The 55770-nt window shown below is 64.6% G+C and carries 60 protein-coding genes and 1 riboswitch (1 of these 61 only partly in view); of the genes, 34 read left to right on the top strand and 26 right to left on the bottom strand.

Annotated elements, in window-relative coordinates:
• A protein-coding gene (locus A5788_RS19240) for a DNA repair helicase XPB (protein ID WP_324288136.1) crosses the window boundary here: on the bottom strand, positions 1-330 show its 5' end (the start). 1338 nt of this gene lie to the left of the window's left edge; only the first 330 of its 1668 coding nucleotides appear in the window; its start codon is at positions 328-330; the stop codon falls past the left edge of the window.
• Positions 331-513: 183 nt separating this feature from the next.
• On the opposite strand from A5788_RS19240, the gene A5788_RS19235 reads away from it, so the two are divergent.
• Positions 514-2055, top strand: a complete 1542-nt coding sequence (locus tag A5788_RS19235) for an MFS transporter (protein WP_049698063.1) — start codon at positions 514-516, stop codon at positions 2053-2055.
• Here the strand turns inward: A5788_RS19235 and A5788_RS19230 are convergent.
• Positions 2052-4397: a helicase-associated domain-containing protein gene (locus tag A5788_RS19230; protein WP_049697801.1), complete on the bottom strand. Its 2346-nt coding sequence runs from the start codon at positions 4395-4397 to the stop codon at positions 2052-2054. The genes A5788_RS19235 and A5788_RS19230 overlap by 4 nt on opposite strands.
• A gap of 68 nt (positions 4398-4465) precedes the next feature.
• On the opposite strand from A5788_RS19230, the gene A5788_RS19225 reads away from it, so the two are divergent.
• Genes A5788_RS19225 through A5788_RS19210 form a run of 4 tightly spaced genes read left to right on the top strand, consistent with a single transcriptional unit; the run spans position 4466 to position 6154 of the window.
• Positions 4466-4669 carry a hypothetical protein gene (locus tag A5788_RS19225; RefSeq protein WP_053117369.1) on the top strand — a complete coding sequence of 68 codons (204 nt, stop codon included), beginning with the start codon at positions 4466-4468 and terminating at the stop codon, positions 4667-4669.
• Positions 4670-4687: 18 nt separating this feature from the next.
• A complete protein-coding gene (moaC, locus tag A5788_RS19220; RefSeq protein WP_049697803.1) occupies positions 4688-5224 on the top strand; it encodes a cyclic pyranopterin monophosphate synthase MoaC in 537 nt (178 codons plus the stop codon).
• Entirely contained in the window at positions 5217-5714 is a 498-nt protein-coding gene (locus A5788_RS19215; RefSeq protein WP_049697804.1) for a MogA/MoaB family molybdenum cofactor biosynthesis protein, read from the top strand. Before moaC ends, A5788_RS19215 begins: the two co-directional genes overlap by 8 nt.
• Positions 5711-6154 carry a molybdenum cofactor biosynthesis protein MoaE gene (locus A5788_RS19210; RefSeq protein WP_049697805.1) on the top strand — a complete coding sequence of 148 codons (444 nt, stop codon included), beginning with the start codon at positions 5711-5713 and terminating at the stop codon, positions 6152-6154. Before A5788_RS19215 ends, A5788_RS19210 begins: the two co-directional genes overlap by 4 nt.
• A 122-nt stretch (positions 6155-6276) precedes the next feature.
• Here A5788_RS19210 and A5788_RS19205 read toward each other — a convergent pair whose 3' ends face one another.
• The 5 genes from A5788_RS19205 to A5788_RS19185 form a co-directional block, all read right to left on the bottom strand.
• Positions 6277-6924, bottom strand: a complete 648-nt coding sequence (locus A5788_RS19205; RefSeq protein ID WP_049697806.1) for a transglycosylase family protein — start codon at positions 6922-6924, stop codon at positions 6277-6279.
• A gap of 7 nt (positions 6925-6931) precedes the next feature.
• Positions 6932-7112, bottom strand: a riboswitch (cyclic di-AMP (ydaO/yuaA leader).
• Between the two features lie 259 nt (positions 7113-7371).
• Positions 7372-7620, bottom strand: coding sequence for a MoaD/ThiS family protein (locus tag A5788_RS19200; protein ID WP_049698064.1), 249 nt, complete (start codon positions 7618-7620; stop codon positions 7372-7374).
• An 8-nt stretch (positions 7621-7628) separates the two neighbouring features.
• On the bottom strand, positions 7629-8717 hold the full coding sequence (moaA, locus tag A5788_RS19195) for a GTP 3',8-cyclase MoaA (protein ID WP_049697807.1): 1089 nt from the start codon (positions 8715-8717) through the stop codon (positions 7629-7631).
• Complete coding sequence (locus A5788_RS19190; RefSeq protein WP_049697808.1) at positions 8714-9277, bottom strand: flavin reductase family protein; 564 nt, start codon at positions 9275-9277, stop codon at positions 8714-8716. The genes moaA and A5788_RS19190 overlap by 4 nt, the downstream gene beginning before the upstream one ends.
• Positions 9274-9483, bottom strand: a complete 210-nt coding sequence (locus tag A5788_RS19185; RefSeq protein WP_049697809.1) for a hypothetical protein — start codon at positions 9481-9483, stop codon at positions 9274-9276. Before A5788_RS19185 ends, A5788_RS19190 begins: the two co-directional genes overlap by 4 nt.
• Before the next feature lie 240 nt (positions 9484-9723).
• Between A5788_RS19185 and A5788_RS24460 the strand changes: the two genes are divergently transcribed.
• Positions 9724-10143: a cold-shock protein gene (locus A5788_RS24460; RefSeq protein ID WP_049697810.1), complete on the top strand. Its 420-nt coding sequence runs from the start codon at positions 9724-9726 to the stop codon at positions 10141-10143.
• Positions 10144-10152: 9 nt separating this feature from the next.
• On the opposite strand, the gene A5788_RS19175 is transcribed toward A5788_RS24460, so the two are convergent.
• Together A5788_RS19175 and A5788_RS19170 are read right to left on the bottom strand one after the other, a co-directional pair.
• Complete coding sequence (locus A5788_RS19175) at positions 10153-10755, bottom strand: DUF2771 family protein (RefSeq protein ID WP_049697811.1); 603 nt, start codon at positions 10753-10755, stop codon at positions 10153-10155.
• A 3-nt stretch (positions 10756-10758) separates the two neighbouring features.
• Positions 10759-12696, bottom strand: a complete 1938-nt coding sequence (locus A5788_RS19170) for an MFS transporter (RefSeq protein ID WP_442902907.1) — start codon at positions 12694-12696, stop codon at positions 10759-10761.
• 119 nt (positions 12697-12815) lie between these two features.
• Between A5788_RS19170 and A5788_RS19165 the strand changes: the two genes are divergently transcribed.
• Positions 12816-13556 carry a DUF3027 domain-containing protein gene (locus tag A5788_RS19165; protein WP_049697812.1) on the top strand — a complete coding sequence of 247 codons (741 nt, stop codon included), beginning with the start codon at positions 12816-12818 and terminating at the stop codon, positions 13554-13556.
• Positions 13557-13568: 12 nt separating this feature from the next.
• Positions 13569-16406: a sacsin N-terminal ATP-binding-like domain-containing protein gene (locus tag A5788_RS19160; protein ID WP_064870635.1), complete on the top strand. Its 2838-nt coding sequence runs from the start codon at positions 13569-13571 to the stop codon at positions 16404-16406.
• Here A5788_RS19160 and A5788_RS19155 read toward each other — a convergent pair.
• A complete protein-coding gene (locus tag A5788_RS19155; protein WP_049697814.1) occupies positions 16403-16987 on the bottom strand; it encodes a TetR/AcrR family transcriptional regulator in 585 nt (194 codons plus the stop codon). The two genes, A5788_RS19160 and A5788_RS19155, sit on opposite strands and share 4 nt — an antisense overlap.
• A 124-nt stretch (positions 16988-17111) precedes the next feature.
• Between A5788_RS19155 and A5788_RS19150 the strand changes: the two genes are divergently transcribed.
• Positions 17112-18266, top strand: coding sequence for an acyl-CoA dehydrogenase family protein (locus A5788_RS19150; RefSeq protein ID WP_049697815.1), 1155 nt, complete (start codon positions 17112-17114; stop codon positions 18264-18266).
• A gap of 122 nt (positions 18267-18388) precedes the next feature.
• Positions 18389-18982, top strand: a complete 594-nt coding sequence (locus A5788_RS19145; RefSeq protein WP_049697816.1) for a phosphatase PAP2 family protein — start codon at positions 18389-18391, stop codon at positions 18980-18982.
• Positions 18983-19037: 55 nt separating this feature from the next.
• Here A5788_RS19145 and A5788_RS19140 read toward each other — a convergent pair whose 3' ends face one another.
• Genes A5788_RS19140 through A5788_RS19115 form a run of 6 tightly spaced genes read right to left on the bottom strand, consistent with a single transcriptional unit; the run spans position 19038 to position 25477 of the window.
• On the bottom strand, positions 19038-19715 hold the full coding sequence (locus A5788_RS19140; RefSeq protein ID WP_049698066.1) for a TetR/AcrR family transcriptional regulator: 678 nt from the start codon (positions 19713-19715) through the stop codon (positions 19038-19040).
• 51 nt (positions 19716-19766) lie between these two features.
• The gene (locus tag A5788_RS19135; protein WP_049697817.1) at positions 19767-20912 is read right to left on the bottom strand and encodes an acyl-CoA dehydrogenase family protein; all 1146 of its coding nucleotides are present in this window, start codon (positions 20910-20912) and stop codon (positions 19767-19769) included.
• Positions 20913-20925: 13 nt separating this feature from the next.
• Positions 20926-22146, bottom strand: a complete 1221-nt coding sequence (locus A5788_RS19130; RefSeq protein ID WP_064870634.1) for an acyl-CoA dehydrogenase family protein — start codon at positions 22144-22146, stop codon at positions 20926-20928.
• Positions 22143-23858, bottom strand: a complete 1716-nt coding sequence (locus tag A5788_RS19125; protein WP_064870633.1) for a class I adenylate-forming enzyme family protein — start codon at positions 23856-23858, stop codon at positions 22143-22145. Before A5788_RS19125 ends, A5788_RS19130 begins: the two co-directional genes overlap by 4 nt.
• Before the next feature lie 29 nt (positions 23859-23887).
• Positions 23888-24637, bottom strand: coding sequence for an SDR family NAD(P)-dependent oxidoreductase (locus tag A5788_RS19120; protein WP_064870632.1), 750 nt, complete (start codon positions 24635-24637; stop codon positions 23888-23890).
• A 33-nt stretch (positions 24638-24670) separates the two neighbouring features.
• Positions 24671-25477, bottom strand: coding sequence for an enoyl-CoA hydratase-related protein (locus tag A5788_RS19115; RefSeq protein WP_064861400.1), 807 nt, complete (start codon positions 25475-25477; stop codon positions 24671-24673).
• A gap of 528 nt (positions 25478-26005) precedes the next feature.
• Here A5788_RS19115 and A5788_RS19110 point away from each other — a divergent pair.
• From A5788_RS19110 to A5788_RS19100, 3 genes are read left to right on the top strand one after another with little or no spacing between them, the layout of a single operon-like run.
• Positions 26006-26407, top strand: a complete 402-nt coding sequence (locus A5788_RS19110; protein ID WP_064870631.1) for an SCP2 sterol-binding domain-containing protein — start codon at positions 26006-26008, stop codon at positions 26405-26407.
• 19 nt (positions 26408-26426) lie between these two features.
• Positions 26427-27971 (top strand): acyl-CoA synthetase, encoded by a 1545-nt coding sequence (locus A5788_RS19105; protein WP_064870643.1) that lies wholly within the window; start codon positions 26427-26429, stop codon positions 27969-27971.
• On the top strand, positions 27968-29221 hold the full coding sequence (locus tag A5788_RS19100) for a cytochrome P450 (protein WP_064870630.1): 1254 nt from the start codon (positions 27968-27970) through the stop codon (positions 29219-29221). The genes A5788_RS19105 and A5788_RS19100 overlap by 4 nt, the downstream gene beginning before the upstream one ends.
• Before the next feature lie 2 nt (positions 29222-29223).
• Here the strand turns inward: A5788_RS19100 and A5788_RS19095 are convergent, their stop codons facing one another.
• Positions 29224-29769 carry a TetR/AcrR family transcriptional regulator gene (locus tag A5788_RS19095; RefSeq protein WP_064870629.1) on the bottom strand — a complete coding sequence of 182 codons (546 nt, stop codon included), beginning with the start codon at positions 29767-29769 and terminating at the stop codon, positions 29224-29226.
• Between the two features lie 100 nt (positions 29770-29869).
• Here A5788_RS19095 and A5788_RS19090 point away from each other — a divergent pair, with 100 nt between their 5' ends.
• The 12 genes from A5788_RS19090 to A5788_RS19035 all read left to right on the top strand — a co-directional run bounded on the left by A5788_RS19090 (position 29870) and on the right by A5788_RS19035 (position 38751).
• On the top strand, positions 29870-30088 hold the full coding sequence (locus A5788_RS19090; RefSeq protein ID WP_064870628.1) for a hypothetical protein: 219 nt from the start codon (positions 29870-29872) through the stop codon (positions 30086-30088).
• Positions 30089-30313: 225 nt separating this feature from the next.
• Positions 30314-31075, top strand: a complete 762-nt coding sequence (locus tag A5788_RS19085; RefSeq protein ID WP_231894328.1) for an MlaE family ABC transporter permease — start codon at positions 30314-30316, stop codon at positions 31073-31075.
• 3 nt (positions 31076-31078) lie between these two features.
• Positions 31079-31939 (top strand): ABC transporter permease, encoded by an 861-nt coding sequence (locus A5788_RS19080; protein ID WP_064870626.1) that lies wholly within the window; start codon positions 31079-31081, stop codon positions 31937-31939.
• Positions 31939-32634: an MlaD family protein gene (locus A5788_RS19075; RefSeq protein ID WP_064870625.1), complete on the top strand. Its 696-nt coding sequence runs from the start codon at positions 31939-31941 to the stop codon at positions 32632-32634. Before A5788_RS19080 ends, A5788_RS19075 begins: the two co-directional genes overlap by 1 nt.
• A gap of 21 nt (positions 32635-32655) precedes the next feature.
• Complete coding sequence (locus A5788_RS19070) at positions 32656-32997, top strand: hypothetical protein (protein WP_064870624.1); 342 nt, start codon at positions 32656-32658, stop codon at positions 32995-32997.
• Complete coding sequence (locus A5788_RS19065) at positions 32997-34022, top strand: MlaD family protein (protein ID WP_082938118.1); 1026 nt, start codon at positions 32997-32999, stop codon at positions 34020-34022. Before A5788_RS19070 ends, A5788_RS19065 begins: the two co-directional genes overlap by 1 nt.
• A gap of 11 nt (positions 34023-34033) precedes the next feature.
• A complete protein-coding gene (locus tag A5788_RS19060) occupies positions 34034-34996 on the top strand; it encodes an MlaD family protein (RefSeq protein WP_197494617.1) in 963 nt (320 codons plus the stop codon).
• Entirely contained in the window at positions 34996-36090 is a 1095-nt protein-coding gene (locus tag A5788_RS19055) for an MlaD family protein (RefSeq protein WP_156525560.1), read from the top strand. Before A5788_RS19060 ends, A5788_RS19055 begins: the two co-directional genes overlap by 1 nt.
• Complete coding sequence (locus tag A5788_RS19050) at positions 36087-37115, top strand: MlaD family protein (protein WP_064870621.1); 1029 nt, start codon at positions 36087-36089, stop codon at positions 37113-37115. The genes A5788_RS19055 and A5788_RS19050 overlap by 4 nt, the downstream gene beginning before the upstream one ends.
• Before the next feature lie 29 nt (positions 37116-37144).
• On the top strand, positions 37145-37615 hold the full coding sequence (locus A5788_RS19045) for an MlaD family protein (protein WP_231894326.1): 471 nt from the start codon (positions 37145-37147) through the stop codon (positions 37613-37615).
• Positions 37616-37646: 31 nt separating this feature from the next.
• Positions 37647-38060: a hypothetical protein gene (locus A5788_RS19040; protein ID WP_064870619.1), complete on the top strand. Its 414-nt coding sequence runs from the start codon at positions 37647-37649 to the stop codon at positions 38058-38060.
• Positions 38053-38751, top strand: coding sequence for a hypothetical protein (locus A5788_RS19035; protein WP_082938115.1), 699 nt, complete (start codon positions 38053-38055; stop codon positions 38749-38751). The genes A5788_RS19040 and A5788_RS19035 overlap by 8 nt, the downstream gene beginning before the upstream one ends.
• Before the next feature lie 30 nt (positions 38752-38781).
• Here the strand turns inward: A5788_RS19035 and A5788_RS19030 are convergent, their stop codons facing one another.
• From A5788_RS19030 to A5788_RS19010, 5 genes are read right to left on the bottom strand one after another with little or no spacing between them, the layout of a single operon-like run.
• Entirely contained in the window at positions 38782-39654 is an 873-nt protein-coding gene (locus tag A5788_RS19030) for an SDR family NAD(P)-dependent oxidoreductase (protein ID WP_064870618.1), read from the bottom strand.
• Between the two features lie 35 nt (positions 39655-39689).
• Positions 39690-39995 (bottom strand): nuclear transport factor 2 family protein, encoded by a 306-nt coding sequence (locus tag A5788_RS19025; RefSeq protein WP_064870617.1) that lies wholly within the window; start codon positions 39993-39995, stop codon positions 39690-39692.
• Between the two features lie 10 nt (positions 39996-40005).
• Positions 40006-40770 (bottom strand): enoyl-CoA hydratase/isomerase family protein, encoded by a 765-nt coding sequence (locus tag A5788_RS19020; RefSeq protein WP_064870616.1) that lies wholly within the window; start codon positions 40768-40770, stop codon positions 40006-40008.
• Positions 40767-41828 carry an LLM class F420-dependent oxidoreductase gene (locus A5788_RS19015; protein WP_064870640.1) on the bottom strand — a complete coding sequence of 354 codons (1062 nt, stop codon included), beginning with the start codon at positions 41826-41828 and terminating at the stop codon, positions 40767-40769. Before A5788_RS19015 ends, A5788_RS19020 begins: the two co-directional genes overlap by 4 nt.
• An 8-nt stretch (positions 41829-41836) precedes the next feature.
• Positions 41837-43456 carry a class I adenylate-forming enzyme family protein gene (locus A5788_RS19010; protein WP_064870615.1) on the bottom strand — a complete coding sequence of 540 codons (1620 nt, stop codon included), beginning with the start codon at positions 43454-43456 and terminating at the stop codon, positions 41837-41839.
• Positions 43457-43687: 231 nt separating this feature from the next.
• On the opposite strand from A5788_RS19010, the gene A5788_RS19005 reads away from it, so the two are divergent.
• Positions 43688-44479 carry an enoyl-CoA hydratase/isomerase family protein gene (locus A5788_RS19005; protein WP_064870614.1) on the top strand — a complete coding sequence of 264 codons (792 nt, stop codon included), beginning with the start codon at positions 43688-43690 and terminating at the stop codon, positions 44477-44479.
• A 116-nt stretch (positions 44480-44595) separates the two neighbouring features.
• Here the strand turns inward: A5788_RS19005 and A5788_RS19000 are convergent, their stop codons facing one another.
• Positions 44596-45771 carry an acyl-CoA dehydrogenase family protein gene (locus tag A5788_RS19000; RefSeq protein WP_064870613.1) on the bottom strand — a complete coding sequence of 392 codons (1176 nt, stop codon included), beginning with the start codon at positions 45769-45771 and terminating at the stop codon, positions 44596-44598.
• Between the two features lie 216 nt (positions 45772-45987).
• On the opposite strand from A5788_RS19000, the gene A5788_RS18995 reads away from it, so the two are divergent.
• The 4 genes from A5788_RS18995 to A5788_RS18980 all read left to right on the top strand — a co-directional run bounded on the left by A5788_RS18995 (position 45988) and on the right by A5788_RS18980 (position 49084).
• On the top strand, positions 45988-46617 hold the full coding sequence (locus tag A5788_RS18995) for a TetR/AcrR family transcriptional regulator (RefSeq protein ID WP_082938114.1): 630 nt from the start codon (positions 45988-45990) through the stop codon (positions 46615-46617).
• A 36-nt stretch (positions 46618-46653) separates the two neighbouring features.
• Entirely contained in the window at positions 46654-47571 is a 918-nt protein-coding gene (locus tag A5788_RS18990; protein WP_064870612.1) for a PaaI family thioesterase, read from the top strand.
• Positions 47572-47637: 66 nt separating this feature from the next.
• Positions 47638-47832 carry a ferredoxin gene (locus A5788_RS18985; RefSeq protein ID WP_064870638.1) on the top strand — a complete coding sequence of 65 codons (195 nt, stop codon included), beginning with the start codon at positions 47638-47640 and terminating at the stop codon, positions 47830-47832.
• Positions 47819-49084 (top strand): NAD(P)/FAD-dependent oxidoreductase, encoded by a 1266-nt coding sequence (locus tag A5788_RS18980; protein ID WP_231895603.1) that lies wholly within the window; start codon positions 47819-47821, stop codon positions 49082-49084. The genes A5788_RS18985 and A5788_RS18980 overlap by 14 nt, the downstream gene beginning before the upstream one ends.
• Before the next feature lie 12 nt (positions 49085-49096).
• On the opposite strand, the gene A5788_RS18975 is transcribed toward A5788_RS18980, so the two are convergent.
• Positions 49097-49735, bottom strand: coding sequence for a TetR/AcrR family transcriptional regulator (locus A5788_RS18975; RefSeq protein WP_064870610.1), 639 nt, complete (start codon positions 49733-49735; stop codon positions 49097-49099).
• Positions 49736-49950: 215 nt separating this feature from the next.
• Between A5788_RS18975 and A5788_RS18970 the strand changes: the two genes are divergently transcribed.
• Together A5788_RS18970 and A5788_RS18965 are read left to right on the top strand one after the other, a co-directional pair.
• Positions 49951-50742, top strand: a complete 792-nt coding sequence (locus tag A5788_RS18970) for a coniferyl-alcohol dehydrogenase (RefSeq protein ID WP_064870637.1) — start codon at positions 49951-49953, stop codon at positions 50740-50742.
• A gap of 2 nt (positions 50743-50744) precedes the next feature.
• Entirely contained in the window at positions 50745-52184 is a 1440-nt protein-coding gene (locus A5788_RS18965; protein ID WP_064870609.1) for an aldehyde dehydrogenase family protein, read from the top strand.
• Between the two features lie 12 nt (positions 52185-52196).
• Here the strand turns inward: A5788_RS18965 and A5788_RS18960 are convergent, their stop codons facing one another.
• Together A5788_RS18960 and A5788_RS23610 are read right to left on the bottom strand one after the other, a co-directional pair.
• On the bottom strand, positions 52197-53150 hold the full coding sequence (locus A5788_RS18960) for an esterase/lipase family protein (protein ID WP_049698067.1): 954 nt from the start codon (positions 53148-53150) through the stop codon (positions 52197-52199).
• Positions 53151-53242: 92 nt separating this feature from the next.
• The gene (locus tag A5788_RS23610; RefSeq protein ID WP_082938113.1) at positions 53243-53491 is read right to left on the bottom strand and encodes a DUF2530 domain-containing protein; all 249 of its coding nucleotides are present in this window, start codon (positions 53489-53491) and stop codon (positions 53243-53245) included.
• 252 nt (positions 53492-53743) lie between these two features.
• Between A5788_RS23610 and A5788_RS18955 the strand changes: the two genes are divergently transcribed.
• Positions 53744-55117, top strand: a complete 1374-nt coding sequence (locus A5788_RS18955) for an NCS2 family permease (protein ID WP_231894325.1) — start codon at positions 53744-53746, stop codon at positions 55115-55117.
• 98 nt (positions 55118-55215) lie between these two features.
• On the top strand, positions 55216-55659 hold the full coding sequence (locus A5788_RS18950) for a MarR family winged helix-turn-helix transcriptional regulator (RefSeq protein WP_049697824.1): 444 nt from the start codon (positions 55216-55218) through the stop codon (positions 55657-55659).
• Positions 55660-55770: the final 111 nt, after the last annotated feature.

Raw genomic sequence — 55770 nt, 5'->3', positions numbered from 1 at the left:
GCTGACCAGGGTCAGCCCGTGCACCGGACTCTTGACAAGCTGCAGCCGACCGAACCGACCCATCGTGTCGACGATGTCCATGAGCAGCGGCTGCGGGACGGCATACCGCGAAAACGAGACGAGAGCATCGACGACCTGCTCGGCGTCATGCCCGGCCGCGCGCGCGTTCCAGAGCGCCAACGGCGTCACCCGGTAGGTGTGCACATGCTCAGGAGCGCGCTCGAGCTCGGCGAACGGGGCGATCGCTCCACGCGCCGCCGCCGCGTCGGGATGATCCACCTCGAGCAGCAGCGTCTTGTCGGATTGCACGATCAGGGGTCCATCAGTCACCCGCGCCATTGTATAAGGGTTCATCTGCGCGGCTCGTGGCTGCGTCGTGTGCCACCGGCCGACGTGTGTCCCTTATGCCCGTTAAATGACACTGTTCTGCGTGGCTGTCGCGGCGTAGAGTAAGCGGAGCAAACCTCCGGATATGTTCGCGGTACTACGACGCAAGTGGGGATCTCACTCTTCATGTCAACTTCCGAGAAGCCATCTTCTGGGTCGCCAGCTTCCGAAAAGCCGACTCTGGCCGCCGAGCCCGACCCGCGCCGGTGGAAGGCCCTGGTCTTCATCTGCATCGCGCAGTTGATGGTCGTGCTCGACGGCACGGTGGTCCAGATCGCCCTGCCCGACGCCAAGGTCGACCTCGGCATCAGTACGGCCAATCAGCAGTGGGTCATCACCGCGTATGCGCTGGCATTCGGCGGACTGCTGCTCTTCGGTGGTCGCATCGCCGACCTGTGGGGGCGTCGGCGAGCACTGATGGTCGGGTTGGTCGGATTCGCACTCGCCTCGGCGCTCGGCGGCGCCGCGCTGAACCAGAGCATGCTCTTCGGTGCCCGCGCGCTGCAGGGCGCGTTCGGTGCGCTCCTGGCGCCGGCGGCACTGTCACTGCTGACCGTGATGTTCACAGCGCCCAAAGAGCGGGCAAAGGCGTTCGGCATCTTCGGCGCGATCGCCGGCGGTGGAGCAGCGGTGGGACTGCTGCTCGGCGGCCTGTTGACCCAGGTCCTCGACTGGCGCTGGACCATGTACATCAATGTGGTGTTCGCCGCGATCGCACTGTTCGGGGCGATCGTCGAGATCAAGGAGCCGCCCCGCGCCACCGACCACACGCCGGGCCTCGACATCCTCGGCGTGATTCTCGGCGGTAGCGGACTCGCCCTCGTTGTGTACGGCTTCAGCCGCGCCGCCGAAGAGGGCTGGGGCGACACCGGCACCGTCATCTGTCTGATCGCGGCGGTGGTGTTGCTGGTGGCGTTCGTCGCGTGGCAGGCGCGCAGCCCACACCCGCTGCTGCCGTTGCGCGTCGTCGCCAACCGCGCACGCGGTGGGGCATACCTCAGCGTCGCGCTCGCGGTGGTCGCGATGTTCGGGTCGTTCCTCTTCTTGACGCTGTATATGCAAGTGGTGCACCACTATTCGCCGCTGAGCGCGGGCGTGGCGTTCCTCCCGATGGTCGGCGGCATGCTGGTCGGGTCGACGCAGATCGCAGCCCGGCTCATCACGCGGGTACCGCCGAGATACCTACTCGTGCCGGGTGCACTGCTCGCCGCGTGCGGGATGTTGCTGCTCAGTCAGATCTCGGCCGAGTCGACGCGGTACTGGACCGTGATCTTCCCGGCGCTGTTCCTGCTCGGCATGGGTATGGGCACGGTGTTCATGACGTCGATCAACCTGGCCACCTACGGCGTCGAACCGCGGGATGCCGGCGTGGCGTCGGCCATGGTCAACACCTCGCAGCAGGTCGGCGGCGCCATCGGCACCGCGCTGCTGAACACGATCGCCGCGACGGCGGCGGCGTCGTACGTGACCAGCCACATGGCGTCGGTTCGCGGACCCGCCGACGCGCAATCGCTGCAGGCGGAGGCGATGGTGCACGGGCAGAGCATCGGCTTCTACGTCGCGGCGGCGATCCTGGTTGGCGTGGCGCTGGTCGCCGGTTTGCTCATCGACGTCAAACGGCCGATCGGTGAGGCACACGGCGCCGAGACAGAGACGGCGCTGGCCTAGCTGTCGAGCAACTCGACGCTGGTGACGCGGTGCAGGGTGAAGTGCTGCTCGTCGTCTGAGCCCTCTTCGGTGCCGACGAGTTGTCCGGCACCGAGCAGCCGGGGTGTGACGACGTGTCTGCTGGCCGAGCCGTGGGCGTCGACGTAGCCGACGAGTAGACGTCGGTTCGCACGAAGCGCCAATTGGATGAGGGCAGTGGTGGATTCGCCACCGCCGACGGCGCGTACCGGTGCGGCGTCGGATTTTCCGGGAGTCGCCGGGGTTGCCCGCGTCGCCCTGTCGTGGGAGCGCATGCGGCTCACCACCGATTGCAGCTGTTCCGGGGTCGGTGTCGAGCGTCGGGGTGTCGGGCGTCGACGCCCCCGTCCCGACGACACGCGACTACCGCGCTCGCGCAAGTCGACGAGCGAGCCGGATGAATCCTCGCCCGCGGGAGCAAATCCCGCGTCCCGGAGTCGGTCGATGACCGTGCGAACCTCCGACGGCGAGATCGCTACCGTCGGTGCGAGTGCGCGCAGTGCGAGGTGTTCGGCTGCGTCGCTACGCAATACGGCGGCGAGCATCGTCGGGTCCTCGCATCGGATGAACGACGACGCGATGCCGACGCGGAGCTGCCCGTGCTTACGTGCAACGTCTTCGATCAGATAGGTCAGCGACTGCGGAACCGGCGTCGACGAATGGGCGGTGAACATCGTGAGCAGTTCGCTGCTGGTCTTGCCCGCGTCGAGAGCTCGTCGGACGCTCGCCTCCGAGACGCGATACACCGATGCGGCGCCGCCGGATTCGAGGTCGGCGACCAACTCGACCTGGTCGCTGAGCTCCGGGGTCATCGGGCCGGGAACGGTGAGCGTGAGGTCGGCCTGGGTCAGGAAGTGGTCGACGGGTTCTGGCAGCGCCTTACGCATCGCGGCGAGCACCTGCGAGTCGACGGCCTCGGGGTCGGTGTCCGACAACGCGACTCGACCGATCGAGGTCAGTGACTGATGTGCGATCACTCCGAGGCTCTGTGCCTCGGCAAGCGTTTCGCCGACGACGCGCGGGGAGAGTCGACGTATCCGATGCGGATGTCGCCAGGCGAGTGATGCGGTGACCGTATCGATGGAAAACGGTGTGGCACCGTCGAGTTCGGTGAGCAGGTCGAGGATGAGATGACGCTGCACGGGCGCGGTCGCGTCGTAGAGCTCCGACGAGAGCGCTGGATACGCGTTGCCGTCGCGGTCGGGTTCGCCGACCTGCCACGCGCGTCGCGGCATCGACAGCCACGCGTCGAGCAGTGTGGCCCACTGCCTTTCGGGTGCCGAGTGCAGCCAGGTATCGGCCGACGACGTCGGTGCGAACGCCTGCTCACCCCGATCTCCCGCCGGTGGGGGATCGGGAAACCCGACGTCGATGAGACGTGCGTGGCCCAGGAGTTCGACGAGGAACGAGACGCGTTTCTGGTCCAGCCCGGTTACCTTTGCGAGCCTGCGCAATTCGCGGACACCTAGCGCACCTGAGCGCAGCACCGCTGCGGGTGCCCGTCCCAGCACGTCGAGCAGCGCCGTGGTGTGGCGGATGAGTTCGAGCGCCTCACCACCTGCGGCGGCGTCGACGGCTTTGGCGCCGAACCGCAGTGACGCGTGTTCGTCGGCGAGGCCTGGGGGCGCGAGAGTGTCTGTGTGCAGCGGAGGTTCGCCGCGGATGAGCGCTGCGACCATCGGCGGTAGTTCGACGGTCTGGTCGTCGATACGTGCGAGGAGGCCGAGCGCGATGAGCCGAGCGACCGGACTGTCCGGATCTGCACCGGGTGCTGCGTCCCGACTTCGTCCGAGCGCGGGGCCTCGCGACAGTGTCGTCAGCAGATCGCGCTGGCGCTCGTCAATGCCGTCGATCAGCTTCTGCACGTCGTCGGGCGTCAGGTGGGCGAGAGGGCCGGTGAGGTGCAGCGCTTTCCACGGCAGGGCCGAGGCGAGGTGTGCGCCCGCGGTGAGTGAATCGGCGACGCCCCAGAACACCGCGCGACGTCGTAGATCGTCGATGCGTCGGGTGATCTCGGCGGACTCGGCACGGTTCGACAGCGCTTTCACGAGGGTATCGGCGTCGACGTTGGCGGGTACCCGCGCGACGCCCGGACCGGTGGAGAGCGCGATGAACTGCTCGATCACCGCCAGCGTCAGCAGATCGAGTTCCTCACCCACGAGCGCGATCGACGCCGCGGCGAGCGCACGCTGAGCGAGCACCGAGGTCCCCTGCGGCGGCGGGGAGGCGAGGTCGGGGCGAAGCGACAGCAGATCGCGCAGGTCGTCGTCGGTGCGCGCGGCCAGATCGTCGGCCAGGCCGATCCGCTGGTCGTCCGTGCTCATTCGATCAAGTCTAGTGGTCGAACCAAAACAGCAGGCGAGTCGTCGGACAGCGGGTGGCATGGCACAATATGCCCGTGGCTGAGAAGGAAAAGAAGAACCATTACGTCGACAACGGCTGGCCTCGTCATGACGACGGCAGCGTCCCCGACCACGCGGTCTCGGAGTTCGCGGCGGAGATCCCCGGTGCACTCTCGCCGTTCGGCGATGTCGAGTTCCCGCTGCCTGCTGACAAGGTCAACTACGTCCAACCGAAGACCGTCGTCAATCGCTGACGACGTGACGTCGACCTGATGCCTCCCCGGCACGCGAGCGGCCAAGACGAGACGTCGAATCCCTCTCGTCTTTCGCACCTCGACTCGACGGGTGCTGCGCGGATGGTCGACGTCGGCGACAAGACCACGACACGACGACGCGCTGTCGCCGCAGGTACCTTTCACACGACCACCGAGGTCATCGACCTACTGCGCGATTCCGCGCTGCCCAAGGGCGACGTTTTGGCCACCGCCCGCATCGCAGGAATCATGGCGGCCAAACGCACCGACGCACTCATTCCGCTGTGCCACCAGTTGGCGCTGTCGGCGGTCGACGTCGACTTCACCGTCGCCGACGATCACATCGACATCGTGGCCACCGTCGAGACAGCCGGGAAGACCGGCGTCGAGATGGAAGCGCTCACGGCGGTCGCAATCGCAGGACTGACCCTGCACGACATGACCAAGGCCGTCGATCGACGCGCCAGCACGGGGGAGATCCGACTTCTCGAGAAGTCGGGCGGCCGGTCGGGAACCTGGACTCGCGCCCGAGCGACAGACGAGAAAAATGACTGACGAGAAGCTCGTGGCCCGCGTCGTCGTGGCGTCGACACGCGCAAGCCGCGGCCTCTACGTCGACCGCAGCGGCCCGATCATCGCGGAGTGGCTCACCGCCCGCGGATTCGTCGTCGACGAGGTCGACGTCGTCGCAGATGGCGCACCGGTCGGCGACGCGATCCGCGCCGGGATCTACGCCTCCGACGCGCTCGTGATCACCACGGGCGGAACGGGTCTCACCCCCACCGACCGCACCCCGGAGGAGACGCGAGCATTGCTCGACGTCGAGATCCCGGGTCTTGCCGACGCGATTCGCAGCTCGGGACTTCCGACGGTGCCCACGGCGATCCTCTCGCGCGGTGTCGCAGGCGTGGCCGGCCGCACGCTCGTCATCAACCTGCCGGGGTCGACCGGCGGAGTCCGCGACGGTCTCGACGTACTCGACGGCGTCCTCGACCACGCGCTCGACCAGCTCCGCGGTGGCGATCACCCGCGGAGCGACGAATGACCGTGCGAGTCGTGAAGGCCGCTCTCGCCGCCGACCCCATCGACCTTCCATCTCACGAACAACTCGTCACCGACGCCGCTGCAGGCTCGGCCGGCGCGGTCGTCGGGTTCGCGGGCGCAGTGCGCAATCACGACGGAGATCACGCGTCGGCGGTAACCAAGCTGTCGTACTCGTCGCATCCGAGCGCACCCGAGGTGCTCGCCGAGGTGGTCGACGAGGTGTCGGCGTCGGTCGCGGGAGTTCGCGCGGTGGCCGTGTCGCATCGCGTGGGCGAACTCGACGTCGGCGACGTGGCTTTCGTCGTCGCCGTGGCGGCCGACCATCGGGCGCCCGCATTCGAGCTGTGCGCGCGCCTCGTCGACGAGGTCAAGGCCCGCCTGCCCGTGTGGAAGCACCAGGTGTTCGCCGACGGTTCCGACGAATGGGTCGGCTCGGCCTAGAGATTGGAAGTCGGCTCCGCCTAGAGATTGGAAAAGGACCCCGCACGGCCGTTATGGCGTCGTGCGGGGCCCTTCGTCTCGGGGTCCGGCGGTCAGTGCAGCCGGGACTCGGGCGAGATCGCTCAGGGGAGCGGGATCAGGCCCTTGTTCTGGTTGTAGATCTTCAGCTGGTCCGGGGTGAGCTGGTAGCCGCTGTCCTTGGCTGCCTTCCAGAGGTTCTTGACCTCGGGGCTGACGTTGGCGGCGTCGAGCGCGCCGTCGACCTGGCCCTTGACGTCATCGGTGCTCTTGGCCTCGGGAGTCTTCTCCAGCGGGGTCTGCGGCTGCGCCTCGGGCTTCACCTCAGGCTTGGGGGCCTGCAGCGGCTTGGGCGAGTCGGTGGGAGCGGTGCGCGGGGTCGAGCCCGACAGTCCGGTGCCACACACCGGCCATGCGCCCTTGCCCTGCGATGCCAGCACGCGCTCTGCAACGGCGATCTGCTGCTCCTTGGAGGCCTGATCGGCGCTCGGTGCGTATGCGGTGCCACCGTGGCCCGCCCAGGTGCTCGGGCTGAACTGCAGTCCGCCCTGGTAGCCGTTTCCGGTGTTGATGGCCCAGTTGCCGCCGGACTCGCACTGTGCGACCTGGTCCCACTCGGAGTCGGAGGCTGCGTGCGCTGAACCGGTGCCGAGCAGAGCGGCTCCGCCGCCGAGCACTGCGCCGGTGAGGGCGACCTTCGCGAAGGTCTTGGTGGTCGTGTTGGTCGTCGACTTGCGATGACGTCCGGCCATGAGTTTTCTTTCCTCTCTCCACGCGCCTACGAAGTCAGCTGTCGGGTTCGAACGAGAGGTTGCTCGGTCCGTGGTCGCCGTGGCGGCCGGTGGACTTAACCCCAAGGGCATCCGGGTCTGGATGTCCGTATCTCCGTCGGAGATGTTGGGTCCCCCGTCCTCGTTCCTGAGTTTGTTGTTCGTCATTCGATCGGGGGAACGAGGCTTGGCGCGCCCGGTCGAATGTTGTGTTCTTTTGGCTGTCCTGTGATCTCCCTGGAGGAGACTGTTCGTACAGTACGACGGATGCGCCGCTGAATCACCCTCGTCCGCAAGTTGTTTTTTGGGCTGCGCGTGGGACTTTGGACCCAATTCCGTCGTCATCGCTGCTCAACCCGACGATGGTCGGTTCGTGTCCATCCCGTTATCGGCTCGTTATGTGACTAAGGTCACATGGCCTCGGACGCCTCAGCCGCCGGCAAATGGCGGTAGAACGTCGATCGTCTCGCAGTCGCCGAGAGGCGTCGTGCGGTCGCAGACGGCGATCGCGTCCCGCAGATATGAGCACCGGGCGAGCACGCGCGTGAGGTCGGGGTGGTCGACAACCAGGGCGCGTTCGAGGTCGCCGAGCGTCGCGTCGGCCGGCACGTCGATCTCGGTCAGATCGGTGCCCGCGGCGGCACGTGCGGCCGCGAAGAACCGAACGGTCAGCGTCATCGAGTCGCTCACCCTCCGATGGCCGACATCGGGCGGTCGGGTTGACGAAAGTCCGTGGTGTTCACCGCATGTCCCGCAGCCTTGTGCCACATGTCACCCCGCCAGCGTCGCGCGATCTCGGCGTCGAGGGCGGTTTCGCTGAGCCCACCGCGCAGCGCGGGCATCAGTGACGTCTCGGCGTCGGCGAACAAGCAGTTGCGCAGGGCGCCGTCGGCGGTCAGTCGGGTGCGGTCGCAGTCGCCGCAGAATGGCCGCGTCACCGACGCGATCACCCCGACGCGGGCTGTCTGTCCCGTCGGGTCGGTGTGCCCCCGCACGAGCCACGTGGCCGCCGGTGCCCCGCCGCGCGGGCGGGGATCGGGGTCGAGTTCGAAGGTCCGACGCAGCGTCGTGAGGATCTCGTCCGCCGTGACCATCGCGCCGCGGTCCCACCGGTGATCGGCGTCGAGCGGCATCTGTTCGATGATGCGCAGCTGGTAGCCCTCGCCGAGGCAGAACCGCAGCAGGTCCGGTAGGCCCGCGAGGTCGTCACGGTTCGGCACGACCGCGTTGACCTTGACCGGCTGGAGTCCCGCGTCGCGGGCTGCGGCGAGCCCGTCAAGCACGTTCGAGAGCCGGTCACGGCGAGTGATCTGCGCGAAGCGGGCGGGGTCGATGGTGTCGAGTGAGACGTTGATGCGGTGCAGGCCTGCGTCGGCGAGTGCCTGTGCGCGGTGTCGCAGCCCCAGACCGTTGGTGGTCAGAGCGAGTTCCGGCGCTTCGGGCATGTTCGACGCCGCGGCGATCAATTCCTCGAGGTCGCGGCGCAGCAGCGGTTCGCCGCCGGTGAAGCGGATGCGTCGGATACCGAGGTCGCGCACGGCGACGGTGAGCACCCGCACGAACTCGTCGGTGGTCAACAGATCCTCGGACGGCAACCAGTCCAGACCTTCGGCAGGCATGCAGTAGGTACACCGCAGATTGCAGCGGTCGGTCACCGATACCCGCAGATCAGAGGCAACGCGACCGAACGTGTCGATCAATGGCCCCGACGACGGCGCGTCGTCGTCGCGTACGGAGCGCGGGGTGATCGGAAGTCCGAGGTCGATGATGCTCATGTCGGCCCGGTCGTCGTCGGTTGCAGTCGCGGGCGTGCTTCGAGCGCACGGAACGTGCTGGCGTGAAAGACGAGCGGTTCGACGTCCGGATCGCAGTCGAGTGCGTCTATCTGCAGCAACACGACGGTGTGATCGCCCGCGGGTACCTCGCTGTGAATGTGGCAGGACAGTTGCGCCGCGGAGTCGGGCAAAAACAGCGCGCCGTCGTCTGTGGCCCGCGGGGTGGTGCCGTCGAATCGATGTTCAGCGGGCCCGGCGAGTTGACGACACAGCGCCGACTGCGTGTGCGAGAACACGCTCACGCCGAGCGCGGGTGCCTCGCGCAGCCGCGGCCACGTCGTCGAGGTGTTCTGTACGCAGACCGAGACCAGTGGGGGGTCGAGTGAGACTGTCGTGAACGCCGACGCCGCCATGCCGAGCGGGGCGTCGGCGGTGCCGAGGCAACACACCGCGACAACTCCGGTGGGAAAGCAGCTGTATGCACGCTTGAGTGCGCCGGGCTCGGACACCGGCGACAGAGCACCGAACGCACTGCGGCTCGCGTCGCCCTGACTCGTCATTTCACGCGCCGCCCGGAGCGGAGCGCGTAGACGATGCCGAGGAGGAAACCGATCGGAGTGCACATCGCCAGCAGGTAGACCCATGTGGGAGCGGTACCGCCATCATCGACGGCAGGCATCACGAACAGCGCGATCAGCGCGACAATTCCGACGCCGAACACGATCCCCGCGAGGACGAGAAGAGCCGTGGACGATTTCTTCTGCATACCTCAACGGTAGAACACATTCGAGAGTCGCTGCTCCGGACCGAATGTGAGGTGACTGTGCAGCAGGCCATTGGCTAGAATGGTGGGTAACCAGGCGCCCTGCTCATCTGATTGTCGTGGGTTGGGCGTCTTTTGCTGTGACAGGGCAACTGTTGTGAACGAGAAGCCAGTTGTTACGGCAAGACCCGCTGCGGTAGATGACCGCGGTGGTGAGACCGAGCGAAGATGAGGGTGAGCACAGTGCCGACCGGCAAGGTGAAGTGGTACGACGCGGAGAAGGGCTTCGGCTTTCTTGCTCAGGAGAGCGGGGAGGACGTCTATGTCCGCTCGTCCGCGCTGCCCGAAGGCGTCGAGGCTCTCAAGCCAGGCCAGCGCGTCGAATTCGGCATGGCTGCCGGTCGTCGTGGGCCGCAGGCACTGACCGTGACCGTGCTCGAACCCGCCCCGAGCGTCGCGAAGAACACCCGCGGGGCCGCGCGCAAGGAACAGCAGGCCAAGCGGCACAGCCCCGACGAGTTGCACGGCATGGTCGCCGACCTCATCACGCTGCTCGAGGGCAAGGTGCAGCCCGACCTGCGCAAGGGGCGCTACCCGGATCGCAAGACGGCGCAGCGCATTTCTGAGGTCGTGCGGGCCGTCGCCCGCGAACTCGACGCCTGACCCGACCCGCTATCCCGTTGCCGACGGTTCCTCGACACGCTCGCTTGGCGCGCTCGGGTTCTGCGGCGACGGCTGCTTGACGCGAAATCCGTCCGGGGTGGTGTTCAGTGCGAGCACCCCGCGCGCAACCTGGAACTGGCCGTCGACGACGACCGCAGACAGCGGCTGCACCTCGATGTTGACGAGCACCCGATCGGGCCGTGACGGCAGTTCGAGGGTGAAGGCCGATCCGCTCGTCTTGTACTCGGGCGTCGGGTCGGGGTTGATGATCACTCCGTTGCGGTCGGCGTAGAGCAGGTAGAGCAGCCACGGGTGGTCGGAAATGTTCTCCGACACCGACAGCATGGCGCTCTGCCCGATGGGCAACGGAGCGTGTTGGCCGCGCAGCGCCTGGTCCTGGTCGGCTGTGCAGTTCTGCATCAGTACGTCGCACCATTCAGTCGGCTTCACGGTGATGAGTTGGTCGTCGATTGCGACGTGCAGATATCCGCGCTCGTCATGATGCTTGCCGACGACCAGAGCGCTCACGATGCCGCCGACCACGCCCGTGAACACCACCGCCACGATCGCGATGATCGCGACTGCCTTCTTCTCACCGCTGTTGAATTGCACGGTTCAATGATGGCCTGTGCCGTGACCGCTCGGGTGGACAGGTCCGTGTGGCGGTCTGCTCGGCTGCGGCCGGGTGGGCGCTTCCGATGGTCTCGGGTGGGCTGTTTCGGGTCGCTCACCAGCGCGGAAAGCCCGCTCGGTCGGGTGGGTGAATCGCGTGGTGTCGGCGGCGGCGAACGAGACGGTCGGAGCCGCCTGGTCGGGACGGTGGCCTCCGAAGCCGGGAACCAGCGTCGACCCGCGAGTGGTCATCACGGTCTGCGCCAACCCGAGGCCGAGGAGCACGGCGACGACGGTGAACCCGATCCACAGCTTCGGCGGAAGCAGCACGCCCAGCGCGGCGCCGAATACCCAGCACAGCTGTAAGACGGTCTCTGAGCGGCCGAAGGCGGATGCTCGGGAACGTTCGGGAAGGTCGTCCTGGATCGATGAATCGAGGCACACCTTGCCGATCGCGCTGGTCCCGGATGCGACGAAGCCGGCGACCACCGCGAGCAGGACGTTGCCGAAGATCGCGGCGAGCACTGCGACGACGAAGCAGGCGGCGGTCGCCCACACGATCACCTTCGGGGGATTCTTCAGCTCCAGCCGAGTCCCGACCCCGTTGCCGATCGCGTTGCCGACCCCGGCTGCCGCGCCGACCGCGCCGAGCAGGGCGAGTTGCATCCACCCGCTGTGCGAGCCCTGCGACTTGGCGTAGAACGCGATGTAGAGCGTCATGAAGCCGGTGAGGATGCGGATCGTCCCGTTGCCCCACAGACCAGCGACGACGGTCCGGCCCAGCGGCTGCCGCATGGTCTTGGCGATCTCGCGTGCTCCGCGCCTTGCGCGAGAGGTGCGCCCCGAACCCGACCCGGCCTCGGGTTGATGCGGCTCGTGGTAGGTCAGGCTGGTCGGCACCTCGCCCTCGGTGACCTCGACCCACGACGGAATGCGCAGGCACAGGTAGGCGCCGACCACCGAGATGATCGCCAGCCACACCATCGCACCCGGGATATGGATCGGAAGCGCTCTGGCCAGCACCACCTCGAACAGCGCGGCGACCGCACCACCGATGATCGTCCCGCCGATCAGCCCGAACGTCGTGAGTCGGGAGTTGACGCGCGGAAGGTCGATGCTCGGTGGCACCACACGTGGCGTCACCGCCGACTTCAGCACCCCGAACGATTTGGAGAGCACCAGCAAACCCAGTGCGCACGGGTAGAGCACCCAAGGGTCGTACTGCAGTTGCTGCGTGGCGGGGTTCCAGGCGACGTTGCTGATGATGAGCAGCGCGAGCACGGTACGCAGGCCGAACGTCGTGGCCATCGCGATGCGTCGACCGTGTTGGAGACGGTCGAGCATGGGCCCGATCACCGGGGCGATCAGCGCGAAGGGAGCGATCGTCAGCGCCAGATACAGCGCGACGTTCGTCTTCGACTCGCCGGTCGCGGCCGCGAAGAACAGCGTGTTGGCCAGTGCGACGGCCATCGCGGCGTCGACCGCGAAGTTGGCGATCACCGGCAGGGTCAGCGCCGTCAGCCCCGACTTGTCGGCGCCGTCGGCCGTCGCGGCCTGATAGATCTTGTCGACGCCGCGCCCGGTCAGTTCGCGTCCGCGCATCGCGGCCACGCGCATGACCGTGATCTTCTTCGGACCCTTGGCCGACGCAGCGGACGCGGAGTCGTCGGGCATCGCGCGCGTGGCGCCGACGGTCGGCGACTCGTCGAGGGGAGGCAGGTGCGGATTGTGCGTACGGGGCGGCAGGTAGGCCTCGCCGACGGATGCGTGGGCACGACCGCGTTGCCGACCGTCGCCCGCGGGATAGTTCGCGCTGCCCGGGTGGGCCGCTGGGCGTCGTCGGCTGTACTCGTCGATGCGCGAGGTCTCGCTCTCGGGTACTGGCGTTGTCGGGGGGTCGTCGTTCGATCGGCCCCCGTCGGCCCGCCTCCATCGGATCACCCGATCAATTGTTCCTCATCGGTGTGACTGTGTGGCGCAACCGTCGATCGTGTGGGGCGCCACAGCGCGTCGAGGTGGGCGGTTGGCCTGGCGCGGCGTCGATATTGCACACTGGAACAGTGATCGCAGTGACCGGAAACCAGCTCCTGCTCGACGCCGTCGAGTCGGCTCGCTCAGCGCTCGAAGCCGACGGGGAGCATCCGGGCGACCACCGCGCCGCCATCGCGGAGGGGGAGTGGGCCGTCGCCCACTACTTCGACTCCGACATCCCCGGCTACCAGGGGTGGCAGTGGTGTGTCGTCGTCGCGGGCTCCCCGAACAGCGACGAGGTGACGATCAGCGAGACCGCGCTCCTACCCGCCGACGGTGCGCTGCTCGCGCCCGACTGGCTGCCGTGGTCGCAGCGCGTCGAGTCGGGCGATCTGCATCCCGGCGATGTGCTCGCCGCCGAGGACGACGACCCGCGCCTGGTGCCCAACCAGATCGACACCGGCGACGAGTTCCTCGCCGATGACGACGACGTCGCGCAGGTGGCGGGCGAACTCGGACTCGGCCGACGACGCGTACTCAGCCGCGAGGGACGTGACGACGCCGCGCAACGCTGGTACGACGGCGACTTCGGTCCCGAGTCGGAAATGGCTCAGGCCGCACCGTTCTCGTGCGGGACCTGCGGCTTCTACATTCCCCTCTCCGGCGCGCTGCGGGCTGCGTTCGGCGCGTGCGCCAACGAACTCGCCGCAGACGGCCGCGTGGTGTCGGCCGAGTACGGCTGCGGCGCACACTCCGACGTCGAGCCGCATCGGGGCGAGGGATCGCCCGCGTACGAGGCATTCGACGACGGCGTGCTCGAGATCGTCTGAGAACGGCCGACCCTGACGACCGACCGGCGCGACAACGACGACCCGTTCGGGACGGGGCGCCTGCGCGCAGCCACCCTCGATGCCTGGCGCTCGTCGCCGACCCGGCTGGTCGAAGACAGCAACGCCGAGGACGACCTGGTCACCGTCGGCTACCGCGACCGACTGTTCACCGAGCTCGCAGTCAACGCCGCAGACGCGGCAGCCGTCTCGAAATCGCCTGCGCGCATAGCCGTCTGGCTCGACGACCGCGAACTGCACGTCGCCAACACTGGTGCTCCGCTGAGCGCAGATGGCGTGCGTTCGCTTGTTGCGCTGCGGGCATCGGCGAAATCCGACGACACCGCCGCAGGTGTGATCGGCCGCTACGGTGTCGGCTTCACGGCCACCGCCACCGTCGCCGACCACGTCGAGATCCGCTCGACGACGGGCTCCATCCGCTTTGACCGTGCCGATACCGTTGCCGCGGTGCGGAATTCGGGCATTTCGCTGCGCGACGACGCGTCGGTTCCGTTGCTGCGCCTGGCGTGGCCCGTCGACACTGCGCCCGCTGCCGACTTCGACACCGACGTCCTGCTGGGGTTGACGCCGGACGTCGACGCGCAAGCGCTGCTTTCCGACATCGCGGCGCAGGCGCCCGATCTACTGCTCTCGCTCGAGGCCGTTGAGTCGATCACGCTGCCGGACAGGAGTTTTCGGATAGAGCGGACGGAGTTCGACGCTGCAGAGGAAGACGGCGCGCAGCTTGGCCCAGACAGTAGTGCTCGACGGCTGCGCGTGTTCGTCGACGCCGACGGTGCCGAGCGGGTGTACGCCTCGTGGCTCGAGGTGACACACACGCGCGACGGAGTTGTGAACCGTTGGCTCGCACCGCAGTCCGATGCAGCTGTGGCCGCTCGTCCGGTGCGGGGAGTGCTGTACGCGCCGACGGCGACCGACATCGAGCTCGGGCTGCCCGCCAGAATCATCACATCGCTGCCGCCGACGCCGGACCGACGTCGACTCCTTCCCGACGTCGACATAGCCTCTGCCGCAGCTGGTTACGCAGACTTGTTGCGCATCGTCGAACCGTCCGATCGGCTCGCCCTGCTACCCGCGTCGCATCGGATCGCGGGACTCGACGACGCGCGGCTCACCGAGGCCGTCGTCGACGAGGTGCGCGACGCACCGTGGCTGCCCGCGGCCGAAGGTCCCGACCTCGTGCCGTCCCGTGCGACGCTTCTCGTCGGACTGACAGACGAACTCGCTGACGTACTCGGTGATCTGTTCGCCGACCTCGTGCACCCCGACCTCTCGACGTCCAGCTCGCTTGTCGCGCTCGAACGCCTGGGGGTTACGCCGATCGGGCTTGCGGCCCTTGCAGACCGGCTCGTCGGGGTCGACCGGCCCGCGTCCTGGTGGCAGCGGCTCTACGCCGCGCTCGCGCCGCTCGTTCCGACGGCGCGCGAGGTCGAGGAGCTGGCTGCGCTGCCGGTCCCGCGTGCGGACGGTCGCATGAACATCGGCGCGCGTGGGCTCTCCGTTGTCGCGACGTCGCGGCCACTGCGGTGGATTCGCACCGTCGATCCGGACGCCGACCATCCGCTCCTCGAACGTCTTGGCGTGCAACGGCTCTCGGTGGCGGAGGCGCTTGCCGACGACGGGCTGCGCGCACTCGTCGAGGATGAGGAGGCGGTCGACGACGAGGACGCAATCGACGACGAGGACTCGACACTTCTCGATGAGATCGTCGAACTGCTCGTCGCGGACCCCGCCGCGGACGCACCGGAGTGGTTGTCGCGCATGACGTTACCCGCCGACGGCGAGTGGCGCAGCGCCGACGAACTACTGCTGCCGAACGCCCCGCTGCTCTCCGTGCTCGTCGACGACCATCCGTTCGGCATCGTCGACGACGAGCTGGTGGCGCGTGTCGGCGTCGACGTGCTGCGCAGGATCGGCGTCGGGTGGGGTTTCACGACCGTCTCCGACGAGTTCCCGACCGCGCCGGATCACGACCTCCCCGACGAGGAGCTCTGGTGGGACGGCCTCGCCGATCTTCCCGAAACCCTCACCGCGGTGCGCGATCTCGATCTCGTCGACGACGAGCGCTGGCCCGAGGCCCTGACGCTCCTCGCTCGCGACGAGTCGCTCGAATCGGTGCTGGCCGACCGCCAGGGCTACACGGCGTGGTGGTTGCGTCATCACGCGGAGATCGACGGGCACGCGCTCGGCTGGTACCGCGCGCCGTCGGAGTCGGCGCTGGCAGGAGTCCGCGACGTCCTCGACCACCCGTACGCCGACTCGCTCGCCGCGGCGCTCGGCGGCAGCGACGTCGAATCGGTCGCCGACGCCGACACCCTGCTGCACAACCTCGCCGATCCGGCGCGCGAAGTATCGGCCGGCGCGGCGTCGACGACCTACGCCGCGATCGTGCGTGCGTGCCGACACGGGATCGTCGAACCGATGGATCTCGCTGTGCCCGAACGTGTTCGCGCGGTGTCGGGCAGAGCGGTCACCGACGCGATGGTGATCGATCGCCCGTGGCACGTGCAGGTCGTCGACGCCGACGCGATGGTGGTGTTCGCGAGCGCTAACGCAGACGACGCCGCTCTGCTCGCCGACATTCTCGACGTTCCGACCTCGTCGGAGGTCCTCAGCGCCGTCGTCGCTTCGGAGGGAGAGCCGTCGACCGCTGCAGACACCGACGCGGTGCTCTTCACCGCGCTCAGCGGGCGCGCAGTGGACGGCGAAGTCAGAGTCCACGACGACCTGGTTGTCACCGTGGCCCGCGACGGTGAGAGCGTCGACGTGTCCCTCGACTGGTGGGTCGACGACCGGGGCATCACTCACCTTCGACGCCGCACGCGGCGCTAACCTCGGTCGACGTCGATCCCGCGCATGAGTATGGACGCGAGCTGCCGGTAGGCCTGCGCGTCGTCGAGGCCGGTGTGTGCTTCGACGTCTCGTCGTTGGATGCGACTCATCATCGTCGCCGCGAGGTCGCCCGCGAAAGCGGCGTCGACGTCACGGAATTCGCCCGCGGCCACGCCTGCGGCGATCAGTTCGCGCACGCGTGCGGCGGCTGCTGCGGTGTTCTGCTCGTAGAGCTCGCGCGTCGGTGCGAAGGCGTGCAGGTCTGCCATGAACTGCGCGGACGCCGGCGAGAGCGCGTCGCCCACCGCGATCAGATACTCGACGACGGCGTCGCGCGACGTCGCGGCGTCGGCAACTCGCGACTCGACCTGTTCGGTCGCCGTGCGGAAGAAATGGGTGACCGTCTTGGTGACGAGCTGTTCCTTGCTGCCGGCCAGGGTGTAGAGCGTCGAGCGTGAACAGTGCAGGCGCGCTGCGAGGTCGGCGATCTGGAGGTGTGCGAAGCCGTCGGCGAGCATCAGCGCGAGCAGGCCGTCGAACAACTCGGTTCGACGCCGCGTCGCGAGCTCGGCTCGGGTCATCGGTCACCTCCTGGGCTGTGGCGGGAGCATTGCATTCTCGCTCGAATAGTACTAGGAAGAGTACCTGAGTACTATTAGCTGTAGGCACTGTTCGCAGTCCAGATCACGCACCATCGGAGGATTCATGCCCGTCGACCGTCTCCTGCCCACCGACGAGGCCCGTGATCTGATCGCGCTGACCAGGGACTTCGCCGACAAGAAGTTCCTACCCATCGTCGACGAGTACGAGAAGGCCGAGCGGTATCCAGACGGCCTGTTCGCCGAGATGGGCGAGGCAGGACTCCTCGGACTGCCCTATCCCGAGGAGTGGGGAGGCGGCGGCCAACCCTACGAGGTGTACCTGCAGGTGCTCGAAGAACTCGGCGCGCGCTGGGCGTCGGTTGCCGTCGCGACCAGCGTGCACGGCCTCGCCTGCCACCCGTTGTTCACCTTCGGCACCGACGAGCAGAAGCAGCAGTGGCTCCCGGATCTGTTGGAGGGCAAGCTGATCGGCGCGTACAGCCTGTCGGAGCCGCAAGCCGGATCCGACGCCGCTGCACTCACCTGCAAAGCCGCGTCCGCCGAGGGCGGATACTCCGTCACCGGCGCCAAGGCGTGGATCACCCACGGCGGCATCGCCGACGTCTACAACCTGTTCGCGCGGACGGGCGAAGGCTCCAAGGGCATATCGTGCTTCCTCGTTCCCCGCGACACCGCAGGCCTCTCGTTCGGAAAACCCGAAGAGAAGATGGGCCTTGCCGCGGTGCCCACCACCTCGGCGCACTACGACGACGCCTTCATCGAGGAGGGACGTCGACTCGGCGCCGAGGGCCAGGGACTCCAGATCGCTTTCTCTGCACTGGATTCCGGCCGACTCGGCATCGCGGCCGTCGCCACCGGCCTCGCACAGGCAGCACTCGACGCCGCCGTCGACTACGCACACGAACGAACCACGTTCGGCCGCAAGATCATCGACCATCAGGGCATCGGCTTCCTACTCGCCGACATGGCCGCCGCCGTCGACTCCGCCCGCGCAACCTACCTCGACGCCGCGCGACGTCGCGATGCGGGACAACAGTATTCGCGCGCCGCTGCCACCGCCAAGCTGATCGCCACCGACGCCGCCATGAAGGTCACCACCGACGCCGTCCAGGTGCTCGGCGGCTACGGCTACACCCGCGACTTCCGCGTCGAGCGGTTCATGCGCGAAGCCAAGATCACCCAGATCTTCGAGGGCACCAACCAGATCCAGCGCCTCGTCATCAGCCGCGCCCTCGCCGCCACGCAGCCCACTGCGTGAGGCGTCCGGCCCACCTCTAAATGTGTGTCCTACGTAAAGATGTGTGCGCTGCAGCACCCACTTCCTTCAACACGACACACATTCACCGCTGATCGACGGGCATCGTCGGTAGTGTGGCGAGAATGATCGTGCAGATCACCGACGTCGACCAGCACATCACAACGTGGGTGGTCGACCACCGAACCGCGCCACTGACGGGCCTCGCGCACGTCGTCACGGTGTTCGGCAACACGATCACCCTCTGGATCGTCGCGACACTCGTCGTGATCGCACTCGCCGCCCGCAAGCACGTGACCGAGGCCGTCTACGTCGGGTTGGGTTCACTCCTCGGAGCGTCGTTGATGGTGATCCTCAAACATCTCGTCAGGCGTGAGAGGCCCCCGCGCGACGACCGGCTCCTCCACATCGAGAGCTACTCGTTTCCCTCGGGCCACTCGATGATGACGATGGTCGTCTACGGACTCATCGCCATCGCGGCGTACCGGGTGATTCCGTGGGTGCGCGCGCATCCCTGGACGCTGGTGCTCGCGCCGGTGATATCGATCCTCGTCGGCCTGACCCGCATCTACCTCGGCGTCCACTGGACCACCGACGTCCTCGCCGGCTGGCTGTTCGGCGCCGTGTGGGTAGGGCTGTGCACCTGGGTGCTGTCGCTCTGGCTGTCCTCGCGCGGCCGATCCGACCGCCCCGTGGCCGAGCCATCGGACTCCGCCTAGTCGGTCGAGCTTGTCGAGACCACCCCACCGCTGGTCGAGCTTGTCGAGACCACCCCTACAGCGCGGCCAGGTACCCGCCGAGCCGATCTTCGACGACCAGCGCCGGCAGCGCGAACCGCAGCTGTGCCGTCGCGTACTCGTCGATCGTCAGCGCAGGCGCGAAATGCCAGTGCTTGAGCGCCCACCCGTGCGCGAGCATCATCAGATCGAACACCGCGAGGTCGACGTCGACGTCCGCCTTCATCGACCCGTTCTCGATTGCTGCAGTGATCGCGTCGCGCATCGGCGCCGACGTCTCCACCTCGAGTTGCTTGATCTGGTCCCGACCCTCGGCGTCGAGCGTGCGGCTCTCCCGATACGTCAGCACGACGGCATCGCGATTCTCGTCGACGATCCGCGCGTACTGCCGGAAACCGGCGATGAGTTGTTCGACGGGGTCGTCGCCCGCGAGGTCCATCGCTGGTTGCAACTGATCGCGGAACTTCTCCAGGATGTCGACGATCGCGGCGAGGAGGATGTCCTCCTTCGACCCGAAATACTTGTAGAACAATCCGACGCTGACCTGCGCCTCGTCGGCCAGCGCCTGCATCGACATCTGGTGAAACCCGGTGCGCTCCATGACGGCGACGGCGGCGTCGAGCAACTGTCGTCGACGTGACGAGACCCGGACCGCACGCACCGCATCTTCGACGGCCAGATCCGACGTCGAGCGTGCGGTTGCGGATTTCGCCACGAGTACTCCTCTTGCATCGAACGGTGAATCGCCGTTCATCACTGTAGCTGCTCAGATCCCCAGATCTTTGGCGACGATGGTCTTCATGATCTCCGACGTCCCGCCGTAGATGGTCTGGATACGCGCGTCGACGAATGCTCGTGCCACCGGATACTCCCGCATGTAGCCGTATCCGCCATGCAGTTGCAGGCACCGGTCGGCGGTCCGGACCTGTAGTTCGGTTGCCCACCACTTCAGCCGCGCCGCCCGTGCAGCGCTCAGTTCTCCCCGGACGTGTTCTGCGATGCAGTCGTCGAGGAACGTCCGTGCGATGTCGAGTTCGGTTGCGAGCTCGGCCAAGACGAACTGGGTGTTCTGGAACGACGCGATCGGCGAACCGAACGCCGTGCGCTCCTTCACGTACTCCAGGGTGCGGGCGAAAACACCCTCGGCGGCAGCGATGGCTCCCACGGACAGCGAGAGTCGTTCCTGCGGAAGGTTTCTCACCAGTTGGTAGAAGCCCTCGCCCTCCTCTCCGAGTCGGTTCGCCACCGGTACCCGCATATCGTGAAAGGAGAGCTCGCTGGTGTCCTGTGCGTGCAGCCCGATCTTGTCGAGATTGCGGCCACGCTCGAAACCCGGTGTGGCAGCGTCGACGACGAGCAGGGTGAGTCCCTTGTGCTTGTCCGCACTCGTCCTCGTCGCGACGACGAACAGGTCGCCGTTGCGGCCGTTGGAGATGAACGTCTTCGACCCGTTGACCACGTAGTGATCACCGTCGCGCACCGCCGACGTGGTGATGCCGGTAAGGTCGCTGCCCGCCCCCGGCTCCGTCATCGCGATGCCGAGCACGGTCTCACCGCTGACGACGCCTGGTAGCCAGCGCGCCTTCTGCTCGGCGGTGGTCAGCTCGGTGAGGTAGGGAAGTACGACGTCGTTTTGCAGTGAGAACGCGATCGCTTCGGCAGCCGCGCCGGTGCGTGCGATCTCGTCGATCAGGATTGCGTTGTACCGGAAGTCGTCGACGCCTGGCCCGTCGAACTGCTCGTCGACCTCGAATCCGATCAGCCCGTTCTTGCCCGCCTCGGTGAACAGGCTGCGATCCCATTGGCCTGCGGTTTCCGAGTTCTCGTGCGAGGGAGTGATCTGCTCGGCGACGAATCGTGCTGCGGTGTCGCGGAATTGCTTGTGCTCGATGTCGTGGGTGAGTGCGCTCATGGGGAGTCTCCGTTCAGCGGAAGGCGTTCTGGCCGGTGAAGGCCTGGCCGAGGACGAGTTGGTGCATCTCTGGGGTGCCCTCGTAGGTGAGCACCGATTCGAGGTTCACCATGTGACGGATCACCGGATATTCGAGCGAGATGCCGTTGCCGCCCAATATGGTTCGCGCCGTGCGACAGATCTCGATGGCCTCACGGGTGTTGTTGAGTTTGCCGAAGCTGACCTGGTCGGGACGCAGCCCGACCGAATCCTTCAGGCGTCCGAGGTGGTAGGCCAGCAACTGGCCCTTCTGCAGTTCGACGGCCATGTCGGCGAGCTTCGCCTGTGTCAGTTGGAATCCTGCGATCGGCTTGCCGAATTGTGTTCGCTGCGTGGCATACTCGAGTGCTGCCGCCCAGGCGGTGCGAGCCGCACCGATCGATCCCCAGATGATTCCGTACCTGGCCTCGGTGAGACTCGAGAGCGGCCCTTTGATTCCCTTGCCCTTGTGCAGGTCGTCGTTCCCGGGCATCAGCGCATCCGCCGGTAGCCGCACGTTGTCCAGCACGATCTCACCGGTGGTCGACGCCCGCAGCGACGCCTTGTGCTTGATCTCCGGCGTCGAAACACCCGGTGTGTCGGTGGGCACGATGAAGCCACGCACACCCACGCCGCCGTCGGGGAGGTCGGTCTGCGCCCAGACGACGGCCACGTCGGCGATGGGGGCGTTGGTGATCCACATCTTGCGGCCGTCGAGTATCCAGTCGTCGCCGTCGCGCCTGGCGCGCGTCTTCATCGACGCGGGGTCTGATCCGGCGTCGGGTTCGGTCAGGCCGAAACAGCCGACGGTGGTGCCCTCGGCCATGGACGGCAGCCACTGCGTCTTTTGTTCTTCGCTGCCGTTGTTGTAGATCGAGAACATCGCGAGCGAACCCTGCACCGAGACCATCGACCGGATGCCCGAGTCGCACGCCTCGAGTTCGAGGCTTGCCAGCCCGTAATGTACCGACGACGCTCCGCCGCAGCCGTATCCGTCGAGATGCATACCGAGAACGCCGAGCTGACCGAACTGCTTGAACAGCTCGCGCGCTATCGGGCTTCCGCCCTCCTCGAACCAGTCGGCGATGTACGGGGTCACGTGGTCGGCGAGAAATCCGCGGACCGAATCGCGTACGGCCAGTTCGTCGTCGGAGTATCCGAGATCCAGGTTGAGGGGGTCGAGTGCGGAAAACTTCGTGCTGGCGATGGTGCTCATCGGGCGGCTCCGTTGGTGGTCGACGTTGTGAGGGTTGCGGGGGCATCGAATTCGCCTGCCGACATCTCGGCGGCAGCGGATGTGGTTGCCCGGTAATGGAGTTTCTTGCCGGTCGCGGAAACAGGTAGCGACTCGACGATGCGATAGGCGCGTGGACGTTTGAACTGCGAGAGCATCGGATGCTCGCGGCAGAAGTCGTCGAGTTCCTCCGGGGACGGGTGGGCGCCGTCGACGGGCACGATGTAGGCGACGACGACTTGACCCCACCGATCGTCGGGAACCCCGACGACGAGCGAATCCGCGACTGCGGGATGGCCGTTGAGGGCCTCCTCGACCTGTACCGGATGCACGTTCTCGCCGCCGGAGATCAGCATGTCGTCCTTACGTCCGACGATCGTGACGAACTCGTCGGCGTCCCAGGTGGCGAGATCACCGATGTGCAGCCAGCTACCGTTGTACTTCGCCTTCTCCTGCTGAGGTGAATCAAAGTACGCTGCAGCACATTTCGGTGAACGGATGATCACTTCACCGACCTCGTCGCCGTTTCGTGCGACGACGTCGTCCGGGTCGGCCAGCCGTCCGTCGTCGCGGACATGGACCACGCGCACGTCGTCGTCGAGGCAGGCACGCCCCGCGGTTCCGGCGTGCGCTGGCAGGTCCGTGGGGCGCAGGAAGGTGTTCCAGAAGCCTTCGGTGCTGCCGTATCCGTTGAAGATCCTGGGGGTGAGTACCCGCTGATAGAGCAGTGCTGCGTCGCGTTCGAGGGGAGCGCCCATGGTGACGATGCCGTTCAGGCTGGATAGGTCGCGCGGACGACGTTGCTGCTCGGCAGCGAGCATCGCGAGGTTGGTCGGTGCGCCGATGAGGAATGTCAGTCCGTAGCGTTCGACCCAGTCGAGTGTCGTCGCCGCGTCGAACACACGCATCGGCACCAGCGACGATCCGAGGTAGAACGTGGGATTGGGTCCGGCGCAATAGAGTCCGCCCCGGTGGAACCACGGGGTCATGTTCAGCGTGCGATCCTCCGGCGAGAGCGGGAAGTGCATGATCACGTCGTGCGCCGAGAAGATCTCGATCGCGCTGTTCATCGGCACCGCTTTGGGCATGCCGGTGGTGCCGGAGGTGTAGAGCCGGGTGGTCTCGTCGAAAACGCCGCGGGTTGTCCGCGGTGCAGGAGCGTCGGCCGGCAGGTCGGTGAATCGGATCGACCGCGGACCGTCGACGAGAGTGCCTGTGCCCACGCCGATCAGGACCTCTGGGGTGTGCTCCGCGCGCTCGATTGCCGTCGACACCATGTCGGTGAGCTCGGTGTCGTAGATGTAGACCGACGGCCTGCTCACGTCGAGGATGACCGCCGTCTCGCCTGCGGCCAACCGGAAGTTCATCGGTGATCCGACGGCGCCTACTGCCTGGGTGGCGAGGTAGAGCTGCGCGAACTCGGGACCGTTGAACAACTGATATCCGACGACGTCGCCGTCGCCGACACCGTGGGCCGCGAGGCCTGCGGCCAACGAGTCCACGGCGGCGCCGAGCTCTGCGTACGTCCACTCGGTATCGGTGGTCGGGTCGATCATCGCGGTGGTTTGTGCGTATCGGGAAACGTTGCGGCGGAAGCCGTTCAGATACGTGAACTCGTGCTCAAAGAACGAGCGATACTGTGCTGCGTCGTAGACGTACGGTGTTGCGGCGTCGTGACTGTCGAGGGTGCTCATGATGATCTCCAGTGACCTCGGGGTTGGCCCTAGCCGGCCATAGTGAGTCCGCCGCTGACGCTGATCACCTGGCCGGTGATGAACGACGCCGCGGGGGAGGCGAAGAACAGAACGGGCGCTGCGACCTCGTCGGGACGGGCCAGTCGTCGGAACGGAATCGCTTTGACGAGGGCCTCTTTGAGCTTGTCGGGCTGAGCCTGGAAAAGTGGGGTGTCGGTGGGGCCGGGGCACACGGCGTTCACGGTGATCTGGTGACGAGCCATTTCGCGTGCGAGCGACTTGCTCAAGGCGATCACGCCGCCCTTGGCGCCCGCGTAGATGGATTCGCCTGCGCTGCCGACTCGTCCGGCATCGGAGGCAAGGTTGATCACCCGGCCGCCCTGCCAGCCTTCGGTTTTCGACGCCTCGACCATTCCCGGCAGGAAGGCGCTCGCCATGTGGACCGGTCCGAGGTAGTTGATAGCGACGACCTTCTCCGCGAATTCGGTGCTCGCATTGAGGAATTGGTCGGTGCGGTCCCATCCTGCTGCGTTGACGAGGATGTCGGCGATACCGACTTCGGCGTTGACGGCGTCGCGCAGCGCGTCGACAGTGGTGCGATCGGCGACGTCGACGGACATCGGCACGATGGCGGCGTTCTGCTCAGCGGTGCGCTTGGCGGCGTCGAGGTCGAGATCGGCCGCGACGACCGTGGTGCCCTGCTCGGCGAATGCGAGCGCGATGGCCTTACCGATACCTGATCCTGCGCCGGTGACGACGGCGATGCTGTTGGTGCTCATGGGTTTTGCTCCTGTGGTCTGTGGTTGCTGCGGTCAGGCGCCGACGTACTTGTTGAAGTCGGGTGCGCGCTTCTCGGCGAAAGCCGTTGCGCCCTCGAGTCCCTCGGGGGAATGGGTGAACAGGTCGAGCGCACTCATCGCGAGATTGGACAATCCGGCTTGATGGTCGGAGTCGGCGTTGAAGCTCTGCTTGAGGAAGCGCAGCGTCGTCGGCGACTTCTCGGCGATCTCGGCAGCGATCTTCTTGGCCTCGTCGAGCAGATCTGCCGCCGGGACAACCCAGTTCACCAGGCCCCATCGCTCAGCGGTGGCGGCGTCGTATTGGCGGCACAGGTACCAGATCTCGCGCGCCCGCTTCTCGCCGACGACCCGTGCCAGGTAGGCCGAGCCGAATCCGGCGTCGAATGAGCCGACCTTGGGGCCCGACTGGCCGAAGCGTGCGGTGTCTGCGGCGATGGTCAGGTCGCACAGCACATGCAGCACGTGTCCGCCGCCGATCGCGAGTCCGTTGACCGCCGCGATGACGGGCTTGGGGATGTCGCGGATCACCTTGTGCAGGTTCCCGATCTCGAACATGCCCGACTCCGACGGCCCGTAGTCGCCGGTCTCGGCGCGCTGCTTGACATCGCCACCGGTGCAGAAGGCCTTCTCTCCGGCGCCGGTCAGGATCACGGCCTGCACGTTGCGGTCGGCCCAGGCGCGTCGGAAGGCGTTGATCATCTCCTCGACGGTCTTGGCGCGAAATGCGTTGTAGCGCTGCGGGCGGTTCATCGTGATGACCGCCGTCGGGCCCTCCACGACGTACTCGATGTCTTCGTAGTCGGTGGTGCCGTAGCTCATGTCGCTGCTCCTTCGCGAAGGTGGTCGCCGAGACGGAGTGACTCGGACTTCATAGTGAATGAACGTACATTCACTCGACCCGACGTGTCAAGGGTCACAATCGACTCGCGGGCCGCCTCTTCGACGAAGAGCGGCAGGATTTGCCGCCGGAATCATCCGACCTACGCGCCAGGGCGCGGAAAAGATGACGAGCGTTACTGACAACAGTGATCCGTGCCAGCGCGACGTGGGCGCACCGGGCTCTCTCTTCGCGTTCCGCTGAAGCTGTTTCGACTGGTTGGCTGCGACCCGATCGGGCAGCCGCACATGGCTGTTGACCTGGCGATTTCGAAGAGCGAGGACATCCAGGCGAGTTCCTGCAAATCCTCCCGACGGCGTGCCAGTTTTGAAGTTTGAGTCAAAAATCTCGCCAAAAGTAGTGACAGGACTACGTAACGCTAGTTATGTTTGAGACGCGGATCACGCTGAACATCGGCGTTGGCCCAGATCACCCATACAGGCGACAGCCCATCAGGCAAGGAGAGCATCGTGGCATTCGCGAACGCGGACGAAGTCGAAAAGTACCTCGGAGGAATCTTCCAGGATGCGTTCGCGGATCCGGAACTGGGACCGAAACTCCGAGCAACGGGCGCGAAGCTGCAGACGACCTACTCCGACCCGGAGGTCAGCTTGATCGTCGACCTGGGCAATGCGACGGTCTCGCGGGCCGACGGTGCATCGGTGGATGCCGCCGAGATGAAGATGTCTGCCGACACGGGGAACGCGTACTGGCAGGGCAAGGTGAACCTTCCGCTGGCGATGGCCAAGGGCAAGGTAAAGGTGAGCGGAGACATCACTTCACTGCTGAAGCTCGCGCCCCTCACCAAGCGCCTCATTCCGGCCTACGTCGACAGGTTGAAGGCGGATGGCCGCGAGGATCTGCTGGTCTAGCGTCGAGGAGTCGAAGTCAATGTTTCCAGGAACAGTCGCACAGGCAACGCCGGACAAGCCGGCAGTCATTACCTACGAGACGGGCGAGGTGCTGACGTATCGGCAACTCGACGAGCGGTCGGCAGCGATTGCTGCAGAGCTATTCGCCCTCGGTCTTCGGAAGGGTGACGTCATCGCGTTGCTCTCCGAGAACACCAACGAGTGCTACGAAATCTACTGGGCTGCAATTCGTTCCGGCCTGTACATCACACCGATCAACAGGCATCTCACCTCGGACGAGGTCGCGTTCATCGTCAACGACTCCGACGCCAAGGTGCTGTTCGCGTCTGCGGGTCTGTCGGATATCGCCGGTGCCGTCGTAGAACTCACACCCGCGGTCGAGCACCGCTTTGCCGTCGGCGGTGACATCGAGGGGTACCGCCCATACCGAGATGTGGTGGAGAGCAGTGCGACTCGGTTGACGGATCAGCCGCGAGGTTCGGACATGCTGTATTCGTCCGGCACCACCGGGCAGCCGAAGGGGATACGCCCTGCGCTGCTGGATATCCAGGTCGATGAGCCGGGTGAGCCGATCACTGCGATGATGGCCGCCATGTTCGGGGTCGGGCCCGAGGATGTTTATCTTCAGCCGGCGCCGGTTTATCACGCGGCGCCCCTGAAATGGGCGGGTTCGGTCCAGGCTTTGGGCGGCACGGTGATTCAGATGGCGAAGTTCTCGCCCGAGAGCGCGCTGGACGCGATAGCGCGCTATCGCGTGACCATCGCGCAGTTCGTACCGACGATGTTCGTGCGCATGCTTCAGCTCGACGACTCCGTTCGCGGCGGGTACGACACGTCTTCGGTCCGTATGGCCGTTCATGCGGCTGCGCCGTGTCCGCCTGAGGTCAAGCAGGCGATGATCGACTGGTGGGGGCCTGTGTTGTTCGAGTACTACGGTGCGAGCGAACAACATGGCATGTACTTCATCTCCACCCCTGAGTGGATTGCCAAGCCGGGTTCGGTGGGCAAGAAGGGGCTCGGCGTCGTCCACATCTGTGATGAGGAAGGTACTGAACTGCCTGCCGGTGAGGTGGGGACGATCTACTTCGAACGTGACGTGCGTCCGTTCTCGTACCACAAGGATCCGGAAAAGACGGACAAGGCAACACATCCCACACACGCGACGTGGACGACGGTCGGGGACCTTGGTCATCTCGACGACGACGGCTATCTGTTCATCGCCGACCGCCAAGTGTTCGTGATCATCTCCGGCGGTGTGAACATCTACCCGCAAGAAGTCGAAAACGCTCTCACCATGCATCCCAAGATTTTCGACGTCGCGGTGATCGGGGTTCCCGACACGGAGATGGGTCAACAGGTGAAAGCCGTCGTGCAGCTCAAACCCGGGATCGAACCGGGAGCCGATGTCGAAGCGGAACTCATCGACTACGTCGGCTCGCGGGTGGCCAAGTTCAAGGTGCCGCGCACCGTCGACTTCGTCGACGAAATCCCGCGCACACCAACGGGAAAACTGCTCAAGCGCAAACTCGTCGAGAGCTACGCGAATCAGGAGGTCACAGCATGACCAGCACGCTCATCGGTCGACAATACGATCCCCTCGACATTTCGGAGCTCGAATTCTGGTCACGAACGGCCGAGGAGCGCGACAAGGTTTTCGAAGTGCTCAGACAGGAGCGCCCGCTGTCGTGGCATCGACCGATGAAGGGCGGCTTGCTCACCCCGGACATCGATGGGATCTGGGTGGCGACGTCGCACGAGTTGATCACTCACATAAGCAGGAAGCCGGAGATCTTCAGCTCGGCGCGTGGTGTGACGATGGAGGATCTGCCGGAAGACGTACTGGAGGCTGCCTCGTCGTTCCTGGGGATGGACGACCCGAAGCACAATCGGCTGCGGAAAGTGATCAGTTCGGCGTTCACTCCCAAGCGCGTCGCTCTCATCAGAGACCAGATCCACTCGCAGGCAACGACTATCGTTGACGACCTGATTGCAGCGGGGGAGGGCGACTTCGTCACCCTCGTGTCGAAGCGGCTGCCGATGTGGACGATCTACGAGATGCTCGGCCTCGAAGAAGAACTTCGGGAGCGGGCCGCGTTCTACGCCGAGGAGATGGTGGCATGGAACGACGAAGACGTCGCGGCGGGACGGCAGCCGATGGAGTTGCTCAACGACGCGCTCGTCCAGTTGCTGATCATCGGGATTGAATTCGCGGCCCGCAGACGCGCTGATCCCTGCGGAGACCTCATGTCGGCACTGGTCGAGGCGGAGGTCGACGGCGAACGCCTGACCGACGACGAGATCGGGGCGTTCTTTGTGCTCTTGTCGGTCGCGGGCAACGACACCACGCGTAACACGACGACCCTGATAACCAAGGCATTTCAGGACTTCCCTGACCAACGAGAGCTCCTGATGTCGGACTTCGATGGTCAGATAGCGACGGCTGTCGAGGAGTTTGTGCGTTTCGCTTCTCCCGTGGTGACGTTTCGCCGCACGGTAACCGAAGACGTGGAACTCGCGGGACAGCAACTGCACGAGGGTGATTGGGTGGTTCTGGTCTATCCGTCTGGAAATCGGGACGACGCGGTGTTCGACCGCCCCCACGAATTCGACATCACCCGCAACCCCAATCCGCATGTCGGGTTCGGCGGCAGAGGCCCGCACTTCTGTATGGGCAACTTCGTAGCGAAGATCCAGCTCACCGAAATCTTCGGTCAGCTACTTCATCGAGTCCCCGATTTACGCGTCGGCGAACCCGAATATCTGACAGGCTGCCTGATCCGATCGGTGAAATCGATGCCGTGTACGGTCAATTGACTTCACTGGTCGCGGCTGGCGGCGGCGAGAACGTACACGAGCGCATTGAACTGCTCGAGAGACCACCGCATCTGTGCTGTGTCGAGATGCTGATGTCCGATGACGATGCTCAGACCGAGTGCTGCGCATCGGTGGGCGAGCGGTTGGGCGAGACCAAGGTCGCGCAGGGTTCGTTCGATCAGGGAGAGCCTCAGGTCGTCTACGGTCGATTGGACCGTGGCGACACGAGGGTCGGTCGACGACCAGGCGCGGACAGCCACTTCGGCGTCGTGCGGGATCTCTTGCGACAGTTCGACCATCGCGTCGAGCCGTTCGTGAGGATCGGGGATCTTGTCGGCCTGCGCGGTCACGCTGAGGGTCTGTTCAGACTGCCAGTACTCGAGGAACTGCTCCACGAAGTCGTTCCAGTCCTTGAACCAGTTGTAGAAAGAACCGGTCGTCACGCCAAGGGACCGGCACAGTGAGGTCAGACGGAGGCTCGCATGTCCCGATTTCGCAAGATGTTCGAGCGCGGCATCAAAGTAGTCCTGCCGGTTGACAATCGCCACGCATACTCCTTGATCGAAAAGGCGCTACGTCTTGATTCTAGCCCTCCACCATCGAATTGATGCGCAGCGCCGACGGCGCCCCACGCCGAGAGGAACGACAATGGCTTACCAATTGAACTGTCCCTGCGGCGAAATGATTGCCGCGGTCGATGAGGATTTCATCGGTGCAGTCGGGTCTCACCTGGCCTCGGCTCACCCGGGTCGCTCGTACACCGAGAACGAGATCATGATGCTGGCCATGCCCATTCCGGATCGCGTCGTCCACACGCGCGGTGAGGCAGGCGCACAATCGGCCCGGGGTGGTGTGCGTCACACGTAATCTGTTAACTTCGGTTAAAAAGTGCGTTCGCCGAGAGGTGCGGCGATCGGTCACTGATCACCTATTCTGCTGCCCGACTGTGTAATTCGTCTGAAGGTGCCACCCCTAATGTCGATAGTCCAGTACGAAGTCGCTGACACGAGCGCGCCACCGGTGCCGCCGGCCAGGTTAAAGCTGCTCGGCGACAGAATCATTCGCTACGTGACAACCGTTCCGCGCCAGTCCATGGCAACCATGGGTCGCGCGGTGCGGTTGGGAGCGAGCGTCATCCGCTACGGGGTGTCTGCCACTCTGCAACTCCGATTGCCCATGTTGGAAGCGTTGCAGCAAGCGTGGTTCTTGCTCAGTGTCACCGCCTTTCCCGCAGTGCTGATCGCCTTGCCGTTCGGTACCGAGATCTCGGTGCAGGTCGGCGCGATTGTCAATCAGGTTGGCGCGAAGTCGCTGGCCGGCGCGGCGAGTGGCATCGCGGTCATCCAGCAGGGTGCCCCGATGGCTGCTGGTCTTCTGATGGGAGGTGCGGCCGCGTCCGCGATCGCGGCCGATCTCGGAGCCCGGTCGATTCGAGAGGAAATCGACGCGATGCGGGTCATGGGCGTCGATCCGGTACAGCGCCTGGTGCTCCCCCGGTTCATTGCGATTCTGCTGATCTCGCCGATCTTGTGCGTCGTGATCGTTGCATCAGCGGTGCTTGCAGGATATTCGCTCGCCGTGACCGTCAATGGTGTTGTCCCGGGTAGCTTCTGGCAGTCCTTTGGTGCATTCGCCTCGAGCACCGACCTCTACTTCGCCATCGGCAAGACTGTCATCTTCGGCATGTTGATCGTGATCATCTCGAGTTTGCGTGGACTCGAGGCCAAGGGCGGTCCGCGCGGTGTCGCCGACGCCGTCAATGCGTCGGTCGTGCTCGGCTTCGTGGCCATCTTCATCACCAACCTTGTTGCAACTCAAGTGCAGTCGATGTTCTTTCCGAGTCAGGTGGGGTAGTCCATGGTCTCGCAAGCGTCATACGCCAACCGCCCACTGCGTGTGCTCGGCTCGATGAAGAAGCGTCTGTACTCGGCCAACGAAGGAATCGGGCGATGGCTCATCTTCACGGCTCAGACGATCATGTATTTGCCGATCACCGTCAAGCACTACCGCAAACAGACAATGCGGACGATGAACACGATGGCCTGGGGGCGAGGCTCGATCATCGTCGACGGCGGCGTGATCTCGCTCCTCGTGGTCCTCGGCGTCGCGATCGGCATCTCGGTGGCCATCGAGGCCTACAACAGCTTGAACCTCATCGGCTTCGGACCACTCACAGGAGTTGTCGGGGCGTTCTTCAACATTCGCGAGATCGGTCCGATCATGACCGGTATCGGCTTTGCGGCGCAGATCGGTTGTCGCATGACGGCCGAGATCGGGTCCATGCGGATTTCGGAGGAGATCGACGCCACCGAGACGTTGGGCATCCGGTCCATTCCGTTCGTGGTGGGAACGCGACTCATTGCGGGCATGCTGTGCGTGATTCCCGGATACCTCCTCTCGCTGGCGATCGGGTTCTTGACGTGCAGTCTGTTCGTTCGGCTCTTTCGGGGTGCGCCGACAGGCACGTACAACCACTACTTCAGCCAGTTCCTCGACCCGGTCGAGGTGACCTACTCGTTGATCAAGGCGGTGGTGTTCTGTGCCGTGATCACCGTGATCCATTGCTACTACGGATTTTTCGCCAACGGTGGGCCTGAGGGCGTCGGCCGAGCGTCCGGCCGGGCCATCCGGGCAAGCCTCGTGATGACGATTGTCCTGAATCTCGTGATGACGCTGGTCCTCTGGGGCCTGCATCCCGACCTGATCTTCAAGGGGTGATGATGTATTCGGGCTTCCTCATCGGCACCGGTGAGTCGCAGGCGCGCTTGATGCGTCGTGTGGGCTGCGCGTTCGTCATCGCGCTCGTCGTGGTAATCCTCGGCGTTGTGTTCTTGCGGCCGATACTCACGCGCGATGATCCGAATCGTCTCGTCTTCTCCGTACAAACTCCTCGCCTGGGTATCGGTGTGACAACCGGAACACCCGTGATACTCAACGGAGTTCGCGTCGGTGAGGTGAGTTCCATCGGTGCAGCACCATCCGGTGAGGCACAGATGACGTTGAACGTCGATCGGCACAGTGTGGCCGGGATGCGCAAGGATTTCACCTTCGACTTTCGTCCGCAGAACTACTTCGGGGTCAGTGCGGTGAACATCTCCGGACCGGGCACGGGCGGGCCGTTGCTGACCGGACACGACGTCGTGGTCGCCGGCGCCGCAGCGGATTACACGATGGGGATGATGATCGAGAACGGTTCGGAGTTCGTGAGTGGCTCACTCCAAGCGCCGCTGGTCGACTCGATCAAGCGAACTCTGGCGTATTCCGCTGCGCTGCAACCCCTCATCCATACCGGAGTCGTTGTCGCCGACTCCGTTCAACGCACGCAGCGCGCATTGCCGACCCCGCTGGTCGAGAAGTACAACACGATCGCCACAGCTTTGCTGCCGTTCGCCGACGGGGTCGTCGACTCCTGACAGAGTCTGTACGCGAGTCAGATGCGGCCCGCGGGGCGCGACGTTCGTCTGCGGTACGCGGCGGCGCTCAAAGCCATTGCCGATCAGTTCTTCACGCTCGTCGGAGGGTTGTTGAAGTCGAATGAGGGCAACCTGTCGTCGACGGTGCAGATCGTGCAGGACGTCGCGTCGGTCCTGCCCGCGATCGGACAGAACGCCCTGACGCCGATGACATTACGGACGCTCGTGGGACGACTCGACGGGGCGTTCGCGCAGTCACCTGGTGGTGGACGCACGCTTCGCGTGCGAGTCGAGCTCGACTCCCTTCCCGTGCTGCAGACCCCCATCACCTCGTTCGGTGCCCGGCAAGGGGGTTCGCACTGATGCAGCGTCTGACTCGACTTGTTCCGCGCCGTATGGTTGCACCCCTGCTTCGGTTCATTGCCGCCGCCGTGGTGGCCGCACTGCTGTTCGTCCTCATCCAAAACGCGATCAAGAATCCGACGGAGTCACCGACCAACGGCGTCTCGGCCGACTTCACCGACGTCTCGGGACTACGGCCAAACGCCGACGTACGTGTCCGTGGCGTCCGCGTGGGCAAGGTGACCGACGTGCAGCTCTCGCAATCGGGTACCCGCAGCTCGGCGACAGTCGACTTCACCATCGACAGTTCTCATCACCTCACCGACCGCTCGAGGGTCGCGGTCAAGTATGCGAATCTCTCGGGCGTGCGCTACCTCGACGTGATCGATGGCGAGGGGTCCGGGCGGCGCGTCGACCACGTGCCCGCGGATCGCACGGTGCCCTCGTTCGACATCACGACGCTGTTCAACGGGCTTCAACCCGCTTTGCGCACACTGAGTCCCGCCGATATCAACACGTTCACGTCGAACGCGCTCACCTTGCTGCAGGGCGACGGCTCCGGCCTCAAACCGCTACTGGCGAGTGTCGACAAGCTGAGCCGATATGCGACCGATCGCCAACAGGTTGTCTCGACGCTCGTGGCGAATCTATCGCGGATCAGTGACACGCTCGGTGGCAAGTCTCCGCAGATCATCGAGTTCCTGCGCGACGTCGAGCGGCCTATCGACTCTGCGATGTCGGTGCTCGACGAGTTCGAGAAGGCCGACCGCTACGGTCCGAAGTTGATGGGGAACATCAACCAGATACTCGCGGGCCTGGGAATCGAGCCAACGACCGATATCGATGCACTGCTCAGCGAAGCGTTCCCCTCCATCGACAATCTCCAGAAGTCCATGGGGCTGTTGCCAACAGTTGCCGCCGCGATGCAGTCCGCGAGTGCCGCACCCGCCGCCGATCGACAGTGCAGCCGCGGACAAGCCGAGCTCCCTGGGATTGTTCGTGTGCTGATGAACGGAAGTGGGGTCGTCGTATGCAACGCAGGCTGAAACGCTTCGAAATGAGCGATGCCGCAGTAGGACTCGTGGCGATTGGCGTCGTGGCCGTGCTTGCAGCAGTGGCCGCCTACTTCTACCTTTCGCCTCCCAACGAGCGAACCGTCACGTTCACGACGCGCGACGCGGTATCGCTCCGCGGCGGCGAGGACGTGCGGGTTGCCGGTATTTCCGTGGGAAAGGTGAAAGACGTTGTGCTGGCGTCCGATGACAACAACGTCACGGTCTCGATGTCGGTGAAGTCCGATGTGCATCTCGGCGACGACGCGCGGGTCCAGGTGCGTCTGCTCACCGCGGTGGGAGGATTCTTCGTCGCGCTGGAGCCCGGTGGCGCAGATGTCGTGCGCAATGCCGTCACGATCCCGATCGAGCGGGTCTCCGTGCCCTACACGATCGCCGACACGCTGCAGGATTTGCCACGCGTCACCGACAACGTCGCGGGGGCGCCGATCGACGACATCCTCAAGGAGATCGACAAGGGAGTTGGCGACAACCCCGGCGCGCTGCGGAACGTTGTCGACGGAATGCAATCGCTCGCAACAATTCTTGATCGTCAGCGCGCGCAGATAACCACCACATTGGATTTGACGAACGAGTATCTGAGCACCTTCAACCAGAGCAAGGAGTTCGTCTTCGGGTTGCTGCGCAAGGTCAACATCGTCCTGTCGACGTACTACACATACCGCGCCGGGTTCTCCAAGGCCTTCGAACAGTTGGGTGGCGTGTTGTTGCGGTTGGGTGCGCTTGCGAAGTTCTACGTGAATCACAAGGAACAGATCGGCACGATCGTCGGCCGTGTACGTGATGGCGCCGGAAAGCTCCGCGACGGGATGGACGGGCTCATCGACAATCTGGCTCCGCTGCAGTCGACGTTGTCGGCATTCGCCACGTCGGCGGGACAACAGAAGGACCCCAACGAGATCGACGGTGCTGCGATCTGCCTTCCGGTTGCGGGAAAGGCGTGCTGATGAGGGGAAAGAAGGCGCTGCTGACCGTAGTGACACTCGCGGCCGTGGCAGCCGTCGTCGCGGGATCGGTTGTCTGGGTGGATAAGAGTCGCGCCGATGCCGCGACATCCGGGTTCTGTGCAATGTTCACCGATTCGATCGGCCTCTACACCGGAAACGAAATCACGCACATGGGTGTACCCATCGGGAAGATCACGACGATCACTCCGCTCGACACGGCTGTGCGCGTCGACTTCACCCTTGACCGGGGCGTGGCAATCTCGGCAGGTACCAAGGCAGTCACCCGTTCGAAATCCGTACTCGCCGACAGGTCGGTCGAGCTGGTGTCGGCGGCGGATTCGGGTGCGCAGCTGCGGCCGGGCAAGTGCATCCCGATTGGGAACACGATGACACCGAAGAGTATCTCCGAGGTGACGGGATCGGCTGCGGATCTGCTCGACCAGCTCGCACCCATGCAGAGTTCGCGCAACATCGAGGGTGCGATCGATGCGATGTCGAAGGAGATGGCCGGAGTCGGTCCGTCGGTGGGACGTGTTCTGCGCACGGCCGCATCAGCAGCTCAGGCGCCCGAGCAGAGTATCGGGGACCTTCGTTCGATCATCGTGAACATGGCACCGCTCACGTCGACCGCGCTGCAACAGTGGGGTGACATCGACTCGATCGTGACCAAACTGCCCGATTCTGCGACACTGGCAGCCCAAATGCTGTGGCCCGGCGCGACAGACATGGTGGCGGGACTCATCCCGCTGATCGACGCGGTGAGCGACGTGCAACTCAACTACGGGCAATACCTTTGGCCCGCATCAGATCTCGTCGCCGAGGGACTCCACATCGCTGTGAGCAGAGTCGGCGTGATCACCAAGTCCCTCAACTCGCTGCCCGCTCTCGCCTCGTCGGCTCAGATGGTCAGCCAACGAGGCCGGGGCGCTGCCCTACGGGTGCAGGCACCGCGGGTGCGAGTTCCCGTCGCCACGCCGTCCGAGGTGTGCGGACAGGTCAACAGGACCGCCCCGCGTTCATGTCAGGTTGCAGCCGACAATGCGGCGGTCATCGTCAAGATGGAGAGCCTGCTTGCATTGGGAGGTCGACAATGACTCGGCGAGAATGGATTCCGGGACGCCTACGACGTACCAGTGGGATCACCGTCAGGACCGTCGTCCCAGCACTCTTCGTGGCGATGGTGGCAGGTTGTTCACTGAACCCGGGAACTCTTGCGACAAAGGTACAGTCGGCAGGCGGCGGGCGATCACTCTCGATTCACTTCGCGTCCGTCCTCAACCTCACCGACGGCGCTGACGTCAATCTCAACGGAGTGCGCGTCGGACACGTACGGACGGTGACGCTCGGTCCCGAGTATGCGAACGTCGACGTGGTCCTGGACGGGGATCAGCGTGTACCCGCGACCGCGCGTGCAGCCATACGTCAAAGTACTGTCCTCGGCGATTCGTTCGTGTCACTCGACGCCGAGCCCGCAGATATCGAACGCGCTGCCGCAGAGAATGTTCGACAGATTCCGCTCCAGCAGACGACGGCGCCCCCACCGCTCGAGAACACGCTTGCTGTTCTGGCGAACTTCGTCAACGACGGCAGTGTCCACGACGCCCAGCAGGTTGTCGACATGATCAACAGGAGCTTTCCCTCTGCGCAGCAGACAGCGAGGGTGGCCGACATCGCCGCCATCGACATGCGAAGTCTCGCAGGCGGAACCACAAGTCTCGACACGATGTTGACCGCGATCGACAATCTCACCGGCGTGGTGAACAACCGGTCAACCGCGCTCCGCGAGATGCTCTCGCCCGGCGCGATGCAGTACTGGAATGAACTGTCACTCGGACTCCAGCAGGTGGGAATCGTGTTGCCGAGCGTCGGCAGCGTGTTCCAGGGAGGGTTCTGGCTGAACCCGATGTTGACCGAGGTCAACGGTTCGATCGGCATCGTCCGCGGCGGGATCGACGCGGTCGGCCAGAATGAGGATCTGATCCGCCGATTCCTCACCGAAAATCTATTCCCGTTCCTCAAACGGCCGGACATGACGATCGTGGCTGCCGATTCACCGCAGGGTGCAAACGTGCTCGACGGGGCCGATCGCATCCTCCGAATGTTGGGAGCAATCAAGTGAATACGAAGAACGTGGCGTCCGTGACTGCGATGCTGGCCGTCGTGATCGTTGCTCTCGGCTACATGCACTCTGTCGGGTTGTCGGTATCCGACGGGATCGGTGTCAGCAAAGCTGAACTCCGTGTCGCGAACGCCAACGGTCTTGTCCAGGGCTCGCGCGTGCTGTTCCGGGGCGTCGCCATCGGAAAGGTGACGAATGTCGAGTCGAGCTTCGATGGGGTCGTTGTCCGGTGGAACTACGACAACTCGTATGCGATTCCCGCGAGCTCGACTTATCGAGTCGACAATCTCTCCGCTCTGGGCGAGTCCTATCTGGGAGTCGTGCCCGGGTCCGACGATGGTCCGTCGTTACACGACGACGCCGTGCTGACCGCGCGATCGGTAACCGTACCAACAACGTTCGACGAATTGTCGGCACGTCTCGTCCGCGCTCGGCCAGCTACACACCGACAAGGTCAACGATCTCGTCGCCGAGTTCAACAGTGCACTGCCGTCGGATAAGGGCGTTCTCACCGATCTCAATCATGCAGGCGTGCTGCTCAATTCGGCGATCCTGAGTACCACCGCGCCCTTTGAGCAATTGCTGAAAGACTTTCAGACGGTGCTCGATCGCGGTGCCGGCCTGAGCGATTCACTCGCGGCATCCGGCGCGCCGACCGCTGCCATGGCCGACAAGATCCGGGTGTTCCTCGACTGGTGTGCCAAGTTCATCGTCCAGGACAACCTGCCGACGGCGCTGACCGAGGGGGCCGGACCATTCTTGGAGCGAGCCCAGGTATTTCTCGATAAGGTCGCGCCCGATCTCAAGGTGCTCGGCGACGCCGCGTTGCCATCCGTCGGATCGGCAACGTCAATCCTCAAGACGGCAGATCTCAGTCAACTGATGCGGATCGCACTCAGTACTGCCGGAAGTGGCGATGCCGTCGTGGTATCGGCAGGTGGCTGACACCCCAGATCGCCTCGCGGCGCCGTCGCGCGACGTGAAAGAACACGAACTTCCCGGAAAGGAATCAGATATGGAAACCGCTACGAAAGACGCACCGGTACAGGATGATGCGAAGCCAACCGATGAGCAACCGAGCGACGCCGGCAAGGTCGCAGGCGAGGGAAACACCCCGGTCGGTCGTCGGCGTCTGACGCTGGGGATCGTTGCACTGCTGGGAGTGGCACTGATCGCCGCAGTGGTGACGCTGTCGATCCTGTTGGCGCAGAAGAGTGATCGTGTGGACGAGATGAACGCGGCGACCGCCGACGCGACGAAGGCGCAAAACGTTGCGCTCGACTATGCGGTCAAAGCGGCGTCGATGGATTACAAGGATCTGGGTTCGTGGGATAAGCGCCTGGTCGAGGGGACCTCGCCAGAACTCACTGCCAAGTTGACGGATGCTGCGAAGTCGATGGAGCAGGTCATCACCCCGCTGCAGTGGACGTCGTCGGCTTCGCCCATCGCGGCTCAACTCAAATCCCACAATGGCAGCGTCTACATTGTCACGGCGTTCGTCAGCGTGATGACGAAGAACGCGCAAGCGCCCGACGGCGTTCAGTCGACAGCGACGTACACGGTGACGCTGGATAAGTCGAAGAACTGGCTCATCACCGACGTGGGCGGAGTCGACGCTCCCCTCGGGCAGAAGTAGCTCGGCTTCGTAGCGCCGCCGAGTGGTCGCTCACTGCGCTCGCGACACGCCTGCGCCCCAACGATCGGGATGAGGGAACTCCGGGGCGGCGGTGCCGAGTGCGCGCTCGAAATCGCCGGCCGTCCACGATCCTTCGTGGCTTGTCGACGGGCCCTGGCCCGACGGAATCCGGCCCAGGGGAATCTGGTGCGGATGGGTCCAGACTGCGAGGGTGTCTCCGTCGAACGAAAGACACTGTCCGTGAAGGTCTTCCCGATCCGAAGCGACGATGTGAACGGCTGCTTTGGCTACGTCGTCGGCCGCTGGAAACCCGAGATCGTGGGAGACTCCGGAATCGGCCGCCAAGCCCCGGGTCATGTCCGTGTCTGCAACGGGTGCAAGACAATTGACGGAGATGTCCTTTCCGAACAACTCGATGTCCATCACGCGCGACATCCCGATGATTCCGGCCTTGGCTGCTGCGTAGTTGGCCTGCCCGAACATCCCGTAGAGACCGGAGCCGGACACGATGTTGAGTATGCGTCCCGCTCCGGCGCTGCGCATCACGCGAGCCGCGGCCGAACTACATGAGAAGGTTCCGCGCAGGTGAACTGCGAGGACGTCGTCGAACTCTGTGACCGACATCTTCGTGAACGAGCGATCCCGAATGATGCCTGCATTGTTGATCAGGATGTCGACGGTTCCGAACGAGGTCACGCACTCGTCGACGAGTCTGCGGCAGAAGCCGTCGTCGGCCACCGATCCGGTAGCGCCGAGTGCTGTGCCGCCGCGAGACTCGATCTCGGTGACTGCCGTGTCGACCGCAAGTTCATTGGTGCCGTTGATCACCGCCGAAGCGCCGGCGTCGGCTGCGGCCCCAGCGATCGCTCGTCCAAGCCCGCGCGTCGAGCCGGTGACGATCATCGCTCGACCTGAAAGCGGAAGCGCGACCGCTGGTGTCACGATCGTCCGCGCAGCGAGAGAAGATAGGCCCCGCCTCGTAGGCGGCCGCGATCCGACCTGAAGCGCTCGATCTCGTCGACTGCGACGTCGGGCATGGCTTCCCAGATCTTCTCGACATAGAGCTCGACTCCGGCGATACCGTGGATGACTTCGGGCCAGAAAACATGGTCGTCCCAGACGATCTCAGAGTGCAGAAGTTCCAGCACGCGGTAGGTGGAATGTGAGTTCCACGCTGCGAGCCATCGCGTCGAGAAGTCGTCGAGGAAGTCGGCCGTCGGGAGGAGTCCGGATTCTGTCGTCATCACGAGGCCCTCATTCGCCGAGTCTGTTGTACGCGTTGTTGATTCGTTCGATGACGTCGTCATGCCAGATGACCTCGCGATAAGCGAGGGTTTCGTAGGTGAGCGCGCTGATCGGGTCCATCGCGGTGGAGCGTCGTGCCATCTCCTTGTTGTTGACCGCAGAGGCTGTCGAGGTCTCCGCTATCGACCGTGCCATCGCGGTCGCCGCGGACACAACGGTGCCCGCGGGTACGAGTCGGTCGAGCAAGCCGATGCGCAACGCCTCGGCGGCGTCGATTCGGTCGCCGGAGAAGGTGAGGATCTTGGCCTGGCTGAGACCGACGATCTTCCACAGCGGCGAGAAGTAGGGCGTGAGCCCCATCTTGATCTGTGGGAAGCCCATGACGACGTTGTCCGCACCGATCCGGATGTCGCTGAAAACCGCGATATCGCAGCCGCCACCGAGTGCTGGACCACCCACCGCCGCGATGGTGGGTTTGGGGTAGTCGAGAAGGGTGCCATATGCCCGCAGACATGCGGCCGAATACTCTTCGCGCCGTTGGTGGTTGGTGAACATCGACTGCAGTTTGAGGTCGAGTCCTGCGCAGAAGACATCCTCGCCGCCGGTGAGGACCACGCATGCGACGTCGACATCGGTGGCCCAGTCGTCGAGGCATTCGCTGAGGTCGGCGAATAGTTCGAGGCTGAGCGCGTTCCTCCTGTCGAAGCGATCGAACGTGATGGTTCCGACGCCGGAGTCGATGGTGGCCGCGATCTCGGTGAACGAGCGGGTCATGAGATGTCCTGGCGCACTGGGTCGGCGAGCACCGTCGTTGCCAGTTGTTCGATCTCGGCGACGCTGGTCGGTGAGACCAACATCGTTGTGACGCCTGCCTTCTCCCACGCCTCGACCTGCACGCGCACGTGATCCACAGACCCGATGATCGCGGAATCGTCCACGACCTCGTCCGGTATCACCTCGGCGGCCTTGCCCTTCTGGTTGCTTCGGTACAGCGCGGTGACCTCGTCGACGACCTCCGCGTACCCCATCCGGCGGTAGACCTCGGCGTGAAAGTTGGTGTCCTCACTGCCCATGCCGCCCATGTAGAGCGCGATGAACGGCTTCATGGCGTCGAGCGCTGCGCGGCGGTCGTCGGTGATGACGATGTTCGCGGTAGCGCAGATCTCGAACGCCTCCTGATCGGTCGGCGCGTTACGAACGCGGAAACCGTCGGCCAGCCAGTTCTGATAGGTGTCGCCCATCCGAGGTGTGAAGAACAGCGGGAGCCACCCGTCGGCGATCTCCGCGGTGAGCGCGACGTTTCGTGGTCCTTCTGCTCCGAGGAAGACCGGGATGCTCGACCTGAGCGGGTGCACGATGGGCTTGAGTGGCTTGCCCAGTCCCGTGGTCCCGTCGCCGACGAGGGGTAGTGGATAGTGCGGACCGGCGCTGGTAACCGGGGCGCTCCTAGCCCAGACCTGCCGCATGATGTCGACGTATTCTCGTGTGCGCGCAAGCGGTTTGGCGAATCGCTGGCCGTACCAGCCCTCGACGACCTGTGGCCCCGACACCCCCAGTCCGACGATGTGCCTGCCACCCGAAAGGTGATCGAGCGTCAGTGCGGCCATCGCGCAGGCTGTCGGTGTCCTGGCTGACAACTGGAGCACAGAGGTGCCAAGCCTCATTCGTTGGGTTCTCGAACCCCACCACGCCAAGGGTGTATAGGCGTCCGATCCCCACGCTTCCGCGGTGAACATGCTGTCGAAGCCGTTCGCTTCGGCAGCGGAGGCGAGTTCAGCGTGGTTGTCCGGCGGACTGGCTCCCCAATAGCCCAACTGCAGACCGAGTTTCATCCGCGAGGTCATCCTTTCAATCGTGCCGAGTGTTCACTGGCGATATCGTCCGACGAGGCGAGGCGGAACTTCTGAACCTTTCCCGACGCCGTGGTCGGAATCGAGTCGACGACGTGCCACTCGACGGGAAGCTTTGCGCGCGCGAGTCTGAGCGAGTCGAGGTGAGCGAGGTAGACGTCCGCGCCGGTCCAATCGACCCCGTCATGCAGCGAGATCCACGCGCCGACGGACTCTCCGAACCGTTCGTCGGGGACCGCGGTGACCGCGGCCTGCGCGATGTCGGGGTGCGAGAGCAATGCCGCCTCGATGTCCTGCGTGGAGAACTTCTCGCCCCCACGGTTGACGATGTCTTTGCTGCGTCCGGTCATCCGGACCCAACGGTCGCTGACCTGCCCGACATCTCCCGGGTAGAACCAACCCTCGTCGTCGATCTGCGCGGCGGTCGCGACGGGATCCGTGTATCCCGAGAACATCTGGGGTCCACGAATTCTGAGCTCGCCGATCTGCCCCTCCGGGATCGGCTGACGGAATTCGTCGACCGCCTCGATCTCCATGCCATCAAGGAGGCGACCGTCCCACTCTGCGCGACGCTCCAGTGGGTCCGATTCGTCGGCCGCGGTGCAGATTCCAGCAGTCTCGGTCATTCCGTAGCTGCGTGTCGCAGTGACCCCGACCGCATCTGCGGCTCGAATCAGACGAGACGGGATCGTGGCTCCCGCACACACGTAGTCGTCGAGGCGGTGCTGTGCGCCGAGACCCTGCTCGTATCGATCGATGAGTTCCTGTAGAAAGACCGTCGCGCCCATCATCAGGCTGACCCGCTCGCTCTCGATGAGGTCGACCGCGCGATCGGCGTTCCAGCCGCCCATGATGACCGAACGTGCACCCAGGTACGACGGAAAAATCAGTCCCGCAACAAATCCGCCGAGATGTGAGAGGGGAGTGGCCGCGAGCAAGACCGCACTTTCGTCAAGGCTGAACGCGGCGGCGAAGTTCCGCAGATGCGCGATGAGTGCCCGCGAGGTCAGAAGCGCACCCTTGGGGGCGGACGTCGTACCGGATGTGTACAGGATCAATGCCGGTTCCTCCGGCGGCAGCGGTTCGGGAAGCGTGCTCGCAATCGGGCTGTCGGGGCCGGGAACTTCGGACCATCCGGGCGCGGCCCCTCCGACGAGAAGCTTGAGTTTCGGCTGGTGTCCGGTGTCTGCGAGGATGCCGTCGACCTCGACATGCGGCGAACGACTGCCCAGCGTGTGTGCGACGGCGATGGCCGCGGGTCTCGCATCCGCGATGATCTGTGACGTCTCGTGTTCACGGTAGATCGGAATCACGGGGACGTTGATCGCACCGATACGAAACGCGGCGACCTGTAGTGCCAGTGCCTCGAGGCAATTGGGTAGCTGGACGAGAACGCGGTCACCGTATCCGATTCCGTTGTCCACCAGCGAGGTTGCGATGGCATTGGTCCACCGCGCGAACTCGCCGTATGTCACTCGCCGATCGTCGAAGACGAAGAGTTCGCGGTCGGGATGGGCCTGCGCCCGCGTGTCGATGAGGCTGCCGATTCTCTCGTCGAGCTGCAACCCCGAACTGGGCGGCGCATCGGCGGGATTGGTGGTGTGAGGCATGGGTGAGCGCTCCGTGTGTAGTGTGGCGTGCGCAACAAACGCTACACCATGTTCGGACTTTTCTTGATCAAAAAATCGAACTCGATGTACGCTTTTATAGGCGGTCCCACCGACCGAGCGGAGATGCGTCGTCACTTGGCGGCGACTCCCCAAGCAACCTCCCGACAACTCTGCATTCCAAGGTCTGCAATACCAAGCGAATCTTCAATTCCAAGGCAAGGGGTTCACATCATGTCCAAGTACGAGTATCTGATGACGTCCATCGAGGACGGGGTCGGAATCATCGCGCTCAACCATCCCGAGAAGCGCAACGCGCTCGGGTGGGAACTGCACCAGGAGATCATCGGTGCCCTCGACGAGTGGGCGTACGACGACGAGGTGGCCGCGGTGCTCTTCATCGGCACCGAAGAGTACTTCTGTGCGGGATGGGCACTCGACGTCCTCCAGGACACCACGGATGCCGACCGCACGAGGTTCACCGATCTGGCGCTGCAACTGATGGTGGCCATCTACGACTATCGCAAGCCGACGGTCGCGGGCGTTGCGGGTGTCGCTCCCGGCTACGGGATGGACGTTGCGAACATGTGCGACATCACGATCGCGTCGAAGAATGCCAAGTTCGGTTCGACGCAGGTGAAGTACGCGATGAACGGCTTCTATCACGGCATGTTGAGCAAGATGAACACCCAGCGTGCGCGTCGCATGCTCTTCACCGGCGACCCGATCTCCGCGGAGGAGGCATATCGGGTCGGGCTCGTCGACGAGCTCGTCGAGGTCGGTACGGTCCGCGAGAAGTCGCTGGCCCTGGCCAAGCAGATTGCCGAGAACGGAGCGGAACTGACCACCGTTCTCAAGGAAGTGGCGCTGCGCGCACAGAACATGGATCACATCGGTGCGACGGCCTACGAACTGCGCGTGACACACGATCTGGTCCAGCGCGGCTTGTTCACCAAGCGCATTGCCACCGGCCTCGAGAAGCTCAAGTCGGGTCAGAGCCGCGCGACCGAACGCGTTGCGTTGTAGCGGTGGCGCATTGGCGTCCTGAGTCGGAAAAGCATGACGGGCGGAACCCTATCGGGTTCCGCCCGTCGCGCTTGAGCAGCGGTTCTTGCCCGGAGCGTTGCCTATCGGCCAGATGGCTACAGGCCCAGGGAGCGCCCGATGATCTCCTTCATGATCTCGGTGGTGCCGCCGTAGATGGTCTGAATGCGCGAGTCGACGAATGACCGCGCGATCGGGTACTCCTTCATGTAGCCGTACCCGCCGTGCAGTTGCAGACACCGGTCTGCGGTGCGCACCTGCAGTTCGGTCGTCCACCACTTGGCTTTCGCCGCCTCGGCAGGCGTTAGCTCGCCTCGCACGAGCAGGCGGATGCAGCGATCGACAAACGCCTGCGCCACACTGAGTTCCGTCGCCAGTTCGGCGAGTACGAACCGGCTGTTCTGGAACGAGCCAATCGATTTTCCAAAGGCCTTGCGCTCCTTGACGTACTCGAGAGTTCGGTCGAGCATCCCCGCCACGGCGCCCACCGACGTGACGGCCAGCGACATGCGTTCCTGTGGGAGATTGCGCATCAGTTGGTAGAAGCCTTCGCCCTCCTCGCCGAGTCGGTTGGCCACCGGAACGCGTGCGTCAGTGAATGACAGTTCGCTCGTGTCCTGACCTGCGAGTCCGAGTTTGTCGAGATTGCGTCCCTTCTCGAATCCGGGGGTTCCTGCTTCCACCACGATGAGCGTGAGCCCCTTGTGCGGGTCATCCGAGGTGCGCGTGGCAACCACAACGAGGTCGCAGTTCTGTCCGTTGGAGATGAAGGTCTTGGCGCCGTTGATCACGTAGTGCTCGCCGTCGCGTACCGCGCGGGTGCGAATCCCCGACAGGTCGCTACCGGTCCCCGGTTCGGTCATGGCGACAGCGCCGATGAGTGTGCCCGCGGTCAGGCCGGGCAGCCATCGCTGCTTCTGCTCGGCCGTGGTGAGGTCGAGGAGGTACGGACCGACGACGTCGTTCTGCAGCGCGATTCCCAAACCGGCAGAGGCCATTCCGGATCGCGCGAACTCCTCGTTGACAATCGCGTTGAAGCGAAAGTCATCGATTCCAGCGCCGCCGTACTCCTCTGGAGTGGGGAACAGGAGGAGCCCTGCGTCTCCGGCTTGCGAGAACATGTCTCGATCGACGATCTTCGCTGCCTCCCAGCGGTCGAAACTGGGTGCGACGACGCGTTCGATGAAGGCCCGTACCGCTTCTCGGAACTGTTCGTGCTCCGGTTCATACAGCGCGTCCGAATCTATTTGGCCGACACTGGTGTCGAGGGTCATGAATACTCCTGGTGATGGTGTGCTGTGGCGATCCGACTGCCGAGATAGCGCGCGGAAGGACATGTGGTCTCTGGGTACGGGGACGGATCTGCCGCCAGAGAAGAGACATGGTGTTCGATTTTTTACCGTACATCGTGTTCAACTTTTGACCAAGGTCTACGGCGCAGTTGCAACGCGCTCGGGGATCCCGGAAGCGGTTCGCGATACGGTGTTGTCATGTCGAGAAGTGTTCGCGAGCCGGCCAGGACGCCCGGCCGAGAGCGCCAGCGTGCTGCGACCATTCGTCGTGCCACCGACGCCGCCGAGGCTCTGCTCACCGAAGGCGTGCCCTTCAACGAACTGAGTGTCGAGGGTGTCATCTCCCGGGCGGGTATCGCTCGGTCGACGTTCTACGCTCACTTCGACGACCTGGGGCACCTACTCCGGGCGCTCGGTGAGGGAGTGGTCACCGACATCATCGACGCTGCGAGAGCGTGGATGAGTCTGGGCGCCGACATCACGCCGGAGCAACTGCAAGCTGCGATCCGGGGCCTGGTGCAGACCTATCGCCGTCGCGAACAGCTGTTGGCGGCACTGGCCGAGGCGTCGACATCCGATGAGCTTGTCCGTGATGAGTTCCATCGTCTACTCGGCGCCGGACACGACGAGTTGGTGAAACACATCGTGCGCGGACAACGTGAGGGCTTCGTTCGTGCCGACGTTGATCCTCAGCCGACCGCGGGCTGGATTGTGTGGATGGTGGAACGTGGCCTGTACCAACAGGTGCGCCTGGCAAAGCCGCGTATGGTTCGGCGTCACGCCGATGCGCTCGCGGAGATCATCTGGCAATCGCTCTACCGGCTGTAGGTCCGAAAGCGTCTGGGTCGGGTAGCATCACGGCGCATGCTGCCTTTCCCCTCGCCGGTAGGCGACGATGACTCGAGATCCGAACATGCCCTGCTGCAACAGAATCGGTTCGATCACGACATCGCTTTGTGCATGGAACCCGACGCCGACGGCCACGTCGGCGGACCGACCGGGCTGCACGACGAACTGTTCGGAGTCACGTTGTTCGGGCATCGTCGGGGACTGGCCGCGGGCGATTGTCGCTCGCTGGTCGGCGACGGAAATCCGGGCTGGTTGATGGTCCTGTGCGACATGATCCTGGCTTGGGCGGCAGTCGATTCCGATGGGCCGGGAACCTGCGTGACCACCTCGCTCGACCTCCATATCGACGTGGAGGTACTCCGTGGTGCCGACCACATCCTTGGTGTTGCGCGACGATCGTTTGCAGGCGAGTCACACTCGGTCAGCACCTGCGAGCTCCGGACGGTCGGCGGTGCCCTCGTCGCCACCGGAACCGGCACCTTTTTCGCGGTGCCAGGTTTGTTGCCGGGAAGCTATGCCGGTACCCCGGTCACCGAAGTCCACCAGTCGATTCCTGAGCTGCTGCGTCTCGATGTCGACGCCACGGCGGGCTGCGGAAGGCTGCCGGTTGATGACCGCGTCGCCAATCCGTCCGGCGTCATCCATGGTGGTGTGCAATCTGCGGCGATGTTCTCGGTGATCGCCGAGTATGCCGAGGTCACCACCGGCGCCGAAGTCGAGTTGCGGCACGTGACAGTGGACTTCCTCAAGCCGCTGCCCATTTCGGCTGGTTCGCCCGGGATCAGGGTGGAAGCGAAGCATGTCGGTCGACGAGCTGCCTCGTTCACCGCGGAGTTGGCCGATGCGCGCGGCGTCGTGGGTACGCGTGCGGCGGTGACCGCTGCGGTGAAGAATTCGGGCGACGACTTGCGGCGCCTCCGTAATTTAATTTAATCTCAATTAGAGAAGTTCGATTGCCGCTCGGCAGTCGACCATGAAACTGATCGAGGGGTGAGCGGCGTGAAGGTCATCGTCGACGCAGCCAGGTGTACCGGGTTGGGCATCTGCGAGTCGATCGCACCAGAGGTGTTCGAGGTTGACGAGTCGGGAGAACTCTCGGTTCTCAAGGCCGACATCGATCCCGACGAACTGCAGGCGGTCGAAGACGCTGTCGCAGGATGTCCGACAGAGGCGCTACGCATTGCTCGCGACTGAGGTGGGATCGCCCAGCAGCGCAGGGAATCCCCGGTCCCTCGTCGTCGTCGGTGCATCACTGGCAGGACTGCGCGCGGTTGAGGCTGCGCGTCGAGCGGGGTTCGACGGGCGGATCACGCTTATCGGTGCGGAAGCACATGTCCCGTACGATCGACCGCCGTTGTCGAAGGCATTTCTTGAACCGGCAGACAAAGAACCGTCGCCACCGTACTTCCGCGACAAACAAATCCTCGAGAACGATTTGGGAGTCGAACTCGTACTCGGTTCGCCCGCAACCGGTTTGGATGCGGAGAACAAGCGTGTTCTGATCGACGACCGCGAGATCGGATATGACGCACTGGTCATCGCGACAGGATGCGCGCCACGGACGCTCCCGATGGGAGAGGGACTTGCAGGCGTGCATGCGCTGCGTACCATCGAGGATGCGATGGCAGTGCGAAAAGCGCTGTCGCACAGCACTTGTACGGTTGTGATCGGTGGCGGTTTCATCGGTTCAGAGGTCGCCTCTGCCGCGCGGCTGCGTGGCGGGGAGGTGACCGTGGTCGAGGCGCTCCCGACACCCCTGGTCCGTGCTGCTGGCGCACAGATGGGCTCAGCCATCGCATCGCTGCACGAGCGCAACGGAACCTCGCTCCGATGTGGGCACGGTGTGCGTTCTATCGAAGGCGATGATCGGGTGCAACGAGTGGTCCTCGACGACGGGTCGAGCATTGACGCCGATCTCGTCGTGGTGGGTGTCGGTGTGACTCCGGCGACGAAATGGCTTGCCGGATCGGGTGTTTTGATCGACGACGGCGTGCGCTGCGACGAAACTCTGTGGACGGGCGTCCCTGGCGTCTACGCTGCCGGCGACGTCGTCAACTGGCCGAATGCTGTGATCGGTGAACGTCAGCGGATGGAGAATTGGACTGCCGCTGCCGAGCAGGGCGCGACCGCCGCACGCAACGCGCTCGATCCGGAGAACGCGAAACCCTATGGCACGGCCCCGTATTTCTGGTCGGACTGGTACGACGTCCGCATTCAGTTCGTCGGTTCGCCGAACGCGGACGAAGTACGGGTAGTCGCAGGGGAGCCGGGCGTCAGTGACCAATGGGTGGCGCTGTATCGCCGAGGTGACAGGTTGATCGGGGCGCTGACCGTCAATGGTCAAACGGTCATCATGAAGTACCGGGTGATGATTACCAAAGGTGCATCGTGGGACGACGCGCTCGCCTTCGCCGAGAAGCGAAAGAGCGCGGCGGCGGCACGTTAGTCGGAAGTCGGTTCAGTCGGAGGTCAGTGCGCCGTGGACGAAATTTTGTGCCTGCCGTACGACCTTGTCCAAGCCGGTTTTCCGAGGATTCCACCACTCCGCGGTCCAGTTCAGTGATCCCAGGATCAGCATCTGTGCGACGTAGAGGTCGAGGTCATGGCGCAGCAGGCCGTCTTCGTGCGCGCGGTGGATCAGGTCGCGCCACACGCGCCCGTACTTTCGTTCCTCCGCAACCTGGCGTTTACGGATGTGGTCGGGGATCTGGCCCGCGTTGCGAATCGACGCCGTCGTGTACGCGGAGATCTCCAGTTCGTGGCGTAGGTGGGATTCGACGGCAACCATGATCCGCTCGAGAGAGTCGGTCTCTTCGGGTAGCTCGTCGAGGATTGTGGTGACGTGGTTGAGCATGTCCGCGGTCCCGGCCCACATGACCTCTTCGATGAGACTCTCGCGGGAGTCGAAGTAGTAGTAGATCGCTGGGGCCTGAAGCTCGGCGACCCGAGCCACATCGGTCAGGCGTGTACCGGCGTAGCCCTTCGTGCTCAGCACCTCGGCGGCGGCGTCGAGTATCCGCGCCCGTGTGCGCTCAGATTTCGACTGCGCAGCGGGATCGTTGTCGACTCCCGGACTCGGGGTTCTGCGGGCTGCCATGAATGGATGATAGTTCAGGGCGCTCACGTACCGACGCCTCGCCGGCTCGGCACAAAACCGAATTCAAATTAGAAAAACCTCGACGCGGCTCGTGTCGAGCGGATAGGCTGCGACCACGGGAAACATAAATCACGTTATGTTCTGTGACCGTGCGAGCGATCGTCGACGAGAACCCGAGCTCAACGGATCACGGCGCCGATGAGGAGTTGAGAAGAATGTCAGAGTTCAGTGGCAAACGCTACGTCGTCACGGGCGCGGCGTCGGGGATCGGGCATACGGTCGCCGACCTGCTCTGTAAGGCTGGCGCTGAGGTGCACAGCCTCGATCGCAATGAGCCGACCGTCCCTGTGGCCAGGCACATCCCGGTCGACCTTGCCGATGTGGCCGGCATCGGAGCCGCTCTCGATGTGCTCGGCGACGGATACGACGGACTGCTCAATATTGCCGGTGTCCCCGGAACGGCCCCCAGTGCAACGGTATTCGCTGTGAACACGCTTGCCACTCGCGAACTCGCGGAGGCTTTCTTCGAGCGACTCAACCCCGGCGGTGCCGTGGTGGTGGTGTCCTCGACGGCGGGCTTCGGTTGGCCGAAGCGTCTGCCACAGATCCGGGAGTTCTTGGAGACGGAGAACTTCGAGGAGGGCGCCCAGTGGTTCGCTGCGCACCCGCAGGAGGGCAATGCGTACAACTTCTCCAAGGAGTGCACGACCGTGTACGTCCATTCGATGGGCCTTGCCTTCAACGAGATGGGCTTCCGCATCAATGCGGTGCTGCCCGGCCCGGTCGAGACGCCGATCCTGCAGGACTTTCGAGAAACCATGGGAGAGGACACGATTGACGGCGTCGCCAGCCTGCTGGGGCGGCATGCGACACCGGAAGACGTCGCAGGCGTCGTCCTGTTCCTGGCGTCCGACTCTGCACGGTGGATCAACGGCGAGGCGATCAACGTGGACGGCGGTATCTCGGGAGCCATACTCTCGGGCACCGTGCCGGTACCGGAGTACTGAGGATGACCATCCAGCATGAGGCCGCGAACCCCGGCACCGCGAACACCGACACCGCGAACACCGGCACCGCGAACACAGGCACCGCGGCAGCCGACTTAGCAGATCGCCTGCGAGCGGTCTTTGCCGGCGGTCGCACCAGATCTCTCGAGTGGCGTGAGGCGCAACTCGACGGTCTCGAGCAACTCGTCGTCGAGCAGGAAGCCGCGATAGCGGATGCGATCCACGCCGATCTCGGACGGAGCGCGCACGACGCGTGGTTCGGCGAGATCGTCGGGACCAAGGGTGAGATCGAGGAGGCACGCCGCGGTCTGAAGCGGTGGATGAAGCCCCGTCGGCAGCGCATGCCCCTGTTGCAGCGGCCAGGAGCTGCATGGATTCAGTACGAGCCACTGGGGGCCGTGCTGGTGATCGGGCCGTGGAACTATCCCGTCTTCCTCACGCTTTCACCACTCGTGTCGGCGATCGCTGCGGGAAACACGGTGTGTGTGAAGCCATCCGAACTCGCTCCGGCGACATCGGGCTTGCTCGCACGCTTGCTTCCGCTCTATCTCGACCGTGAAGCGATCACCGTGGTCGAGGGCGATGGCGTGGTGACTCAGGGTTTGCTGGCACAGGGGTTCGACCACGCCTTGTTCACCGGCGGCACGGAGGTCGGTCGCAAGATCCTCGCAGGCGCTGCGAGCACGTTGACGCCGGTGACGTTGGAACTCGGTGGAAAGAGTCCGGTCATCGTCGCCGAGGACGCCGATCTCGACGTGACGGCGCGCCGCCTGGCGTGGATCAAGTTGATGAACTCGGGCCAGACCTGCATTGCCCCCGATTACGTTCTCGCGCATAGCAATGTCAAAGGCGAGCTGGTCGACAAGCTCGCCCGCTACCTGACCGAGTTTCGCTCAGGAGAACCGTCGGGTCAGCCGATCGTCAACTCGCGGCAGTTCGAACGGCTCGCGGGCTATCTCGGTTCGACCAAGGGGCGGCCTGCGGTCGGCGGTGGTTTCGACCGTGCGTCGAACACTATCGAGCCGACGGTCATCGTGGACCCCGAACCGGGGGAGCCGATGATGCAGGAGGAGATCTTCGGCCCGATTCTTCCGGTGCTGGGCGTCGAGGATCTCGACGCCGCGGTGGCCTTTGTCAATCGACGTCCGAAACCTCTTGCGGTGTATGTGTTCTCCAAGTCGAAATCGACTGCACGGGGGTTGGTGGATCAGATTCCGGCTGGTGGTGCGGTGATCAATCACGTTGCGCTGCACCGCCTCATCCCGACGCTGCCGTTCGGAGGGGTTGGCGCGAGTGGAATGGGTACCTATCACGGCAGGTGGGGGTTCGAAGAGTTCAGTCATCGCAAATCTGTTCTGTACAAGCCATTTTGGATGGACCTCGACCTCGTCTACCCTCCCTACAGCGACCGTGCGAAGGCGCTGTTGCGTCGAATGTTCTGACCTGGGCGCTACCTAGTAGGCGCCGCCGCTGAGCGGTGCGGCTCGATCGCACGGCACCGGGCGGGGGTGTGCGGGGTCGAGCGCGTTCAGCACGAAGTACGCGGCGCGACGCGAGCCTGCGATGCCCGCGTGTTCGGTGTAATCGACCGGGCAGCCGTCCTGGACGACGATGTTGCGCACGTTGGAGCCACCCGGCGGCAGGCCGAGCGTGTACGGGACGACGGCCTCGTCGTAGCGGGTCGCGATGTTGGTGTAGCTGATCTCGGGGTAGTAATAGCCGCCCGCCGCGATCTTGCGCATCACGTCGGAGGTGGGGTCGAGTTCGGCGCATCCCTGGCAGAGCGGGGTCTGTGCCGCGGAGATGCCGAGCTTGCGGACCGTCGGCAGGATCTGGTCGGCTCCGGCCACCGTTGAACCACGCCACGCCGGGGCGATTGATACGTGCTTGTCGATCTTGCCCCGTCCGCCAAGGTATTTCGCGTAGTACGCGGGCACGACGGTGCCCTGCGAATGTCCGACAACGTCGACCTTCGATGCGCCCGTTGCCGCGAGGACCTTGTCGACGAAACGTCCGAATTGTGCTGCGCTGTCTTCGATCAGTCCCATTCCGCCGACGGCGGGACCGGGCCACGGCAGCTCATCGAGCGCCCCGTAGGTGAGCGCGAAGACGCAGTAGCCCTCGTTCTTCAGCAGCGGAACGTATGTGCCCCAATTGGTTTGCTGCGATCCGCCCGTTCCGTGTGCGAGCACCACGGGGTAGGGATGTTTCGACGTCGGGCGGCAGGAGAAGTCGTTGGAGCCCGGGAGCGATCCGCCATGGTTCGACAACTCGGCAGGGATGCCCGAGAAGAAGTTGAACGTCACCGGCAGAGGAGCCGCCGACGCGGTGCCCGCAGTCGTCGTCCCGGCGAGCAAGGCGAGTGCTGCCGCGACCGTAACCAGTAGTGAGAATCCCCGAATCCGCATGAACACTGAACCTAGCAAGCGCTTGGTGAGCGTGGGTGTGTTGCGTCGAAACCGTGTTCTCGACGCCCCGCCGTCTGCTGGGCGGTCGGCGTTCAGTCGAGACCGCGTTGCGCGGTCCGGTCGCCGCGTCGAGACGCGGCGCGCTGGAGGAGGAAGACTCCCGTGCCCGCTACGCCGACGGCGAGACCTACAAGACATACGGCAAGCGTGCGGCCGCCTCCCCATCCGGTGGCCCACACGACGATCGTCGCCACCAGCCACGCGACCATGCCGACGACGATCACCGGCTCGGGCGCCCGCAGCGCTTGCGGCAATTGGGGGATCTCGGGTTCATCGGCCACGGAGGACAGGGTAACTTCCCCCTTGTGACAAGCGATCCCTCGAGTGATCCGACTGGGCCATCGAACTCCGACGCCCAGTCGGCGGAACCGAGCGCCCAGTCGGCGGAACCGAGCGCCCAGTCGGCGCAACCGAGCGCCCAGTCGGCGGAACCGAGCGCCCAGTCGGCGCAACCGGCGGAACCGGCGCGGCGGTTCGGTGCCGTCGACCGCTTCTTCAAGGTCAGCGAACGCGGTTCGACGCTGAGCCGCGAGATGCGCGGCGGGCTGGTGACGTTCTTCACGATGGCCTACATCGTGGTGCTCAACCCGATCATCATCGGCGGCATACCGGGCGAGTCCAAGAACGCAGACGTCCTCGGCAACGTGCTGCCCATCGCGCAGGTCGCGGCTGTCACGGCGCTCGTCGCGGGTGTCATGTCGATCATCTTCGGCTTGGTCGCCAACTATCCGTTCGCCATCGCCACCGGTCTGGGCATCAACAGCCTGCTGGCGGTGACCATCGTCCCCGAGGTCACCTGGCCCGAGGCGATGGGGCTGGTCGTGGTCGACGGCATCATCATCGTCATCCTGGCGATCACCGGATTCCGCACCGCGGTGTTCAATGCTGTTCCCGCAGAGCTGAAAGCAGCGATCGCGGCGGGTATCGGCTGCTTCGTGGCGTTCATCGGATTTGTCGACGCCGGATTCGTCCGACGTATCCCCGACGCCGCGGGCACCACCACGCCCGTCCAGCTCGGTTTCGGTAACTCGATCACCACGGTGCCGACGCTCATCTTCGTGATCGGCGTCCTGCTCATGGGCGCGTTGATGGTGATGAAGGTGCCGGGTGGTCTGCTCCTGGGCATCATCATCACGACGATCATCTCGATCATCCTGGAGTCGACGCTGCATCTCGGCTCGGGCGCCGAGAAACAGGGCGGCTGGTCGCTGTCGGTGCCCAAGATCCCCGACTCGGCAGGCGGACTGCCCGATCTGAGTCTCGTCGGCAACGTCGACCTCTTCGGCGCCTTCACACGTATCGGTGTGCTCGCGGCGTGTGTGTTCGTCTTTGCGCTGGTGCTGTCGAACTTCTTCGACGCGATGGGCACGATGACCGGCCTCGGCCGCGAAGCCGGACTCGCCGACGACAAGGGCAATCTGCCCGGCGTCGGTAAGGCGCTGGTCGTCGAGGGCACGGGCGCGATCGTGGGCGGTGTGGCGTCGTCGTCTTCGAATACGGTCTTCGTCGAGTCGGCGTCGGGTATCGCCGAAGGTGCCAGAACGGGTCTGGCCAACATCGTGACCGGTGGACTGTTCATCGTGGCGATGTTCCTGACGCCGCTGTACGAGGTCATCCCGTCCGAGGCCGTCGCGCCGGCACTGGTCATCGTCGGTGCGCTGATGATGGGTCAGGTGACCCGCATCGACTTCACGAAGTTCGAGTACGCACTCCCGGTGTTCCTGACGATCGTCACCATGCCGTTCACCTACTCGATCGCCAACGGCATCGGCGTCGGATTCATCAGTTGGGTGGTGATGGCCGCAGCGGCGGGCAAGGCGCGCAAGGTGCACCCGTTGATGTGGGCGATCGCGATCGTCTTCGCCCTCTACTTCGCGCGCGAACCCATCTCCAACCTGATCAGTTGACCAGAAAAACGGGCAATTCGGGCCGATGTCGTCCGTTCGAGTTGTGAAAACGGTCGGTCAGTACTGCAAATGCTGTGCGGCAAACTAATGTAAAGCCCGTGAGTACACCGACCGACGACGGTTTATCGGGTGCCCTGGCGCTAGCGATTGTGCGCTTGGCGCGGCGACTGCGCCTACGTAGGCAGAACCAACTCGTATCTTTGACCCAGTTGTCGGCCTTGTCGACGCTACACATCGAGGGCGCGATGACGCCGGGCGCGCTGGCGGCCGCCGAGCGGGTCAAGCCACCGTCGATGACGCGCGTGCTGGCATCGCTGTCCGATCTCGGCATGATCGAGCGCGCGCCGCACCCCACCGACGGGCGTCAGGCGATCGTGACGCTCGCACCCGCAGGCGAGGAGGTGATCGTCGCCGAGCACGCCGCCCGACGCGCCTGGCTGTCAGACCAGATCGACGCCTTGACCGACGACGAGCGCGCAACCCTGCGCAGCGCCCTGCCGGTCCTCGCCAAACTCATCAGCGAAACCGACGAGCCCAACTGAGTGTGCCGCCCCGACCCTCCCGGGGTCGAGCGCCCCACCCGCTGATCGAGCTTGTCGAGCGCCCCACCCGCCGATCGAGACCCAGCACGCTGACCGGGCCCCGCCCGCTGA

Source organism: Gordonia sp. 852002-50816_SCH5313054-c, assembly GCF_001665925.1.
Classification (GTDB): domain Bacteria; phylum Actinomycetota; class Actinomycetes; order Mycobacteriales; family Mycobacteriaceae; genus Gordonia; species Gordonia jacobaea.
Note: the sequence above shows the minus strand (reverse complement) of the source record. Positions and strands in the feature narration are given on the sequence as shown.

What these genes read in the sequence shown, in the direction of transcription:
- A5788_RS19235 (WP_049698063.1), top strand. Translation starts at nt 514, where the DNA reads ATGTCAACTTCCGAGAAGCCATCTTCTGGGTCGCCAGCTTCCGAAAAG.
- A5788_RS19230 (WP_049697801.1), bottom strand. Translation starts at nt 4,397, where the DNA reads ATGAGCACGGACGACCAGCGGATCGGCCTGGCCGACGATCTGGCCGCG.
- A5788_RS19225 (WP_053117369.1), top strand. Translation starts at nt 4,466, where the DNA reads ATGCCCGTGGCTGAGAAGGAAAAGAAGAACCATTACGTCGACAACGGC.
- moaC (WP_049697803.1), top strand. Translation starts at nt 4,688, where the DNA reads ATGCCTCCCCGGCACGCGAGCGGCCAAGACGAGACGTCGAATCCCTCT.
- A5788_RS19215 (WP_049697804.1), top strand. Translation starts at nt 5,217, where the DNA reads ATGACTGACGAGAAGCTCGTGGCCCGCGTCGTCGTGGCGTCGACACGC.
- A5788_RS19210 (WP_049697805.1), top strand. Translation starts at nt 5,711, where the DNA reads ATGACCGTGCGAGTCGTGAAGGCCGCTCTCGCCGCCGACCCCATCGAC.
- A5788_RS19205 (WP_049697806.1), bottom strand. Translation starts at nt 6,924, where the DNA reads ATGGCCGGACGTCATCGCAAGTCGACGACCAACACGACCACCAAGACC.
- A5788_RS19200 (WP_049698064.1), bottom strand. Translation starts at nt 7,620, where the DNA reads ATGACGCTGACCGTTCGGTTCTTCGCGGCCGCACGTGCCGCCGCGGGC.
- moaA (WP_049697807.1), bottom strand. Translation starts at nt 8,717, where the DNA reads ATGAGCATCATCGACCTCGGACTTCCGATCACCCCGCGCTCCGTACGC.
- A5788_RS19190 (WP_049697808.1), bottom strand. Translation starts at nt 9,277, where the DNA reads ATGACGAGTCAGGGCGACGCGAGCCGCAGTGCGTTCGGTGCTCTGTCG.
- A5788_RS19185 (WP_049697809.1), bottom strand. Translation starts at nt 9,483, where the DNA reads ATGCAGAAGAAATCGTCCACGGCTCTTCTCGTCCTCGCGGGGATCGTG.
- A5788_RS19155 (WP_049697814.1), bottom strand. Translation starts at nt 16,987, where the DNA reads ATGACCCGAGCCGAGCTCGCGACGCGGCGTCGAACCGAGTTGTTCGAC.
- A5788_RS19150 (WP_049697815.1), top strand. Translation starts at nt 17,112, where the DNA reads ATGCCCGTCGACCGTCTCCTGCCCACCGACGAGGCCCGTGATCTGATC.
- A5788_RS19145 (WP_049697816.1), top strand. Translation starts at nt 18,389, where the DNA reads ATGATCGTGCAGATCACCGACGTCGACCAGCACATCACAACGTGGGTG.
- A5788_RS19135 (WP_049697817.1), bottom strand. Translation starts at nt 20,912, where the DNA reads ATGAGCGCACTCACCCACGACATCGAGCACAAGCAATTCCGCGACACC.
- A5788_RS19130 (WP_064870634.1), bottom strand. Translation starts at nt 22,146, where the DNA reads ATGAGCACCATCGCCAGCACGAAGTTTTCCGCACTCGACCCCCTCAAC.
- A5788_RS19125 (WP_064870633.1), bottom strand. Translation starts at nt 23,858, where the DNA reads ATGAGCACCCTCGACAGTCACGACGCCGCAACACCGTACGTCTACGAC.
- A5788_RS19120 (WP_064870632.1), bottom strand. Translation starts at nt 24,637, where the DNA reads ATGAGCACCAACAGCATCGCCGTCGTCACCGGCGCAGGATCAGGTATC.
- A5788_RS19115 (WP_064861400.1), bottom strand. Translation starts at nt 25,477, where the DNA reads ATGAGCTACGGCACCACCGACTACGAAGACATCGAGTACGTCGTGGAG.
- A5788_RS19105 (WP_064870643.1), top strand. Translation starts at nt 26,427, where the DNA reads ATGTTTCCAGGAACAGTCGCACAGGCAACGCCGGACAAGCCGGCAGTC.
- A5788_RS19100 (WP_064870630.1), top strand. Translation starts at nt 27,968, where the DNA reads ATGACCAGCACGCTCATCGGTCGACAATACGATCCCCTCGACATTTCG.
- A5788_RS19090 (WP_064870628.1), top strand. Translation starts at nt 29,870, where the DNA reads ATGGCTTACCAATTGAACTGTCCCTGCGGCGAAATGATTGCCGCGGTC.
- A5788_RS19085 (WP_231894328.1), top strand. Translation starts at nt 30,314, where the DNA reads ATGGCAACCATGGGTCGCGCGGTGCGGTTGGGAGCGAGCGTCATCCGC.
- A5788_RS19080 (WP_064870626.1), top strand. Translation starts at nt 31,079, where the DNA reads ATGGTCTCGCAAGCGTCATACGCCAACCGCCCACTGCGTGTGCTCGGC.
- A5788_RS19075 (WP_064870625.1), top strand. Translation starts at nt 31,939, where the DNA reads ATGATGTATTCGGGCTTCCTCATCGGCACCGGTGAGTCGCAGGCGCGC.
- A5788_RS19070 (WP_064870624.1), top strand. Translation starts at nt 32,656, where the DNA reads ATGCGGCCCGCGGGGCGCGACGTTCGTCTGCGGTACGCGGCGGCGCTC.
- A5788_RS19065 (WP_082938118.1), top strand. Translation starts at nt 32,997, where the DNA reads ATGCAGCGTCTGACTCGACTTGTTCCGCGCCGTATGGTTGCACCCCTG.
- A5788_RS19060 (WP_197494617.1), top strand. Translation starts at nt 34,034, where the DNA reads ATGAGCGATGCCGCAGTAGGACTCGTGGCGATTGGCGTCGTGGCCGTG.
- A5788_RS19055 (WP_156525560.1), top strand. Translation starts at nt 34,996, where the DNA reads ATGAGGGGAAAGAAGGCGCTGCTGACCGTAGTGACACTCGCGGCCGTG.
- A5788_RS19050 (WP_064870621.1), top strand. Translation starts at nt 36,087, where the DNA reads ATGACTCGGCGAGAATGGATTCCGGGACGCCTACGACGTACCAGTGGG.
- A5788_RS19045 (WP_231894326.1), top strand. Translation starts at nt 37,145, where the DNA reads ATGCTGGCCGTCGTGATCGTTGCTCTCGGCTACATGCACTCTGTCGGG.
- A5788_RS19030 (WP_064870618.1), bottom strand. Translation starts at nt 39,654, where the DNA reads ATGATCGTCACCGGCTCGACGCGCGGGCTTGGACGAGCGATCGCTGGG.
- A5788_RS19025 (WP_064870617.1), bottom strand. Translation starts at nt 39,995, where the DNA reads ATGACGACAGAATCCGGACTCCTCCCGACGGCCGACTTCCTCGACGAC.
- A5788_RS19020 (WP_064870616.1), bottom strand. Translation starts at nt 40,770, where the DNA reads ATGACCCGCTCGTTCACCGAGATCGCGGCCACCATCGACTCCGGCGTC.
- A5788_RS19015 (WP_064870640.1), bottom strand. Translation starts at nt 41,828, where the DNA reads ATGAAACTCGGTCTGCAGTTGGGCTATTGGGGAGCCAGTCCGCCGGAC.
- A5788_RS19010 (WP_064870615.1), bottom strand. Translation starts at nt 43,456, where the DNA reads ATGCCTCACACCACCAATCCCGCCGATGCGCCGCCCAGTTCGGGGTTG.
- A5788_RS19005 (WP_064870614.1), top strand. Translation starts at nt 43,688, where the DNA reads ATGTCCAAGTACGAGTATCTGATGACGTCCATCGAGGACGGGGTCGGA.
- A5788_RS19000 (WP_064870613.1), bottom strand. Translation starts at nt 45,771, where the DNA reads ATGACCCTCGACACCAGTGTCGGCCAAATAGATTCGGACGCGCTGTAT.
- A5788_RS18995 (WP_082938114.1), top strand. Translation starts at nt 45,988, where the DNA reads ATGTCGAGAAGTGTTCGCGAGCCGGCCAGGACGCCCGGCCGAGAGCGC.
- A5788_RS18990 (WP_064870612.1), top strand. Translation starts at nt 46,654, where the DNA reads ATGCTGCCTTTCCCCTCGCCGGTAGGCGACGATGACTCGAGATCCGAA.
- A5788_RS18975 (WP_064870610.1), bottom strand. Translation starts at nt 49,735, where the DNA reads ATGGCAGCCCGCAGAACCCCGAGTCCGGGAGTCGACAACGATCCCGCT.
- A5788_RS18970 (WP_064870637.1), top strand. Translation starts at nt 49,951, where the DNA reads ATGTCAGAGTTCAGTGGCAAACGCTACGTCGTCACGGGCGCGGCGTCG.
- A5788_RS18965 (WP_064870609.1), top strand. Translation starts at nt 50,745, where the DNA reads ATGACCATCCAGCATGAGGCCGCGAACCCCGGCACCGCGAACACCGAC.
- A5788_RS18960 (WP_049698067.1), bottom strand. Translation starts at nt 53,150, where the DNA reads ATGCGGATTCGGGGATTCTCACTACTGGTTACGGTCGCGGCAGCACTC.
- A5788_RS18955 (WP_231894325.1), top strand. Translation starts at nt 53,744, where the DNA reads ATGCGCGGCGGGCTGGTGACGTTCTTCACGATGGCCTACATCGTGGTG.